General features: G+C 65.0%; 50 protein-coding genes and 1 tRNA gene (2 of these 51 cut by a window edge). 30 read left to right on the forward strand and 21 right to left on the reverse strand.

From position 1 onward, the window contains the following. From ACIPK7_RS13690 to ACIPK7_RS13745, 12 genes are all read left to right on the forward strand, one after another. A protein-coding gene (locus ACIPK7_RS13690) for an LPS-assembly protein LptD (RefSeq protein WP_401088286.1) crosses the window boundary here: on the forward strand, nucleotides 1-72 show its final stretch. It extends 2,697 nt beyond the left edge of the window; 72 of the gene's 2,769 nt are visible here — the last part of the coding sequence; the start codon falls outside the window, past its left edge; it ends in the stop codon at nucleotides 70-72. Then, nucleotides 53-1,345 carry a peptidylprolyl isomerase gene (locus ACIPK7_RS13695; RefSeq protein WP_401088288.1) on the forward strand — a complete coding sequence of 431 codons (1,293 nt, stop codon included), beginning with the start codon at nucleotides 53-55 and terminating at the stop codon, nucleotides 1,343-1,345. Before ACIPK7_RS13690 ends, ACIPK7_RS13695 begins: the two co-directional genes overlap by 20 nt. Nucleotides 1,346-1,476: 131 nt before the next feature. Continuing rightward, on the forward strand, nucleotides 1,477-2,478 hold the full coding sequence (pdxA, locus tag ACIPK7_RS13700) for a 4-hydroxythreonine-4-phosphate dehydrogenase PdxA (protein WP_401088290.1): 1,002 nt from the start codon (nucleotides 1,477-1,479) through the stop codon (nucleotides 2,476-2,478). 116 nt (nucleotides 2,479-2,594) lie between these two features. Further along, a complete protein-coding gene (rsmA, locus tag ACIPK7_RS13705; RefSeq protein ID WP_192435873.1) occupies nucleotides 2,595-3,422 on the forward strand; it encodes a 16S rRNA (adenine(1518)-N(6)/adenine(1519)-N(6))-dimethyltransferase RsmA in 828 nt (275 codons plus the stop codon). Further along, a complete protein-coding gene (gene apaG, locus ACIPK7_RS13710) occupies nucleotides 3,419-3,799 on the forward strand; it encodes a Co2+/Mg2+ efflux protein ApaG (protein WP_054908027.1) in 381 nt (126 codons plus the stop codon). Before rsmA ends, apaG begins: the two co-directional genes overlap by 4 nt. Then, nucleotides 3,799-4,623, forward strand: a complete 825-nt coding sequence (locus ACIPK7_RS13715) for a symmetrical bis(5'-nucleosyl)-tetraphosphatase (RefSeq protein WP_401088292.1) — start codon at nucleotides 3,799-3,801, stop codon at nucleotides 4,621-4,623. Before apaG ends, ACIPK7_RS13715 begins: the two co-directional genes overlap by 1 nt. Nucleotides 4,624-4,665: 42 nt before the next feature. Then, nucleotides 4,666-4,995, forward strand: coding sequence for a thiosulfate sulfurtransferase GlpE (gene glpE, locus ACIPK7_RS13720; RefSeq protein WP_045212715.1), 330 nt, complete (start codon nucleotides 4,666-4,668; stop codon nucleotides 4,993-4,995). 288 nt (nucleotides 4,996-5,283) lie between these two features. After that, nucleotides 5,284-7,206, forward strand: a complete 1,923-nt coding sequence (locus ACIPK7_RS13725; protein ID WP_045212719.1) for a PrkA family serine protein kinase — start codon at nucleotides 5,284-5,286, stop codon at nucleotides 7,204-7,206. Nucleotides 7,207-7,310: 104 nt separating this feature from the next. Then, complete coding sequence (locus tag ACIPK7_RS13730) at nucleotides 7,311-8,582, forward strand: YeaH/YhbH family protein (RefSeq protein WP_192435875.1); 1,272 nt, start codon at nucleotides 7,311-7,313, stop codon at nucleotides 8,580-8,582. After that, nucleotides 8,579-10,132: a SpoVR family protein gene (locus tag ACIPK7_RS13735; protein ID WP_401088295.1), complete on the forward strand. Its 1,554-nt coding sequence runs from the start codon at nucleotides 8,579-8,581 to the stop codon at nucleotides 10,130-10,132. Before ACIPK7_RS13730 ends, ACIPK7_RS13735 begins: the two co-directional genes overlap by 4 nt. A gap of 58 nt (nucleotides 10,133-10,190) precedes the next feature. After that, entirely contained in the window at nucleotides 10,191-10,700 is a 510-nt protein-coding gene (locus tag ACIPK7_RS13740; protein WP_192435892.1) for a DUF4136 domain-containing protein, read from the forward strand. A gap of 106 nt (nucleotides 10,701-10,806) precedes the next feature. Further along, nucleotides 10,807-12,036, forward strand: a complete 1,230-nt coding sequence (locus ACIPK7_RS13745; RefSeq protein WP_401088297.1) for a multifunctional CCA addition/repair protein — start codon at nucleotides 10,807-10,809, stop codon at nucleotides 12,034-12,036. Nucleotides 12,037-12,189: 153 nt separating this feature from the next. Here the strand turns inward: ACIPK7_RS13745 and folK are convergent, their stop codons facing one another. Together folK and folB are read right to left on the reverse strand one after the other, a co-directional pair. Beyond that, the gene (folK, locus tag ACIPK7_RS13750) at nucleotides 12,190-12,726 is read right to left on the reverse strand and encodes a 2-amino-4-hydroxy-6-hydroxymethyldihydropteridine diphosphokinase (RefSeq protein ID WP_401088299.1); all 537 of its coding nucleotides are present in this window, start codon (nucleotides 12,724-12,726) and stop codon (nucleotides 12,190-12,192) included. After that, nucleotides 12,717-13,070 carry a dihydroneopterin aldolase gene (folB, locus tag ACIPK7_RS13755; RefSeq protein WP_015475255.1) on the reverse strand — a complete coding sequence of 118 codons (354 nt, stop codon included), beginning with the start codon at nucleotides 13,068-13,070 and terminating at the stop codon, nucleotides 12,717-12,719. The genes folK and folB overlap by 10 nt, the downstream gene beginning before the upstream one ends. Nucleotides 13,071-13,150: 80 nt before the next feature. Between folB and plsY the strand changes: the two genes are divergently transcribed. Beyond that, nucleotides 13,151-13,720 carry a glycerol-3-phosphate 1-O-acyltransferase PlsY gene (plsY, locus tag ACIPK7_RS13760; protein WP_401088301.1) on the forward strand — a complete coding sequence of 190 codons (570 nt, stop codon included), beginning with the start codon at nucleotides 13,151-13,153 and terminating at the stop codon, nucleotides 13,718-13,720. Between the two features lie 94 nt (nucleotides 13,721-13,814). On the opposite strand, the gene tsaD is transcribed toward plsY, so the two are convergent. Beyond that, entirely contained in the window at nucleotides 13,815-14,840 is a 1,026-nt protein-coding gene (gene tsaD, locus ACIPK7_RS13765; RefSeq protein WP_192435880.1) for a tRNA (adenosine(37)-N6)-threonylcarbamoyltransferase complex transferase subunit TsaD, read from the reverse strand. A 200-nt stretch (nucleotides 14,841-15,040) separates the two neighbouring features. Here tsaD and rpsU point away from each other — a divergent pair, with 200 nt between their 5' ends. From rpsU to ACIPK7_RS13805, 8 genes are all read left to right on the forward strand, one after another. Further along, a complete protein-coding gene (gene rpsU / locus ACIPK7_RS13770) occupies nucleotides 15,041-15,256 on the forward strand; it encodes a 30S ribosomal protein S21 (RefSeq protein ID WP_003085057.1) in 216 nt (71 codons plus the stop codon). A 200-nt stretch (nucleotides 15,257-15,456) separates the two neighbouring features. Beyond that, entirely contained in the window at nucleotides 15,457-17,481 is a 2,025-nt protein-coding gene (gene dnaG / locus ACIPK7_RS13775; protein ID WP_192435881.1) for a DNA primase, read from the forward strand. A gap of 78 nt (nucleotides 17,482-17,559) precedes the next feature. Further along, the gene (rpoD, locus tag ACIPK7_RS13780) at nucleotides 17,560-19,413 is read left to right on the forward strand and encodes an RNA polymerase sigma factor RpoD (RefSeq protein WP_192435882.1); all 1,854 of its coding nucleotides are present in this window, start codon (nucleotides 17,560-17,562) and stop codon (nucleotides 19,411-19,413) included. Between the two features lie 104 nt (nucleotides 19,414-19,517). After that, the gene (locus tag ACIPK7_RS13785; RefSeq protein ID WP_401088304.1) at nucleotides 19,518-23,252 is read left to right on the forward strand and encodes a bifunctional diguanylate cyclase/phosphodiesterase; all 3,735 of its coding nucleotides are present in this window, start codon (nucleotides 19,518-19,520) and stop codon (nucleotides 23,250-23,252) included. A 16-nt stretch (nucleotides 23,253-23,268) separates the two neighbouring features. Next, nucleotides 23,269-23,345 (forward strand) — tRNA-Ile (locus ACIPK7_RS13790). A gap of 194 nt (nucleotides 23,346-23,539) precedes the next feature. Beyond that, nucleotides 23,540-23,863, forward strand: a complete 324-nt coding sequence (locus ACIPK7_RS13795; protein WP_024763617.1) for a hypothetical protein — start codon at nucleotides 23,540-23,542, stop codon at nucleotides 23,861-23,863. A gap of 166 nt (nucleotides 23,864-24,029) precedes the next feature. Further along, nucleotides 24,030-26,210 carry a putative bifunctional diguanylate cyclase/phosphodiesterase gene (locus ACIPK7_RS13800; protein WP_401088306.1) on the forward strand — a complete coding sequence of 727 codons (2,181 nt, stop codon included), beginning with the start codon at nucleotides 24,030-24,032 and terminating at the stop codon, nucleotides 26,208-26,210. After that, nucleotides 26,207-27,775 carry a PAS domain-containing methyl-accepting chemotaxis protein gene (locus ACIPK7_RS13805; protein WP_401088308.1) on the forward strand — a complete coding sequence of 523 codons (1,569 nt, stop codon included), beginning with the start codon at nucleotides 26,207-26,209 and terminating at the stop codon, nucleotides 27,773-27,775. Before ACIPK7_RS13800 ends, ACIPK7_RS13805 begins: the two co-directional genes overlap by 4 nt. Here ACIPK7_RS13805 and ACIPK7_RS13810 read toward each other — a convergent pair. From ACIPK7_RS13810 to ACIPK7_RS13830, 5 genes are all read right to left on the reverse strand, one after another. Continuing rightward, nucleotides 27,772-27,930, reverse strand: a complete 159-nt coding sequence (locus ACIPK7_RS13810; RefSeq protein WP_003084988.1) for a YqaE/Pmp3 family membrane protein — start codon at nucleotides 27,928-27,930, stop codon at nucleotides 27,772-27,774. The two genes, ACIPK7_RS13805 and ACIPK7_RS13810, sit on opposite strands and share 4 nt — an antisense overlap. A 308-nt stretch (nucleotides 27,931-28,238) precedes the next feature. Next, complete coding sequence (locus tag ACIPK7_RS13815) at nucleotides 28,239-29,588, reverse strand: glutamine synthetase family protein (RefSeq protein WP_401088310.1); 1,350 nt, start codon at nucleotides 29,586-29,588, stop codon at nucleotides 28,239-28,241. Between the two features lie 76 nt (nucleotides 29,589-29,664). Then, complete coding sequence (locus ACIPK7_RS13820) at nucleotides 29,665-30,216, reverse strand: helix-turn-helix domain-containing protein (protein ID WP_192296265.1); 552 nt, start codon at nucleotides 30,214-30,216, stop codon at nucleotides 29,665-29,667. Between the two features lie 13 nt (nucleotides 30,217-30,229). After that, nucleotides 30,230-31,519 carry an NAD(P)/FAD-dependent oxidoreductase gene (locus ACIPK7_RS13825; RefSeq protein ID WP_401088313.1) on the reverse strand — a complete coding sequence of 430 codons (1,290 nt, stop codon included), beginning with the start codon at nucleotides 31,517-31,519 and terminating at the stop codon, nucleotides 30,230-30,232. A 108-nt stretch (nucleotides 31,520-31,627) separates the two neighbouring features. Continuing rightward, complete coding sequence (locus ACIPK7_RS13830) at nucleotides 31,628-32,386, reverse strand: hypothetical protein (protein ID WP_401088315.1); 759 nt, start codon at nucleotides 32,384-32,386, stop codon at nucleotides 31,628-31,630. A gap of 284 nt (nucleotides 32,387-32,670) precedes the next feature. Here ACIPK7_RS13830 and fnr point away from each other — a divergent pair, with 284 nt between their 5' ends. Further along, nucleotides 32,671-33,372, forward strand: a complete 702-nt coding sequence (gene fnr, locus ACIPK7_RS13835; protein WP_401088317.1) for a fumarate/nitrate reduction transcriptional regulator Fnr — start codon at nucleotides 32,671-32,673, stop codon at nucleotides 33,370-33,372. A 36-nt stretch (nucleotides 33,373-33,408) separates the two neighbouring features. On the opposite strand, the gene ACIPK7_RS13840 is transcribed toward fnr, so the two are convergent. Together ACIPK7_RS13840 and ACIPK7_RS13845 are read right to left on the reverse strand one after the other, a co-directional pair. Beyond that, on the reverse strand, nucleotides 33,409-35,382 hold the full coding sequence (locus ACIPK7_RS13840; protein WP_401088319.1) for a PhoX family protein: 1,974 nt from the start codon (nucleotides 35,380-35,382) through the stop codon (nucleotides 33,409-33,411). A 207-nt stretch (nucleotides 35,383-35,589) separates the two neighbouring features. After that, nucleotides 35,590-36,297 (reverse strand): MOSC domain-containing protein, encoded by a 708-nt coding sequence (locus tag ACIPK7_RS13845; protein WP_401088321.1) that lies wholly within the window; start codon nucleotides 36,295-36,297, stop codon nucleotides 35,590-35,592. A 100-nt stretch (nucleotides 36,298-36,397) separates the two neighbouring features. Between ACIPK7_RS13845 and ACIPK7_RS13850 the strand changes: the two genes are divergently transcribed. Next, complete coding sequence (locus ACIPK7_RS13850) at nucleotides 36,398-37,276, forward strand: LysR family transcriptional regulator (RefSeq protein ID WP_024763624.1); 879 nt, start codon at nucleotides 36,398-36,400, stop codon at nucleotides 37,274-37,276. A gap of 346 nt (nucleotides 37,277-37,622) precedes the next feature. Here ACIPK7_RS13850 and ACIPK7_RS13855 read toward each other — a convergent pair whose 3' ends face one another. From ACIPK7_RS13855 to bioB, 10 genes are all read right to left on the reverse strand, one after another. After that, nucleotides 37,623-39,401, reverse strand: a complete 1,779-nt coding sequence (locus tag ACIPK7_RS13855) for an acyl-CoA dehydrogenase C-terminal domain-containing protein (RefSeq protein ID WP_401088323.1) — start codon at nucleotides 39,399-39,401, stop codon at nucleotides 37,623-37,625. A 208-nt stretch (nucleotides 39,402-39,609) separates the two neighbouring features. Then, nucleotides 39,610-41,406: an acyl-CoA dehydrogenase C-terminal domain-containing protein gene (locus ACIPK7_RS13860; RefSeq protein ID WP_401088325.1), complete on the reverse strand. Its 1,797-nt coding sequence runs from the start codon at nucleotides 41,404-41,406 to the stop codon at nucleotides 39,610-39,612. 119 nt (nucleotides 41,407-41,525) lie between these two features. Beyond that, nucleotides 41,526-42,806 carry a diguanylate cyclase gene (locus tag ACIPK7_RS13865; protein ID WP_401088327.1) on the reverse strand — a complete coding sequence of 427 codons (1,281 nt, stop codon included), beginning with the start codon at nucleotides 42,804-42,806 and terminating at the stop codon, nucleotides 41,526-41,528. Between the two features lie 171 nt (nucleotides 42,807-42,977). Next, entirely contained in the window at nucleotides 42,978-44,783 is a 1,806-nt protein-coding gene (locus ACIPK7_RS13870; protein ID WP_401088329.1) for a phenylacyl-CoA dehydrogenase, read from the reverse strand. A gap of 307 nt (nucleotides 44,784-45,090) precedes the next feature. After that, on the reverse strand, nucleotides 45,091-45,321 hold the full coding sequence (locus tag ACIPK7_RS13875) for a hypothetical protein (protein WP_401088331.1): 231 nt from the start codon (nucleotides 45,319-45,321) through the stop codon (nucleotides 45,091-45,093). Between the two features lie 74 nt (nucleotides 45,322-45,395). Further along, entirely contained in the window at nucleotides 45,396-46,079 is a 684-nt protein-coding gene (gene bioD, locus ACIPK7_RS13880; protein ID WP_401088333.1) for a dethiobiotin synthase, read from the reverse strand. 105 nt (nucleotides 46,080-46,184) lie between these two features. After that, nucleotides 46,185-46,982 carry a malonyl-ACP O-methyltransferase BioC gene (gene bioC, locus ACIPK7_RS13885; RefSeq protein WP_401088335.1) on the reverse strand — a complete coding sequence of 266 codons (798 nt, stop codon included), beginning with the start codon at nucleotides 46,980-46,982 and terminating at the stop codon, nucleotides 46,185-46,187. Next, a complete protein-coding gene (locus tag ACIPK7_RS13890; RefSeq protein ID WP_192435982.1) occupies nucleotides 46,975-47,700 on the reverse strand; it encodes an alpha/beta fold hydrolase in 726 nt (241 codons plus the stop codon). The genes bioC and ACIPK7_RS13890 overlap by 8 nt, the downstream gene beginning before the upstream one ends. Continuing rightward, complete coding sequence (gene bioF / locus ACIPK7_RS13895) at nucleotides 47,693-48,898, reverse strand: 8-amino-7-oxononanoate synthase (RefSeq protein ID WP_401088337.1); 1,206 nt, start codon at nucleotides 48,896-48,898, stop codon at nucleotides 47,693-47,695. Before bioF ends, ACIPK7_RS13890 begins: the two co-directional genes overlap by 8 nt. A 138-nt stretch (nucleotides 48,899-49,036) precedes the next feature. Continuing rightward, entirely contained in the window at nucleotides 49,037-50,095 is a 1,059-nt protein-coding gene (gene bioB / locus ACIPK7_RS13900) for a biotin synthase BioB (RefSeq protein ID WP_401088339.1), read from the reverse strand. Nucleotides 50,096-50,335: 240 nt separating this feature from the next. On the opposite strand from bioB, the gene ACIPK7_RS13905 reads away from it, so the two are divergent. From ACIPK7_RS13905 to rarD, 7 genes are all read left to right on the forward strand, one after another. Continuing rightward, nucleotides 50,336-50,629 (forward strand): hypothetical protein, encoded by a 294-nt coding sequence (locus ACIPK7_RS13905; protein WP_081519671.1) that lies wholly within the window; start codon nucleotides 50,336-50,338, stop codon nucleotides 50,627-50,629. A gap of 25 nt (nucleotides 50,630-50,654) precedes the next feature. Next, entirely contained in the window at nucleotides 50,655-51,389 is a 735-nt protein-coding gene (locus ACIPK7_RS13910) for a ComF family protein (RefSeq protein WP_192435988.1), read from the forward strand. 93 nt (nucleotides 51,390-51,482) lie between these two features. Then, nucleotides 51,483-52,247 carry a TOBE domain-containing protein gene (locus ACIPK7_RS13915; protein WP_192435990.1) on the forward strand — a complete coding sequence of 255 codons (765 nt, stop codon included), beginning with the start codon at nucleotides 51,483-51,485 and terminating at the stop codon, nucleotides 52,245-52,247. A 107-nt stretch (nucleotides 52,248-52,354) separates the two neighbouring features. Then, on the forward strand, nucleotides 52,355-52,726 hold the full coding sequence (locus ACIPK7_RS13920; protein ID WP_401088341.1) for a substrate-binding domain-containing protein: 372 nt from the start codon (nucleotides 52,355-52,357) through the stop codon (nucleotides 52,724-52,726). A 68-nt stretch (nucleotides 52,727-52,794) separates the two neighbouring features. Next, nucleotides 52,795-53,769, forward strand: coding sequence for a serine/threonine protein kinase (locus ACIPK7_RS13925; protein ID WP_192436000.1), 975 nt, complete (start codon nucleotides 52,795-52,797; stop codon nucleotides 53,767-53,769). Between the two features lie 57 nt (nucleotides 53,770-53,826). Further along, a complete protein-coding gene (locus tag ACIPK7_RS13930; RefSeq protein WP_401088343.1) occupies nucleotides 53,827-54,822 on the forward strand; it encodes a lysozyme inhibitor LprI family protein in 996 nt (331 codons plus the stop codon). 131 nt (nucleotides 54,823-54,953) lie between these two features. After that, a complete protein-coding gene (gene rarD, locus ACIPK7_RS13935; RefSeq protein WP_401088345.1) occupies nucleotides 54,954-55,841 on the forward strand; it encodes an EamA family transporter RarD in 888 nt (295 codons plus the stop codon). Nucleotides 55,842-56,488: 647 nt separating this feature from the next. On the opposite strand, the gene ACIPK7_RS13940 is transcribed toward rarD, so the two are convergent. Further along, nucleotides 56,489-56,743 carry the final stretch of a glycine cleavage system protein R gene (locus ACIPK7_RS13940; protein ID WP_045212798.1) on the reverse strand. It continues 264 nt past the right edge of the window, so 255 of the gene's 519 nt are visible here — the last part of the coding sequence; its start codon lies off the right edge, out of view; it ends in the stop codon at nucleotides 56,489-56,491.

A 56,743-nucleotide genomic window follows, 5' to 3' on the forward strand; every position in this document is an offset into this window, starting at 1 on the left:
GGCAACCAGGTGGAAGGCTTCCTCGACCAAGGTATCCAGGGTTATCGTCAACGTGAAGACAATGCTATGTAAGGCCCTGCGCCCGCTGATGCTGGGCGCGCTGTTGGCAAGTTCCGTCGTGCACGCCGAAGTGGTTCCGCTGGACCGTGTGGTCGCCATCGTCGACAACGACGTGGTGATGCAGAGCCAGCTGGACCAGCGCCTGCGCGAAGTCCGTGCAACCATTCAGAAGCGCGGTGCGCCGCTGCCCCCCGAGCACGTGCTGACCCAGCAGGTGCTCGAGCGTCTGATCATCGAGAACATCCAGCTGCAGATCGGCGACCGCTCCGGCGTTCGCATCACCGACGAAGAGCTGAACCAGGCCATGGGCACCATTGCCCAGCGCAACAACATGAGCCTGGATCAGTTCCGCGCCGCCCTCTCGCACGATGGTCTGTCCTACGACGAGGCTCGCGAGCAGGTGCGCCGCGAGATGATCATCAGCCGTGTGCGCCAGCGTCGTGTGGCCGAGCGCATCCAGGTCAGCGAGCAGGAAGTGCAGAACTTCCTGGCTTCCGACCTCGGCAAGATCCAGCTCTCCGAAGAGTACCGCCTGGCCAACATCCTGATCCCGGTACCCGACAGCGCCTCGCCGGAAACCGTTCAGGCGGCGGCTCGTCAAGCTCAGGAAATGTACCAGCAGCTCAAGCAGGGTGCCGACTTCGGCCAACTGGCGGTTTCCCGCTCGGCCGGCGACAACGCCTTGGAAGGCGGCGAGATCGGCTGGCGCAAGGCTGCCCAACTGCCCTCCCCGTTCGACAGCATGGTCGGCAGCCTGGCCGTGGGCGACGTGACCGAGCCGGTTCGAACTCCGGGCGGCTTCATCATCATCAAGCTGGAAGAAAAGCGTGGTGGCAGCAAGATGCTGCGTGACGAAGTCCACGTCCGCCACATCCTGCTCAAGCCCAGCGAGATCCGCAGCGAAGAAGAGACCCAGCGTCTGGCCGAGAAGCTCTACGAGCGCATCCAGGCTGGCGAGAGCTTCGCCGATCTGGCGAAGAAGTTCTCCGAAGACCCGGGCTCCAAACTCAACGGCGGCGATCTCAACTGGGTCGACCCTGAATCCCTGGTACCGGAATTCCGCGAGGTGATGAACAACGCACCGCAAGGCCAGGTCACCAAGCCGTTCCGCTCCCCGTTCGGCTGGCACGTGCTGGAAGTCCTTGGCCGTCGCGCCACCGACAGCAGCGACAAGTTCCGCGAGCAACAAGCCGCCCAGACCCTCCGCGCACGCAAGTACGACGAGGAACTGCAGGCCTGGCTGCGCCAGATCCGCGACGAAGCCTACGTCGAGATCAAGCAGTAAGCAGCGCGAGTCGCTCAATAAAGAAACCCGGCCCTGGCCGGGTTTCTTTTTGCCAGTCGAACGCTTCGAAGAACCAGGGCTTCGTCGTAGAGTAGGTCTATCCGTTGCAATTCCCGATTCGAGAGCCCCTGATGAGCACTTCCCACCTGTTCGCCCTCACGCCCGGCGAGCCCGCCGGCATCGGCCCCGACCTCTGCCTGCTATTGGCCCGCGAAGCGCAACCGCACCCCCTGGTCGCCGTCGCCAGCTGTGAACTGCTGACCCAGCGCGCCGCCCTGCTGGGGCTGAACATCACCCTGCAGGAAGTCGGCCCTGGCCAGTGGCCAGGCGCCGCCGCCCCGGCCGGCACTCTGTATGTCTGGGATACACCACTGGCCGCCCCGGTTGAACCCGGCAAGCTGAACCAGGCCAACGCCGCCTACGTTCTGGAGACCCTGACCCGCGCCGGCCAGGGTTGCCTGGACGGTCATTTCGCCGGGATGATCACCGCGCCGGTGCACAAGGGCGTGATCAACGAAGCCGGCATCGCCTTTTCCGGTCACACCGAATTCCTCGCCGACCTCACCCACACCGCCCAGGTGGTGATGATGCTTGCCACCCGCGGCCTGCGCGTCGCGCTGGTGACCACCCACCTGCCGCTGCGGCAGATCGCCGACGCCATCACCGCAGATCGCCTGGAACGCGTGACCCGCATCCTGCATGCCGACCTGCGCGACAAGTTCGGCCTGGCCAACCCGCGCATCCTGGTCTGCGGCCTGAATCCCCATGCGGGCGAAGGCGGCCACCTCGGCCATGAAGAGATCGACGTGATCGAACCGACCCTGGAACGCCTGCGCACCGAGGGCATGCAGCTGGTCGGCCCGCTGCCGGCCGACACGCTGTTCACCCCCAAGCACCTGGAGCATTGCGATGCCGTGCTGGCGATGTACCACGACCAGGGCCTGCCGGTGCTCAAGTACAAGGGCTTCGGCGCGGCGGTGAACGTGACGCTGGGCCTGCCGATCATCCGCACCTCGGTGGACCACGGCACCGCGCTGGATCTGGCCGGTACCGGCCGGATCGACAGCGGCAGCCTGCAGGTCGCCCTGGAAACGGCCTACCAGATGGCCGAAGCCGGCGCTGGCGCGCGCTGATCCCAGGCACTCCGTTCGGCCAGCGTTTCGTGCTGGCCGCGCCGGGCTGGTAAACTGACGGTTTTTCCGCCTCCAGCCGGCCGTCGCAAGCGCCCGGCTGCTCTCCGGAGCCTTCGATGTCCGAACTCTTCCAGCACCGCGCCCGTAAACGCTTTGGGCAGAATTTCCTGCATGACGCCGGGGTGATTCACAAGATCCTGCGCGCCATCGCCGCCAAGGAAGGCCAGCACCTGCTGGAAATCGGCCCGGGCCAGGGCGCCCTGACCGAAGGCCTGGTGGACAGCGGCGCGAAGCTCGACGTGATCGAACTCGACCTGGACCTGATCCCGCAACTGAAATGGCGCTTCGGACTGAAGCCCAACTTCAGCCTGCACCAGGGCGACGCCATGAAGTTCGACTTTTCCAGCCTGATTGCGTCCCCCGAGGACAAGCTGCGCGTAGTCGGCAACCTGCCCTACAACATCTCCACCCCGCTGATCTTCCACCTCCTGGACCACGCCTCGCTGATCCAGGACATGCACTTCATGCTGCAGAAGGAAGTCGTGGAGCGCTTGGCCGCCGAGCCGGGCAACGGCGACTGGGGCCGCCTGTCGATCATGGTGCAGTACTTCTGCCGCGTGGATTACCTGTTCACCGTCGGCCCCGGCGCGTTCAACCCGCCGCCCAAGGTCGAGTCGGCCATTGTCCGCCTGGTGCCTTACGCCGAACCGCCGCATCCGGCCAAGGATCACCGTGTGCTGGAGCGCATCGTCCGCGAAGCCTTCAACCAGCGCCGCAAGACCCTGCGCAACACCTTGCGTACGCTGATGAGCGTTGAGGACATCGAAGCCGCCGGCGTCGACCCGACCCTGCGCCCCGAGCAGTTGAGCGTCGCCGACTTCGTCAGCCTGGCTAACCGTTACAGCGAAACCAACCCGGAAGCCGAGCAAGGACCGACCGCATGAGCGACCCCCGCTACCAGGTCAGCGTCAGCGTCACCACCCGCCACCTGCCCGAGCAATCCCAGCCGGAGCAGCAGCGCTACGTGTTCGCCTACACCGTGACCATCCACAACCACGGCGAGCTGGCCGCCAAGCTGCTGACCCGCCACTGGATCATCACCGACGGCGACGGCCACGTGCAGGAAGTGCGCGGCGCCGGCGTGGTCGGTGAGAAGCCGCTGATCGAGCCGGGCGCCAGCCACACCTATACCAGCGGCACTGTGATGGCGACCAAGGTCGGCAGCATGCATGGCAGCTACCAGATGGTCGCCACCGACGGGCACCACTTCGACGCCGAGATCCCCGCGTTCCGCCTCGCCGTACCGGGGGCGCTGCACTGATGGCCATCTACGCCGTCGGCGATCTGCAGGGCTGCCTGGAACCGCTCAAGTGCCTGCTGGAGCAGGTGAAATTCGACCCGGCCCAGGACAAGCTGTGGCTGGTCGGCGACCTGGTTAACCGCGGCCCTGCCTCGCTGGAAACCCTGCGCTTCCTTTATGGCATGCGCGATTCGCTGGTCTGCGTGCTCGGCAACCATGACCTGCACCTGATCGCCGTCGCTTACAACGCCGAACGCCTGAAGAAGAACGACACCTTGCGCGAGATCGTTGAAGCGCCGGACTGCGCACAGCTGATCGAATGGCTGAGGCAGATGCCACTGGTCCACCACGACGCCCAGCGCGACATCACCCTGGTGCACGCGGGCATCCCGCCGCAGTGGGACATCGACAAGGCCCTGCAACGCGCCGCCGAGGTCGAGAAGGCCTTGCGCGATGACACGCAGTTGCCGATGTTCCTCGATGGCATGTACGGAAACGAGCCGGCCAAGTGGGACAAGAAGCTCACCGGCATCGCGCGCCTGCGGGTGATCACCAACTACTTCACGCGTATGCGTTTCTGCACGCCCGACGGCAAACTCGACCTGAAATCCAAGGAAGGCCTGGACACCGCGCCTCCCGGCTACGCCCCCTGGTTCAGCTATGCCGAGCGCAAGGCCGCCGGGCGCAAGATCATCTTCGGCCACTGGGCCGCGCTGGAAGGCCAGTGCGACGTCCCGGGCCTGTTCGCCCTCGACACTGGCTGTGTATGGGGCGGCAGCATGACGCTGATGAACGTCGATACCCTCGAGCGCATCCACTGCAGCTGCGCCGATAAACCAGAATGATTGCAGCGCAGCCACAGGCTGCGCGCCTTGAGAGGTAACCCCATGAGCGACTTCAAACGCATCGCCCCCGACCAGGCCCAGCAACTGCGCGAGAGCGGTGCGCAGGTCGTCGACATCCGCGACCCGCAGAGCTACGCGACAGGCCATATCAGCGGCTCGCGGCACATCGACAACTACTCGGTGGCCGACTTCATCCGCGAGGCGGACATGGACGCGCCGCTGGTCGTGGTCTGCTACCACGGCAACTCCAGCCAGAGCGCGGCGGCTTATTTCGTCCAGCAGGGCTTCTCCGAGGTCTACAGCCTCGATGGTGGCTTCGAACTGTGGCGCAGCGTCTATCCCGCGGATACCAGCGCCGGCGGCTCTGACTGAAAGCCCCTACGAAAGGGGCGGATTAGCCCCTTCAAAAAATCTGTAACTTCTCGCTCTTTCGTCCTTTACACACTGAAGAACGAACTATCCTTTCCCTCAGGCCATCCAAAAAAGGGAGAGCCGGCACACCGGCTTCCGGTTAATCGGCAGTGACCATTGGGGGCGGATCAGGGCAGTGGCCAGGTTCCGTTGGAGTTCTGGGGGATTCTCGCCGGCAGCGCTGGCAGCCCGACCGCACCCGCACAGACCGATCCGGCGCCGGCTCCATGCATCGAGCGAGGAGACGTCATGAGCATTTTCAGTCACTTCCAGGAACGCTTCGAAGCGACCCGTCAAGAAGAGTATTCCCTCCAGGAGTACCTGGATCTCTGCAAGCAGGACAAGATCGCCTATGCCACCGCCGCCGAGCGGATACTGATGGCCATTGGCGAGCCCGAACTACTCGACACATCCGTCGATTCCCGCCTGTCACGGATTTTTTCCAACAAGGTGATCCGCCGCTACCCGGCCTTTGCCGACTTCCATGGCATGGAAGAGTGCATCGACCAGATCGTCTCCTTCTTCCGCCACGCCGCCCAGGGCCTGGAAGAGAAGAAGCAGATCCTTTACCTCCTGGGCCCGGTCGGCGGCGGTAAATCCTCCCTCGCCGAAAAGCTCAAGCAACTGATGGAGCACGTGCCCTTCTACGCGATCAAGGGCTCACCGGTGTTCGAGTCGCCCCTGGGGCTGTTCAACCCCGACGAAGACGGCGCCATCCTCGAGGAAGACTACGGCATCCCGCGCCGCTACCTGCGCTCGGTGATGTCGCCCTGGGCCACCAAGCGCCTCAACGAATTCGGCGGCGACATCAGCCAGTTCCGCGTGGTCAAGCTGCACCCTTCGATCCTCAACCAGATCGCCATCGCCAAGACTGAGCCGGGTGACGAGAACAACCAGGACATCTCCGCACTCGTCGGCAAGGTGGATATCCGCAAGCTGGAAGAATTCCCGCAGAACGACGCCGACGCCTACAGCTACTCGGGCGCTCTGTGCCGGGCCAACCAGGGCCTGATGGAATTCGTCGAGATGTTCAAGGCGCCGATCAAGGTCCTGCACCCGTTGCTCACCGCGACCCAGGAAGGCAACTACAACAGCACCGAAGGCCTCGGTTCTCTGCCCTACAGCGGCATCATCCTCGCCCACTCCAACGAATCGGAATGGCACAGCTTCCGCAACAACAAGAACAACGAGGCCTTCATCGACCGGATCTACATCGTCAAGGTGCCGTACTGCCTGCGCGTCTCCGACGAGATCAAGATCTACGACAAGCTGCTGATCAACAGCTCCCTGGCGCACGCCCACTGCGCGCCGGACACCCTGAAGATGCTCTCGCAGTTCTCTGTGCTATCGCGCCTGAAGGAGCCGGAAAACTCCAATATCTACTCGAAGATGCGGGTCTACGACGGCGAAAACCTCAAGGACACCGATCCCAAGGCCAAGTCGATCCAGGAATACCGCGACACCGCCGGCGTGGACGAAGGCATGTCCGGGCTTTCCACCCGCTTCGCCTTCAAGATCCTTTCCAAGGTGTTCAACTTCGACCCGCATGAAGTGGCCGCCAACCCGGTACACCTGCTCTATGTGCTGGAACAGCAGATCGAGCAGGAGCAGTTCCCGCCGGAAACCCGCGAGCGCTACCTGCGCTTCCTGAAGGAATACCTGGCGCCGCGCTACGTCGAGTTCATCGGCAAGGAAATCCAGACCGCGTACCTGGAGTCCTACAGCGAGTACGGCCAGAACATCTTCGACCGCTACGTGCTGTACGCCGACTTCTGGATCCAGGACCAGGAATACCGCGACCCGGAGACCGGAGAGATCCTCAACCGTGCCGCCCTCAACGAAGAACTGGAGAAGATCGAGAAACCCGCTGGCATCAGCAACCCGAAGGACTTCCGCAACGAAATCGTCAACTTCGTGCTGCGCGCCCGCGCCGGCAACAACGGCAAGAACCCCAGCTGGCTGTCGTACGAGAAGCTGCGCGTGGTGATCGAGAAGAAAATGTTCTCCAACACCGAGGACCTGCTGCCGGTCATCAGCTTCAACGCCAAGGCGAGCAAGGAGGATCAGCAGAAGCACAACGACTTCGTCAAACGCATGGTCGAGCGCGGCTACACCGAGAAGCAGGTGCGCCTGCTGTCGGAATGGTATCTGCGGGTTCGCAAGTCGCAGTAGTCTGCCATCGGCGCGGCGGCATTCCCGCCGCGCCGGTCGCCGTCGCATTCGGACCTGTCCGTGGCGGCTCCACGCCGCTGCGCAGCAGGCCCTGAGGAGCATTCATGAGCTACGTCATCGACCGGCGTCTGAACGGCAAGAACAAGAGCACGGTGAACCGCCAGCGCTTCCTGCGGCGTTACCGTGAGCACATCAAGAAGGCCGTCGAAGAGGCCGTCAGCCGCCGCTCCATCACCGACATGGAACACGGCGAGCAGATCAGTATTCCTGGCCGCGATATCGACGAGCCGGTCCTGCACCATGGTCGTGGCGGGCGCCAAACAGTTATCCACCCCGGCAACAAGGAATTCACCACCGGCGAACACATCCCGCGCCCCCAGGGTGGCGGCGGTGGCCGTGGCGCCGGCAAGGCGAGCAACCAGGGCGACGGGATGGACGACTTCGTCTTCCAGATCACCCAGGAGGAATTCCTCGACTTCATGTTCGAGGACCTGGAGCTGCCCAACCTGGTCAAGCGCCACCTCACCGGCAGCGACACCTTCAAGACCGTGCGCGCCGGCATCAGCAACGAGGGCAACCCCTCGCGTATCAACATCGTGCGCACCCTGCGTTCGGCCCACGCGCGGCGCATCGCCTTGTCCGGCTCCACCCGCAGCAAGCTGCGCGCGGCGATAGCGGAGCTGGACCGCCTGAAGCGCGAGGAACCGGACAACCTCGGTGACATCCAGGAGCTGGAACAGAAGATCGCCGGCATGCGCGCGCGCATCGACAAGGTGCCATTCCTCGACACCTTCGACCTCAAGTACAACCTGCTGGTAAAGCAGCCCAACCCGACCTCCAAGGCCGTGATGTTCTGCCTCATGGACGTCTCCGGCTCCATGACACAGGCCACCAAGGACATCGCCAAGCGCTTCTTCATCCTTCTCTACCTGTTCCTCAAGCGGAACTACGAGAAGATCGAGGTGGTATTCATCCGCCACCACACCAGCGCCCGCGAGGTGGACGAGGAAGAGTTCTTCTATTCCCGCGAAACCGGTGGGACCATCGTCTCCAGCGCCCTGAAGCTGATGCAGGAGGTGATGGCCGAGCGTTATCCCACCAATGAATGGAACATCTATGCCGCCCAGGCCTCGGACGGCGACAACTGGAACGACGACTCGCCGGTCTGCCGCGACATCCTGATGAAGCAGATCATGCCCTTCGTCCAGTACTACACCTACGTCGAGATCACCCCGCGCGAGCACCAGGCGCTGTGGTTCGAGTACGAGAAGATCCGCGATACCTTCGAAGACAGCTTCGCCCAGCAGCAGATCGTCTCCGCCTCGGACATCTACCCAGTGTTCCGCGAGCTGTTCCAGAGGAGGCTAGTCGCATGAGCAAGCGCCAGCCGATCGCCACCGGCTCGGAGTGGACCTTCGAGTTGATCCAGCAATACGACCGCGAGATCAGCCGCCTCGCCGAGCGCTACGCGCTGGACACCTACCCCAACCAGATCGAGGTGATCACCGCCGAGCAGATGATGGATGCCTATGCCTCCGTCGGCATGCCCATCGGTTACAACCACTGGTCCTACGGCAAGCACTTCCTCAGCACGGAAAAGAACTACAAGCGCGGTCAGATGGGCCTGGCCTACGAGATCGTGATCAACTCCGACCCGTGCATCGCCTACCTGATGGAAGAGAACACCCAGTGCATGCAAGCGCTGGTGATCGCCCACGCCTGCTACGGGCACAACAGCTTCTTCAAGGGCAACTACCTGTTCCGCACCTGGACCGATGCCACCTCGATCATCGACTACCTGGTGTTCGCCAAGTCCTACATCAACAAGTGCGAGGAACGTTACGGCATCGACGCCGTGGAAGACCTGCTGGACTCCTGCCACGCGCTGATGAACTACGGCGTGGACCGCTACAAGCGGCCCTATCCGATCTCCGCCGAGGAAGAGAAGCAGCGCCAGAAGGAGCGCGAGGAGCAGATTCAGCGCCAGGTCAACGACCTCTGGCGGACCATTCCCAAGGCCGGCGGCAAAGACAAGGAACAAGGCCTGGCCCGCTACCCCAGCGAGCCACAGGAAAACATCCTCTACTTCATCGAGAAGAACGCCCCGCTGCTCGAACCCTGGCAGCGTGAAGTGGTGCGCATCGTGCGCAAAGTGGCGCAGTACTTCTACCCGCAGCGCCAGACCCAGGTGATGAACGAAGGCTGGGCGACCTTCTGGCACTACACCCTGATCAACGACCTCTACGACGAAGGCCTGGTCAGCGACGGCTTCATGATGGAATTCCTCCAGTACCACACCAGCGTGGTCTACCAGCCCGGCTTCGACAGCCCCTACTACAGCGGCATCAACCCCTATGCGCTGGGCTTCGCCATGTACCGAGACATCCGCCGCATCTGCGAGAACCCCACGGACGAGGACAAGCGCTGGTTCCCTGATATCGCCGGCAGCGACTGGCTGGCCACCATCAAGTTCGCCATGAAGAGCTTCAAGGACGAGAGCTTCGTCCTGCAGTTCCTCTCGCCCAAGGTGATCCGCGAGTTCAAGCTGTTCAGCATCCTCGACGACGACCAGAAGGACGACATGCTGGTCGACGCCATCCACGACGACGACGGCTACCGCAAGATCCGCGAAACCCTGGCCGCGCAGTACAACCTCGGCAACCGCGAGCCGAACATCCAGATCTGGGACGTCGACCGCCGCGGCGACCGCTCGCTGACCCTGCGCCACCAGCAGCACGACCGCAAACCGCTGGGCGAATCCACCGACGACGTGCTCAAGCACCTGCACCGCCTGTGGGGCTTCGACATCCACCTGGAGACCCTGCAGGGCGAGAACATCGTCAACACCTTCCACATGCCCCCAAAGGGTGAACGCGACAGCGAGGAGGGCTACCCGCGTCTCGACCTGATCATCCCACCCATTTGATCGGTTGACCGGGGCAGCAGGCGTGACAAGCATGGCGGCAACCCCGCTGGAGACCGCCATGCGCCTGTTCGCCATTCTCCTGCTCTGCCTTGCTGTCGCGACCTGCAGCAACCCCGTCCCGCATGCCCAGATCGCGCATCCCGCCGATGCGCGCCTGGCAGGGCTGCGCGGTTTCCAGCTGATGCCACCGGAAAATGCCGTCGACGCCCTGCCCTACCGCAGCCGTTATCCCCTGATCAACGCCCAGGTGCGCCAGGGCCTGATCGAGCGCGGCTACCACGAAAGCGCGGCGCCGCAGCTACGCGTCTACTACTGGCTGGCGCTGCAGGACGCGCCGCTGGAGTTCAAGGTCGACGTGCCGCCGCCCGACCCGCTCGGTCCTTATCTCGCCATCCACCGCCTGCGCGATGAAACCGGCACCCTACGCCTGCGCCTGACCGATGCGCAGGAGCAGACGCTCTGGGAAGGCACCGTCAGTACCGGCCTGAGCCCCGCGCACTCCAGCGCCGCCCTGCTGCAGGACGCCATCGGCGCCCTCATCCAACAAATCCCCAGCGCAGCGCCGTAGCCACAAACCCCGTAGGAGCGAGCTTGCTCGCGAACCATCCACGCACCTCAACTTGAAGCGAACGCACAGAACCCTGAAGCTATCCCCCAGAACAGGAGACAGCTTCATGCATATCTACAAAGTGGGCGGCGCCGTGCGCGATCGCCTGCTCGGCATCCCCTTCAGCGACACCGACTGGGTGGTGGTCGGCGCCAGCGCCGACGAGATGCTCGCCCAGGGCTACCGCCCGGTGGGCGCGGACTTCCCGGTATTCCTCCACCCGAAGACCGGCGAGGAATACGCCCTCGCCCGCACCGAGCGCAAAAGCGGGCGCGGCTACGGCGGCTTCACCTTCTACGCCAGCCCCGACGTCACCCTTGAAGAAGACCTGATCCGTCGCGACCTGACCATCAACGCCATGGCCGAGGACGACGACGGCCAGGTCGTGGATCCCTACCACGGCCAGAAAGACCTTGAAGCGCGTCTGCTGCGTCACGTCTCCCCGGCCTTCGCCGAAGACCCGCTGCGCGTGCTGCGCGTAGCGCGCTTCGCCGCACGCTACGCGCCGATGGGCTTCACCGTGGCGCCGGAAACCCAGACGCTGATGCGCGAACTGTCGAAATCCGGCGAACTGGAAGCGCTGACCGCCGAACGCAGCTGGAAGGAAATCTCCCGCGCCCTGATGGAATCGCGCCCGGACGTATTTATCCAGGTCCTGCGTGACTGTGGCGCCCTGGCCGTGCTGATGCCGGAAGTCGACGCGCTGTTCGGCGTGCCGCAACCGCCGCAGCATCACCCGGAGGTGGATACCGGGGAGCACGTGCTGGCGGTGCTGCGCGAATGCGCCAGATACGCTCAGCCGCTTAGCGTGCGCTGGGCCTGCCTGGTGCACGACGTGGGCAAGGGCGAAACCCGCGAGGAAGAATGGCCCAAGCACCATGCGCACGAACACCTGGGCCTGCCGCTGATCGACGCGATCAATACGCGCTTCAAGGTCCCGCGCGACTGCCAGGAGCTGGCGCGGCTGGTCGGCGAGTATCACACCCACTGCCACCGCGCGCTGGAGTTGCGGCCGAACACCATCCTCGAGCTGCTGCAGTCCTTCGATGTCTACCGCCGGCCGCAGCGCTTCGAGGAGTTTCTCGCCGCCAGCGAGATGGACGCCCGTGGCCGCCATGGACTGGAAGACCGCGAATACCCGCAGGCCGAGTACCTGCGCGGCGCCGCACAGGCCGCCCGCTCCGTCGCGGTGCAGCCATTGCTGGAGAAGGGATACAAAGGTGCCGAGCTGGGCGAAGCGCTCAAGCGCGAGCGGCTGACAGCACTGAAGGCCTACAAGGAAAACCACACAGGCTGAAACCCTGTAGGAGCGAGGGGGACGCCATCGTTATTGCTCGCGAACCCGCCCAGCGCTCGTGTCGCCGGTGATCTCTGTTCGCGAGCAAGCTCGCTCCTACCAAAAGCTCGCCGCCAGGAAGTTCTGTGCCCCAGGAGAGCCCCGAACGGGGGATCAAGCCGCCGGATGCGCCTCGATCAGCGCCGCTGGTGTCAGCTCCACACCGCGCCACTGGAAGGGCACCGGCCAGAGCTTCTGCGCGATCTGCGCATCCGCCCACAGTTCGGCAAACGAACGCTGCGCCCCCGGATGCTTCACCTCGGGCGCCAGCAGCGCCAGCGGCCAGAGCACAAAGGCGTTCTTCAGCACCTCGGCGCGCGGTAGCGTCAGGCCGTCGAACTCGCCATGCAGATCGCCGTACAGCAGCACGTCGATATCCAGCGGCAGGCCCTTGCGCTCCGGCGCATAGCGACCGTTGTCCGCCTCGATATGCTTGAGCCGCAAACTCAGCTCCGCCAGCGGCAGATCGGTGCGCGCAACGATCACGAAGTTGTAGAAGGGGCCGCTGCGAATGCCCACTGGCTCGCTCTCGAAGACCGGCGAGCAGTGGACCTCCTCGAGGAAACCGTCCAGCGCCTCCAGCCCGGCAAGCAGGTGCCGCTCGCGGTCGAAGTTGCTGCCCAGCCCGAGGTAGACCGTCGTCAGCGGCATCCGCGTTCGATCTCCACACCCACGCCGATGGCGGCCGCGACGGCGCCGGGCTTGGTGACCTTCAGGCGCAGCCACTGGATGCCGAATTCCGCCATCAGCAGCTCGGCCAAGCGCTCGGCGAAGGTTTCCACCAGCTGGAAGTGCGCGTCACGGGCGAAAGCCATGACCCGCTCGGAGAGCACGGCGTAGTCCAGGGCCTTGGCGATATCGTCGTCGGCCGCCGCCGGGCGGTTGTCCCACCCCAGCGTCAGGTCCAGGCGCAGGCACTGCCGGATACCCCGCTCCCAATCGTAGACGCCGATCACGGTGTCCACTTCCAGCCCCTCGATGAAAACTCTGTCCACTGACTGCATGCTCCAAGGCGACACGACAAGCGGCCGGCGCCCCGTTAGAATCGGAAACGACCTCGTCTCCGGTGGAAACCATGTTCTGGTTCTTGGCGACCCTCGCCTACCTGCTCGGATCACTGTCCTTCGCGGTACTCCTCAGTCGCCTGTTCGGCACCGCCGACCCGCGTGCCAGCGGCTCGGGCAACCCCGGCGCCACCAACATGCTGCGCCTGGCCGGGAGGAAGATCGCCATCCTCACCCTGCTTGGCGATCTCGCCAAGGGGCTGCTGCCGGTCCTCATTGCCCGGATGATCGGCCTGTCCGACGTGGAGCAGGCCTGGATCGGGCTGGCAGCAGTGATCGGTCACCTCTACCCGCTGTACTTCAACTTCCGTGGCGGCAAGGGCGTCGCCACCGCCGCCGGTATGTTGCTGGCGCTGTACCCGCCGGCGGCCCTGCTCGCGGCAATCGCCTGGCTGGTGACCTTCAAGCTGTCGCGCACCAGTTCCCTGGCTTCCCTGGTGGCCACGCCACTGACCCTGCCGCTGCTGGCCTGGCAGGAGCCTTCGGCGCTGCTGCCGATGACCGTGCTCACCGGCCTGATCGTCTGGCGCCACCGCAGTAACCTGCGCGACCTGATCGCCGGGCGCGAGCGTCACTTCTAGAGCCGCGAGCTTCCCGGCCCGCGTACCGCGGTGCAAGCGAAAAAACGGCCCATGCCGCTCAGAGCATGTGCCGCGTCGTTTGCAGCTTCATTATTCAGATCGCCGGCAGCGACTCCATTGGCCAACGTGCCTGGACGCCGATCGACGGACCATCCTGCTGCCCGGCCACCAGGCGCTGACAGCCGGCATAGGCAATCATCGCGCCGTTATCGGTGCAGAAGCGCGGGCGGGCATAGAAAACCTGGCCCTTCATCTCGCCGAGCATCTTTTCCAGATGCTGGCGCAGCGCCTGATTGGCGCTGACACCACCGGCGATCACCAGGCTCTTAAGGTGAGTCTGCTTGAGCGCGCGCTTGCACTTGATCGTCAGGGTCTCGACTACTGCCGTCTGGAACGCCAGGGCAATGTCGCAGCGGGTCTGCTCGCTGTCGTCACCTTCGGCGACGCAGCGCTGCCAGGTATTCAGGGCGAAAGTCTTGAGGCCACTGAAGCTGAAATCCAGGCCCGGACGGTCGGTCATCGGCCGAGGGAAGACGAAGCGACCAGCGGTTCCGCTCGCGGCCAGGCGTGCGATCTCCGGACCGCCGGGATAGGCCAGGCCAAGCAGCTTGGCAGTCTTGTCGAAGGCTTCGCCGGCGGCGTCGTCCACCGACTCGCCAAGCACCTGGTACTGGCCGATGCCATCCACCCGCACCAACTGGGTGTGGCCGCCGGACACAAGCAAGGCGACGAACGGGAACTGCGGCGGCTGCTCTTCGAGCATCGGCGCCAGCAGATGGCCTTCCATATGGTGCACGCCGACGGCCGGTATGCCCCAGGCGAACGCCATGGCCTGGGCGCAAGACGCGCCGACCAGCAGCGCGCCCACCAAGCCGGGTCCGGCGGTGTAGGCGATGGCGTCGATGTCTTCGGCGGTGCGGCCGGAGTCGGCCAGCACCTGCCGAATCAGCGGCAGCATACGCTTGACGTGATCACGGGAGGCCAGCTCGGGAACCACACCGCCGTATACGCGGTGCAGGTCGATCTGGCTGAACAGCGCATCGGCCAACAGGCCTTTTTCGCTGTCGTACAGGGCGACGCCGGTCTCGTCGCAAGAGGTTTCCAACCCCAGCACTAGCATGGGTTTGAGCCTTTACTCTGGGCAAAATTGAAGCCGCGCATCATAATCGCCGGCTGGGCTTCGGACCAGTGCTTTTCGATCGGAGGCTTTGCATTCCTCCTTCCGAACGTTTAATATCCGCAACCCTTGAAAACCGCCGACTCCGAACAACCGTCAGGAGCGCGATAAATCCTCCGGTAATCATTGAAGGTACGACCTGGATGCCCGCCGTCAAAGTTAAAGAGAACGAACCCTTCGACGTAGCTCTGCGTCGTTTCAAGCGCTCCTGCGAAAAAGCAGGCGTACTGGCCGAAGTCCGTAGCCGCGAATTCTACGAAAAGCCGACCGCTGAGCGTAAGCGCAAGGCCGCTGCCGCTGTTAAGCGTCATGCCAAGAAAGTGCAGCGCGAACAGCGCCGCCGCGAGCGCCTGTACTGAGTTACAGCGCTTCGTCGCACGCTTTCCGCATCGCCCGGCCCACTCGCCGGGCGAGTGCCTGAAACCAGGCACCCCACTCCGATTCGCATTCGCGGACTTCGGAGTTTTTGCTTTTCCAGCCCCATGCTTAGTCTCAAGCCTCGCTCGCGGCCTCAACGCCCCGCGCTATGCTTGGGTCCACCCTGCGTCCCGATGAGTCTATGGCCGGCCTGATCCCACAATCCTTCATCGATGACCTGCTCAACCGCACCGACATTCTCGATGTGGTGAGTTCGCGCATCCAGCTGAAGAAGACCGGCAAGAACTACAGCGCCTGCTGCCCGTTCCACAAGGAGAAGACACCCTCCTTCACCGTCAGCCCGGACAAGCAGTTCTATTACTGTTTCGGCTGTGGCGCTGGCGGTAACGCGCTCGGTTTCATCATGGACCACGACCAATTGGACTTCGTCCAAGCGGTAGAGGACTTGGCCAAGCGCGCCGGCATGGACATCCCCCGCGAGGAAGGCCGACGCGGCAACAAGCCGCGCCAACCGGTCGACTCGCCGCTTTATCCACTGCTGGCAGGTGCTGCCGAGTTCTACCGCCAGGCGCTGAAAAGCCACCCGGCGCGCAAGGCAGCAGTGGAATACCTCAAGGGCCGCGGCCTGACCGGCGAGATTGCCCGCGACTTCGGCCTGGGCTTCGCCCCGCCGGGCTGGGACAACCTGTTGAAGAACCTGGGCGGCGACAACCTGCAGCTCAAGGCCATGCTCGATGCAGGCCTCCTGGTGGAGAACCCCGACAGCGGCAAGCGCTACGACCGCTTCCGCGACCGGGTGATCTTCCCCATCCGCGACAGCCGCGGCCGGGTGATCGCCTTCGGCGGCCGGGTACTGGGCGACGACAAGCCGAAGTACCTGAACTCGCCGGAAACCCCGGTCTTCCATAAAGGACAGGAGCTCTACGGCCTGTACGAGGCGCGGAAGAACAACCGGGATCTCGACGAGATCATGGTGGTCGAAGGCTACATGGACGTTATCGCGCTGGCACAGCAGGGCATTCGCAATGCGGTCGCGACCCTGGGCACGGCCACCAGCGAAGAACACATCAAGCGGCTGTTCCGCATCGTGCCGAACATCCTCTTCTGCTTCGACGGCGACCAGGCCGGCCGCAATGCTGCCTGGCGCGCACTGGAGTCGGCGCTGAGCAACCTGCAGGACGGGCGCAAGGTGCGCTTCCTGTTCCTGCCCGAGGGCGAAGACCCGGACAGCTTGGTGCGCGCCGAAGGCCCGGACGCATTCCGCGCCCGCCTCGCCCACCAGGCCCAGCCGCTGGCGGACTACTTCTTCCAGCAACTGACCCAGGAAGCCGACCCCAGCACGCTGGAAGGCAAGGCGCACCTGGCGACCCTGGCCGGGCCGTTGCTGGAAAAAATTCCCGGCAACACCCTGCGCCTGCTGATGCGCCAGCGTCTGGGCGAGATCACCGGGCTGTCCGCCGAGGCGCTCAGCCAGATCAGCGCGCCGCGCTCGGGCCTTACCGGCCAAGGCCAGCCCAGCCAGGCGCCCGTGTCTACCAGAGCACAAGGCTCAGAGCAGCACGCCCACGAATACGCCGACTACGACATGGGCCAGTTCGCAGAGCATGGCGACAGTCATTATCAGGAGGCTCCGAACTACTTCGAGGCTCCGCAGGAATTTTCCGCCGGCAACGGCGGCGCCAAGCAGGGCAAGAAGCCCTGGAAGGGCGATCGCAAATGGGACGGCAAAGGCAAGAAAGGCGACTTCACGCCGCGCCAGCCACGTACCGAGATCAGCGTCGAATCGCCGACGCTGACCGCGCTGCGCACCCTGCTGCACCATCCTCAACTGGCGCAGAGCGTCGAGGATGCGAGCCACTTCTCCAACGAGGGACAGACCTACTCGCAACTGCTCGCGGCCCTGGTCGAAGCGTTGCAGAAAAATCCGAAACAGAGCTCGATGCACCTCATCGCGCGCTGGCACGGAACCCCCCAAGGGCGCCTGCTGCAGGTACTGGCGGGGAAAGAATGGCTGATCGATGACGGCAATCTTGAAAAGCAGTTCGTCGACACCATTACTACACTTGCACACAACCAACTGCTCAGCAGCCGCGAAGCCCGCCTGCACAGTGTGCTGCGAAAGAACCCCAGTGAACTGACCGACGAAGAGAAAGCGTTACTGCGGGAGCACTACAGCACCCCCTCTTCAACAGGCAGCCAGAGCTGAACTGGCGCCTGAAGCCTCGAATCTGGTATAATCCTCGGCTTATTTCAGCCCGCCAAGACCTTCAGTGGATAGGGTGTTATGTCCGGAAAAGCGCAACAGCAATCTCGTCTCAAAGAGTTGATCACCCGCGGTCGTGAGCAGGGCTACCTGACTTACGCGGAGGTCAACGACCACCTGCCGGAGGATATCTCTGATCCGGAACAGGTAGAAGACATCATCCGCATGATCAACGACATGGGGATCAACGTATTCGAGACAGCCCCGGATGCGGATGCCCTGCTGCTGGCGGAAACCGATACCGATGAAGCTGCCGCCGAAGAAGCTGCTGCCGCGCTTGCCGCGGTAGAGAGCGACGTTGGCCGCACGACCGACCCGGTGCGCATGTACATGCGTGAAATGGGTACCGTGGAACTGCTGACCCGCGAAGGCGAGATCGAAATCGCCAAACGCATCGAGGAAGGCATCCGCGAGGTCATGAGCGCCATCGCCCAATTCCCCGGCGCGGTGGACGGCATTCTCGAAGAGTACAACCGCATCGTCGCCGAAGGCGGCCGCCTGTCGGACGTCCTCAGTGGCTATATCGACCCGGATGACGGCACCGTGCCGGCCGAGGAAGTCGAGCCGGTCGGTCTGAAAGACGACGCCGAAGCCAAGGACAAGGATAAGGACGAAGAGGACGAAGAGTCCGACGGCGACAGTGAGGAAGAAGAAGGCGACGGCGGTCCGGATCCGGAAGAAGCCGCTCGTCGTTTCGGCGCCGTTTCCGAGCAACTGGAAAAAGCCAAGAAGGCTCTGAAAAAGCACGGCCGCGGCAGCAAGCAGGCAACCGAAGAGCTGGTCGCACTGGCCGAACTGTTCATGCCGATCAAACTCGTGCCCAAGCAGTTCGACGTACTGGTCGCCAAGGTCCGCGATTCGCTGGACAGCGTCCGCCGCCAGGAACGCGCCATCATGCAGCTTTGCGTGCGTGATGCCCGCATGCCGCGTGCCGACTTCCTCCGCCAGTTCCCCGGCCATGAAACTGACACCGCCTGGGTCGACTCCATACTCAAGGGCAAGCCCAAGTATGCCGAGGCCATAGAGCGCCTGCGTGACGACATCCTGCGCAACCAGCAGAAGCTGGTCGACCTGGAAACCAGCTCGCAGCTGACCGTTGCCGAGATCAAGGACGTCAACCGCTCCATGTCCATCGGCGAGGCGAAAGCCCGCCGTGCGAAGAAGGAGATGGTGGAGGCGAACCTGCGTCTGGTGATCTCCATCGCCAAGAAGTACACCAACCGCGGCCTGCAGTTCCTCGACCTGATCCAGGAAGGCAACATCGGCCTGATGAAAGCGGTGGACAAGTTCGAATACCGTCGCGGCTACAAGTTCTCGACCTATGCCACCTGGTGGATTCGCCAGGCGATCACCCGTTCGATCGCCGACCAGGCCCGCACCATCCGTATTCCGGTGCACATGATCGAGACGATCAACAAGCTCAACCGCATCTCCCGCCAGATGCTGCAGGAGATGGGCCGTGAGCCGACCCCGGAAGAGCTGGGCGAACGCATGGACATGCCGGAAGACAAGATCCGCAAGGTCCTGAAGATCGCCAAGGAACCGATCTCCATGGAAACGCCGATCGGTGACGACGAAGACTCGCACCTGGGCGACTTCATCGAGGACTCCACCATGCAGTCGCCGATCGAAGTGGCGACCAGCGAGAGTCTCAAGGAAGCCACCCGCGAAGTCCTCGCCGGCCTCACCGCTCGCGAAGCCAAGGTGCTGCGCATGCGCTTCGGCATCGACATGAATACCGACCACACCCTCGAGGAAGTCGGCAAGCAGTTCGATGTAACCCGTGAGCGTATCCGTCAGATCGAAGCCAAGGCGCTGCGCAAGCTGCGCCACCCGTCGCGAAGCGAGCATCTGCGCTCCTTCCTCGACGAGTGACGAAGAACCCCCGGCCAAAACCGGGGGTTTTTCTTTGGGCCTTCCATCGGGCAAAGTGCCACGTCTACACTTCGGCATAGTCCCCTCCTGGAATGAGGCCCTTCATGCCGCGTCTGCAGGCAGTTCTACTGTGGTGCCTCGCATTCTGGGCGGGACAGGCATTCGCCCTGAGCCTCACGCCCGAGGAGCAGCAGTGGCTGCAGGCACATCCCAGCCTGCGCCTGGGCGTCGACACCTCCTGGCCACCCTTTGAATTCCGCGACACCGAGGGCCGCTACCAGGGGCTCGCTGCCAGCTATGTGCAACTCATCAGCCAACAACTCAAGGTGAAGTTGCAGCCGGTCGAACCGGCCAGTTGGAGCGAAGTCCTGCAACAGGCACGCGACAACCGCATCGACCTGCTGCCCGGCGTCATGGCTACTCCCAAGCGCCTCGACTACCTGACCTTCACCCGCCCCTACCTCGACTTTCCGATCATCATCCTTGCCCGCAAGGACGGCCCGGCTCCCAGCGGCCTCAAAGAGCTCTACGGGCTCAAGGTTGGCGTCGTGGCCAACTACGCAGCTCACGAGCTGTTGACCGCCAAGCACCCCGACCTGAACCTGCAACCCCTGCCGAGCGTCGCCGCCGGCCTGCAAGCCCTGGCCACCGGGCAGGTAGATGCATTCGTCGGCGATCTCGCCTCCGCCGTCTGGAACCTTCGCCAGCTCAAGCTCGACGGCCTGCAGATCAGCGGCGAAACGCCCTATCGCTACCAACTGGCAATGGGCGTGCCGAAGGGCCAGGCGATCTTCGCCGGCATCATCGACAAGGTACTGGCCGACCTGACCGTCGAGCAGATCGATGCCCTCCAGGCGCCCTGGGTCGGCGGCCTGCTGGACCGGCGCTCGGTGTGGCGCGAGGTCCTCGAAATCGCCGTCCCCATTGCCCTCCTGACAGCCATCACCCTGCTGGTGCTGTTCACCATGAACCGCCGCCTGCGCGGCGAAATGCAGCGTCGCGAGAAGCTTGAACAGGCACTGCGCGACAGCGAACAGCACTACCGCGGCCTGGTGGAAAGCCTCACCGCCATCGCCTGGGAAATGCGCCTGGCGGAAAACCGCTTCACCTACGTCTCTCCCCACGCCCAGCGACTCCTCGGCTACCCGATCAAGGACTGGTTGGAGCCCGGCTTCTGGCAGCGCACCCTACACGCGGAAGACGCCGAACGCGCCATCCACTTCTGCCTGAGCGAAAGCCAGGCCGGGCGCAACCACAGCTTCGACTACCGCATGCTCGCCGCCGATGGGCGGATCGTCTGGATTCGCGACATCGTCACGCTGATCCACCACGGCGACGACCTGATCCTGCGCGGCCTGATGATCGACATCACCGACGCCATGCACACCGAGCAGGCCCTGCGCCTGTCCGAGCAGAAGTTCGCCTCGGTGTTCCACCACTGCCCGGACATCATCGTCCTGGCGCGCCGCGTCGACGGGCAACTGCTGGCGGTGAACAGCACCTTCGAGCAGCAGATCGGCATCCCCGCCAGCGAGGCGCTGGGCAAGACCTCCACCGAGCTGGGCATCTGGGGCGAACCGGGCATGGGCCCGGCGATGCTCGCGCGCCTGCAGGGCGAGCCGCTGAACAACGTCGAGATTCCGCTCAACCGCCGCGACGGCACACGCTTCACCGCCCTGCTCTCGGCCCAGCACATCATCCTCGACGACACTCCGGCGCTGGTCGTGGTGGTGAGAAACATCTCCCAGGTCAAGGAAACCCAGGAACAACTGCGCGTTTCCGAGGAGAAGTTCGCCAAGGCCTTCCACGCCTCCCCCGACGGCATGCTCATCTCGCGCATCAGCGACGGCCGCCTGGTGGAAGTGAACCAGGGCTTCACCCGTATCACCGGCTACAGCCGCGAGGAAGCCGCCGAGCGCTCAACGCTCGACCTGCGCCTGTGGGCCAACCCGGCCGACCGCAGCAAGCTGCTGGGCATCCTCGACAACACTTCAAGCGCCCCGGACTTCACCGCGCAGATTCGCACCCGCGACGGCAGCCTGCGCCTGTGCGAGCTGTCCGCCCACCGCATCACCATCGGCAACGACGACTGCATGCTGACCATCGCTCGGGACATCACCGAGCAGCAGCAGATGCAGGAGAAGCTCCGCCTCGCCGCCACCGTGTTCGAAAGCACCGCCGAAGGCGTGATGATCACCGACGCGCGCCAGCAGATAGTCGCGGTCAACCGCGCGTTCAGCGAGATCACCGGTTACAGCGAACAGGAGGCCCTGGGCAACTCACCGCGTCTGCTCGCCTCCGGCCAGCACGACACCAGCTTCTATGTCGCCCTCTGGCACCAGATCAACGCCGAAGGCCACTGGCAGGGCGAAATCTGGAACCGCCGGAAGAACCAGGAACTGTATCCGGAGTGGCTGACCGTCAGCGCCGTGCGCAACGCCGACGGCGAACTGACCCACTACGTCGGCGTGTTCGCCGACATCTCCACCCTCAAGTACGCCCAGGCGCGGCTGGACTACCAGGCCCACCACGACCCGCTCACCGGCCTGCCCAACCGCCTGCTGTTCGAAAGCCGCCTGAACGCCTCGCTCAAGGAAGCCCAGGAAGACGACCACCAGGGCGCAGTCATGTTCCTCGACCTCGACCGCTTCAAGCACATCAATGACAGCCTCGGCCACCCGGTGGGCGACCTGCTGCTGAAATCCATCGCCACGCGACTGCGCGAGCAATTACGCGACGTCGACACCGTGGCCCGTCAGGGCGGCGACGAATTCATCATCCTGCTGCCCGGCCTGCATCACGCGGTGGATGCCGAACACGTCGCCAACAAGCTGCTGCTTTGCTTCGACAAGCCGTTCATCGCCGGCGAACAGGAGTTCTTCGTCAGTGCCAGCATCGGCATCTGCCTCTACCCCAGCGACGGCGGCGACGTCGCCACCCTGGTGAAGAACGCCGACGCCGCCATGTACCGGGCCAAGGCCCAGGGCCGCAACCGCGTCGAGTTCTACACCCGCGAGCTGACCTTCCAGGCCACCGAACGCATGGCCCTGGAGCACGAACTGCGCCGCGCCCTGGAGAGCGACCAGTTGCAACTCTACTACCAGCCCAAGCTGTCCCTCTCCAGCGGCCAACTTGTAGGAGCAGAGGCACTGATCCGTTGGAAACATCCGCAATTCGGCGCGATTTCCCCGGATCGCTTCATCCCCCTGGCCGAGGAAAATGGCCTGATCCTACCGCTGGGCGACTGGGTGCTGCGCGAGGCCTGCCGGCAGATGAGCCGCTGGCAGGACAGCCATGCCGCCTTCGGCCCGCTGTCGGTCAACCTCGCCGGCGCGCAACTGCGCCAGACCAACCTGGTCGAACGCATCCGCGAGCTGCTCGCCCACTACAACCTGCAGTCCTCGCGCCTGCAGCTGGAAATCACCGAGAGCTTCCTCATGCACCAAACCGAGGAAGCCCTGGCGATCCTGCACAGCCTCAAGCACCTCGGCGTGCAACTGGCCATCGACGACTTCGGTACCGGCTACTCCTCCCTCAGCTACCTGAAGCAGCTACCGCTGGACACCCTGAAGATCGACCAGTCCTTCGTCCACGGCCTGCCGGACGACCCCCATGACGCCGCCATCGCCCGCGCCATCATCGCCCTGGGTCGCAGCATGAATCTCACGGTAATCGCCGAAGGCGTGGAGCGCGAAGCCCAGGAACGATTCCTCGAAGCCGAAGGGTGCGACCAGATCCAGGGTTACGCCCTAAGCGCCCCGCTGCCGGCCGACGCCTTTGCCAACAGGTTCCTGGTCCCGCTGCATCCGGTTGGCGCAAGCCAGAACGCCCCGGTATAATCCGCCCGCCTTCTGGGGGCCTATAGCTCAGTTGGTTAGAGCAGAGGACTCATAATCCTTTGGTCCACGGTTCAAGTCCGTGTGGGCCCACCACCCTTTCAGCAAAAAGCCGCGCCTCAGCGCGGCTTTTTTCGTTTCTGCGGGTCAATTTCCCCCACGGCCGAGTGAGAGCCACTTCACACTCGCCCACACGCCCCTGGCGGGAGCCGTCTTGCCCTATGACAAGGGTCAATATCAGATAGCCATTAGCCATTAAATTGGCATCTTCCTGATATGAGTGAGCCCCCATGACTCTTCACCGATATCCGGTCCAACTGCTGGTCACGTCCCAGGACCCGGCGTTGGCGCGCCAGGTTCGTGCATTGCTGGCGGCCTACGAGCTGCCCTGCGCAGTGATGGAAGGGCCGCGCAATTGCGAGCAGGCGCCGTTGTGCCGTTGGTTCAAGGACGCGCCCTTGAGCGATTCGGCACGAATGCTCGCGCTGCTGGCCGATGCCATCGGTGTGCTGGAGCGCACCCGTCATGCCTTCCGCTCCCGCGAGCTGGGCGAGTTGCGCCAGCGCTTGAGCGGGGCGCTGCAGGAGTTGTCGGGGCCGCGCCCTCTGGTGTAAAAGACAAACCACCCGCGTTCCGCCGTTGCGGAAGCTGGCTTTGCCGGGCAGGACTTGTGGGCCTGCAAGACAAAGCGCCGAGTTGGTCGCCGTCGATTTCGACTGGACGACGAGCCGGCGCTTTTTTCATGCCCGACAAAAACAGCAGACCCGCAAGGAGCCGAACATGGGCCTGGGACCGAAGCTCGATAGCGTGCTCGAGCGCATCGGCCTGTCGACGATGGAAGTCGATCAGCGCCTGAGTTACCTGGAGTGGCGCGAGGAGGATGGCAGCCATCTCCACGGCCGCGCCGCCGAACTGGAGGGCTGCCACCAGCGCTTCATCGAGCAGCTCTACGACCACCTGCGCAACTACCCGCCGCTGGGGGCGATACTCGCCGAGCCGGCAACGCTGGCGCGGCTTAAATGCAGCCAGTTCGAATACTACCGCCAGCTCTGGGACGCCCCGCAGGATGCCGACTACGTGCGCGACCGCCTGCGCATCGGGCTGGTGCACCAGCAGGTCGGCGTCGAGCTGAAGTGGTACCTGGGCGCGTATCGCCTGTACCTGGACCAGATGCTCGCCGACCTGATGGGCGATGCCCCGGAAGCCCAGACCTACGCCAGCCTGCTCAAGCGCGTGTTCTTCGACATGTCGCTGGCCATCGACACCTACGGCGCGGCCCAGCGCCAGGCGCTGGAGGACAGCGAAGCGCGCTATGCCCGCGCCCTGCGCGGTGCCAACGACGGCATCTGGGACTGGGACCTGGGCAATGACCGTCTCTACGTCTCCGAGCGCTGGGCGCGCATGCTCGGGCTGACCCGCGACAACCTCGGCGAAGGCAGCACCAGTTGGTTCGCTCGCGTGCACCCGGACGACCTGCCCGGCCTGCGCAAGGCCATCGACGCTCACCTGCGCGGCAGCAGCGCGCTGCTCAGTCACGAGTACCGTATCCGCCAACGCGACGGCAATTACCTCTGGGTGCTGGCGCGCGGCGTGGTCACCGATGGGCGCATGGCCGGCTCGCAGACCGACATCAGCCAGCACAAGGCCAGCGAACACCAGCTCAGCCACGCGGCGCGGCACGACCCGCTCACCGGCCTGGGCAACCGCCTGCGTCTGGACGAGCTTCTGCAGCAGGCCCTGATGCGCCAGCGCCGCCCCGGCGCGCGCGAATCTGGCCTGCTGTTCATCGACCTGGACCGCTTCAAGCTGATCAACGACAGCCTCGGCCACGCGGTGGGCGACCGCGTGCTGGTGGAAGTGTCCCAGCGCCTGCTGCGCTGCCTGCGGCCAGGCGATCACCTGGCGCGTTTTGGCGGCGACGAGTTCGTCGTGCTGCTGGACGATCTGGCCAGCCTGGTCGACGCCGAGCAGGTCGCGCAGCGGATGCTCGATTGCCTGCGCCAGCCGCTGCACGTGGACGGCCGCACACTGGTGGTCAGCGCCAGCATCGGTATCACCGGGCTGATGACCGACGGCCAAGCCATCGACACCCTGCAGGCCGCGGACCTGGCGCTGTACCGCGCCAAGGAGGCCGGCAAGGCGCAGTACGCGCGCTTCAGCCTGGAGCTGCAGGCCGAGGCGCAGCGTCGGCTGGACCTGGAAAGCGCGCTGGCCCAGGCGCTGCGCCGCGAGGAATTCAGCCTGCATTACCAGCCCATCGTCCGCTTGGACCGCGACTCGCCGCACTGGGAAGCGGTGGAGGTGCTGCTGCGCTGGAGGCACGATGGCCAGTCGATCTCGCCACTGGACTTCATCCCGGCGCTGGAGGAATCCGGCGAGATCGTCCCGGTCGGCGACTGGGTGCTGCGCCAGGCCTGCCGGCAGACGGCGCTGTGGCAGAGCCAGGGACATCGCAACCTGTACTGCTCGGTCAACCTGTCCAGCCGGCAACTGCAGCAGCCGGGATTCGCCGCGCGGGTGCAGCAGATTCTCGCGGAGAGCGGGCTGTCGCCGCGCAGCCTGGTGCTGGAGATCACCGAGAGCCTGCTGATGCAGGACGGCGCGGAAACCCTCGCCTGCCTGCGTGAGCTGGCCGCCGAGGGCGTGCGCCTGGCGCTGGACGACTTCGGCACTGGCTACTCCTCGCTGGGCTATCTCAAGCGCTTTCCGCTGCACATCCTCAAGGTCGACCGCAGCTTTATCACCCGCGTACCCGACGACCCGGAACTCAGCGCCATCTGCCGCGCCATCATCGGCCTGGGCCACAGCCTCGGCCTGGAAGTGGTGGCCGAAGGCGTCGAGCGCCAGGAGCACCTCGACTTCCTGCGCGCCGAAGGCTGCCGCCACGCCCAGGGCTTCCTGTTCAGCAAGCCAGTGGTGCCCGAGCAACTGTTCCAGACACGCCTGGAGCACCAGCGATGAAGCTCAACATGCCGGTCACCGGCCACCAGGTGGACGTGCCGCTCAACGCGAACATCCTTTCCACCACCGATCTGAAGGGCGCGGTCAGTCATGTGAACCCGGATTTCCTCCGGATCAGCGGCTTCGAGGCCGAGGAACTGGTGGGCTTCAACCACAACCGCGTGCGCCATCCGGACATGCCAACCGCCGCCTTCGCCCACCTCTGGCAGACCTTGCAGGCTGGGCGCAGCTGGATGGGGCTGGTGAAGAACCGCTGCAAGAATGGCGACCATTATTGGGTCAGCGCTTTCGTCACGCCGATCCGCCATAGGGGAAAGGTCGTCGAGTATCAGTCGGTGCGCACACGCCCGGGCGCCGAGCAGGTCGACGCGGCAGAGCACCTTTATGCGCGCATGCGCCAGGGCGGGACATTGCGTCGACCGCGCCTGCCGCTGCTGCCGCAACTGCTGGTCGGGCTGGGGCTGGCGCAGGCCAGCGCAGCCACTCTGGCTCTGCTGCTGCCCAAGCTGACGGCCCTGGCGTTCCTGCTGGCGCTGGGTGCTTCCGGTGCCTGGCTGGCACTGCGCCTGCAACCGCTTGGCGTGCTGCTCGGGCGCGCGCGCAAGATTGCCGACAACCCGCTGAGCCAGCAGCTCTACTCGGGCCGCGCGGACGAATTCGGCGAGCTGGATTTCGCCTTCCGCATGCTGGAGGCGGAGACCGCCGCCGTGGTCGGGCGCATGGCCGACGCGTCCCGGCAACTGGCCGAGCACTCCGCCGCGCTCGCCGACGCCATGGCCGGCGGCAGCGCGGCTTCGCAGTTGCAGCAGCGCGAGACCGAGCAGGTCGCCAGCGCCATGCAGCAACTGGCGCAGAGCGTCCAGGAAGTCGCTCGCCACGCGCAGCACAGTGCGGTGGCGGCGCAATGCAGCGAGCGCATCACCCAGTCCGGGCATCAGGACGTGCACGGCACACGCGGGCAACTCGCCGCGCTGGAAGCCGGCGTGCGCGCAGCCAGCACCGCGGTGGAACAACAGAAGGAGCACAGCGAGGCGATCTCGCGGATGCTCGAGGTGATCCGCGACGTCGCCGGGCAGACCAACCTGCTGGCGCTGAACGCCGCCATCGAGGCTGCGCGCGCCGGGGAAAGCGGACGCGGTTTTGCGGTGGTCGCCGACGAAGTTCGCGCGCTGGCCTCGCGCACGGAGCATTCCGCGCGGGACATCCAGTCGCTGGTCGGCAACCTTCAGCAGGGCGCCGAGGAGTCGGTACGGGCGCTATGGCATTGCTGCGATCAGGCGGTGGCGAGCCTGGCCCAGGCCGGCCAGGCGGCGGGCACGCTAGAGCGCATCAGCGAGCAGGTCTCGGCGATCCAGCGGATGAGCCTGGAGATCGCCGAAGCCATCGAGGAACAGGGCGCCGCCAGCGAGGACGTGCAGCGCAGCCTGCACGCCATCCGCGGCTCGGCCGACAGCAACGCAGCGCAGGTCGGGACCTGCCAGCGCAGCGCCGCGCGGATGGCGGAACTGGCGGCGGAGCTGAGGATGCTGGCGGAGCATTTCTGGGAGGGCAGCCGGGCGGGTTAGCGCTTGGCGATGATGTACACGGCGTGGACGATGCCGGGGATGTAGCCGAGCAGCGTCAGCAGGATGTTGAGCCAGAACGCTCCGCCGAAACCGACCTGGAGGAACACGCCCAGCGGCGGCAGAAGGATGGCGATGAGGATACGGATGAGGTCCATGCGGTGGCTCCTTGTGAGATTGCCTCTTGCATGGAGTTGACCGCTGGCAAGCGGAGCGGGTTCAGAGAATCTGGCTGGTTACGCCGCCATCTGCAGGAGCAACTGTCGTTCTGTGAAGGTCCGTGCCTGGAGTTTCCGTCTCCCTGAAGGGAGAGGGAACTGTTCGGCGCGGCGCTGAGAATCAATTTCACCGGCAGCTTCGGCTTTTCGTAGGAGCGAGCTTGCTCGCGAACCCGGCCCCGCTGCAAAGCCATTCGCGAGCAAGCTCACTCCTACAAAGTCCGAAGATCAATGCCGGCCTCGGGTTCTCAGAGGAACCAGCGGTACTCGCGCGCGCTGACTTCGTTCATGAAGTCCAGGTGGTCGTGGCGCTTGTTCTCGCAGTAGACGAAGACGAACTCGCTGCCCAGGCCTTCCTTCACCACCGGGTGGTCTTCCATTTCGGCGACGGCGCCAAGCATGTCGCGGGGGAAGTCGATGCCACTGGAGCGGTCTTCGTTGAGCGGCGGGATCGGTTCCTGGCGAGCTTCCAGGCCGTGTTCCATGCCGGTGAGGATCGCCGCCAGCACCAGGTAGGGGTTGGCGTCGGCGCCGGCCAGACGGTGCTCTATGCGCAGGTTCCTGACATCGGACTCGGGGATGCGAATGCACGCATCGCGGTCTTCGAAGCCCCAGCTGGCCTTGCTCGCGGCGTTCACGCGGGAGCCGTAGCGGCGATAGGCGTTGTGGTTGGCGGCGAAGATCGGCATGCAGTGCGGCAGCAGTTCCAGGCAGCCGGCCACGGCGTGGCGCAGGGCCTGCTGGTTGTCGCGGTCGAGCAGGTTGTTGCCGTCACGGTCGTACAGGCTGACGTGGACGTGCATGCCGCTGCCCGGCGCATGCAGGTAAGGCTTGCTCATGAAGCTGGCGCGGTAGCCGTGCTTGAGTGCCACGCCACGGGTGGCGCGGGTGAACAGCGCGGCCTGGTCGGCGGCGTGCAGGCCGTCGTCGCAGTGGGCGAAGTTGATCTCAAACTGGCCCGGGCCGATCTCGGCGGTGATGACGTTGGCGTCCACGCCCTGTTCGCGGGAAGCTTCGACGATCTCATGGAGCACATCGGAGAAGCGCGACAGGCGCTCGATGTGCATGTTCGGCTGGTCGTCCTCGTCGTCGCTCAGCGGGTCGCGCGGGTACTGCGGCAGGCCGGCATCGAGCTTCTTGTCGAACAGGTAGAACTCCAGCTCGAAGGCGACCACCGGGCGGATGCCCTTGGATTCCAGGCGCTGCATGACGCGGGCGAGCACTTCGCGCGGTTCGAACTCGATGGGCGCCGCGGTGCCGTCGGAGCTGATCAGCATCTGCCCCAGCGGCTGGTTCTCCCAGCGCACCGGCTTGAGCGAGCCGGGGATCAGGCGGCGCGGCGCATCCGGGTCGCCGTCGTTGAAGCAATAGTCGCCGATGGGGTGCAGGCCGCCCTGTACGCCCAGCAGCACGCAGTTCTGCGGCAGTTTCAGCGGGCTGCCGGCGGCGACTTTTTCCAGCATGTCCACGGGGTAGCGCTTGCCGTAGAAGTGGCCGGGAATGTCCAGGCAGATCAGGTCGACGTAGCGGATGTCCGGGTATTGCTGGCGGAAGGCGCGGACTTCGCTGAGCAGGTCGGGATGCATCGGGCGGTTCATGATGTTCTCTGGGGCCTTTGTGCGGGAGCGGCCGGATCGTTTTCCCAAGCCAACCCTCGCGGGCTGGCTTGGGAAATCAGGTGAAGATCCACAGCACCCTGGTTGGTTTGTCGGTGAGGTTGCCGTAGCGGAACTGGCTGTGCGGCGGCAGCTGGAAGCTGTCGTTGGGGTAGAGGGTGACGGTGTCGTCCTCGTACCAGATGGTCAGCTCGCCTTCGAGGACGAAGCCGCCCTGCTCCGAGCTGTCGTCCAGGTGGCCTTCGCCGCTGGTGGCGCCGGGGGCGAGGATGCTGTCGAGCAGGGAGAAGCCGCCGGACATGTTCGGCGAGGCGAGGATGTCGGTGACGCCGCCGGCGTAGTACAGGGTGCGGCGGTCGTTCGGCCGGGTCACCCAGTCGCGCTCGCGGCGGGTGTCGCCAGCGTAGAAGTAGGTGGTCGGTACGCCTAAGGCTTCGCTGATGGCGGTGAGGTCGGCGACGGTCGGTTGCGACAGGCCGCGCTCGACCTGGGAAAGGAAACCCACCGAGCGGCCGATCTGCTCGGCCAGCTCGCCCAGGGTGAGGTTCTTGTGCTTGCGCAGGTCGCGGATCAGCGTGGCAAGGTGTTCGTTGGCAACCGTCTGGGTCATGGCGAAATCCGATTCAGATGAAATCCCGCAATCGATACCAGGCCTTGCCGACGGCTTCCAGTGGCGCAGCGAAGCGCTGGCCGCCGGGGAACCCGGGATTGCGGATGCGTTGATAGAGGTCAAGCTCGTCGCTGCGCCCCTGCATGGCTTCGCTCACGGCGTGGGCGGCGGCCAGGCTCGGCAGCACGCCATGGCCGGAATAGCCCTGCAGCCAGTAGAGGTCGCCGCGCCGGCCGATGTCCGGGGTGCGCCGCATGCTGCAGTCGATGTGCCCGCCCCAGGCGAATTCCAGCTCCACGCCCTTGAGCTGCGGGAACACCCGCTCGACATAGGGGCGCGTGGCAGCGCGAATGTCCGAAGGCATGCCGCCCAGGTAGGTGCAGCCGCCGCCGAACAGCAGGCGATGATCGGGGGTCAGGCGGAAGTAGTCGAGGACGAACTGGTTGTCGGTGACGCAGCAGTTCTTCGGCAACAGCGAGCGGGCCAGTTCCTCGCCCAGCGGCGCGGTGGCGACCTGGTAGGTGCCCACCGGCAGGATGCGTTCGGAGACGTCGCGGTCCAGCCCGTCGATGTAGGCGTTGCAGGCCAGCACCAGGGAGGCGCAGCGCACGCTGCCATGCTCTGTGGTGACCTCATAGCCGCTGCCAGTCTCGCGGAAGCTCAGCGCGCGGGTCTGCTCGAAGATGCGGCCACCGGCGCGCTCGATGGCGCCCGCCAGGCCGTAGGCCAGCTTCAGCGGATTGAGGTGCGCGGAGTTCGGATCGTACAGCCCGGCCTGGTAGCGGTCGCTGGCGATCCACTGCGGCAGGTCTTCACGGGGAATGAACTGCAGGCCTTCGTAGCCCCAGCGGCGATTGGCTTCGGCCTGCCAGTCGTAGAGCGAGCCGACCCGGCGTTGCAGCACGGCGGTCCACAGGTGGCCGATACGGTAGTCGCAATCGAAGCCGTGGCGTTGCGGCAGGTCGCGCAGTTCGTGGGCGGCCCAGAGCATGCCCTGCCACAGGCGCAGCGCACCTTCATGGCCAAGGTCGTCCTCGATGGGGCCCAGGTCGCTGGACCAGCCCGGCAATGCCTGCCCGCCGTTGCGTCCGGAGGCGGCCCAGGCGATGCGGCTGGCCTCGATCATGCAGACCTGGCGGCCACCTTCAACCAGTTGCAGCGCCGTGTGCAGGCCGCTGAAACCGGCACCGATCACCAGAACTTCGCACTCCAGCGGCTCGTGAAGGGCTTCACGGTGCTGGATCAGCTCGGGGTTGGCGCCGGCGTAGTAGGTGCCGACCGGTTCGGACGAACGCAGGAACATCGCTACCTCGTGAAATTGTTCTGATTATTTTTCATGAAAAATAACAGAACAAATTTCACAAGGCTAGCCCGTCATCACTTTCACGGGGACGGGCAGCATTTTACTGGGTCAGGAAGACAGCACCGCTGCGCCATCCTGCTCTTCACGCTTCTGCCGCACGCTGACTACCACTACCAGCACCACCAGGATGCCGGCGAGGATGGCCGAGGAGCCGATGGTGCCGAAGTCCAGACCGCCCTTCTCGTGGGATTTGGTCAGCACATCGCCCAGGGTCGCGCCGAACGGACGGGTCAGCACGAAGGCCACCCAGAACAGCAGCACCGAGGACAGCTTGGTGAAGTAGTGCAGCGCCACCACCACGGCGATCAGACTGCCGATCAGCAGCGCGCCGCCGGCGAAGCCCAGGCCGGAGTCGTCGGCGAGGAAGTCGCCCAGCGCGGTACCCAGGGTGTTGGAGAAGAGGATGGCGATCCAGTAGAACATCTCGCCCTTGAAGCTGCGGATGTTATCCACCGACAGCGAAGTGCCGCTGAAGCGCCAGGCCGCGAAGATCGCCGCCAGGATGCTGATGAGGATGGCCGACCCGGTGGCGTAGCCGAGTTCCAGGGTGCGATCCATGAAATCCGACATGGTGGTGCCGGCCGTGCTGGTGGAGAGAATCACCAGCCAGTACAGCCAGGGCACGTAGCGCTTGCTGGCGAGTTGGCCGAACAGGGTGACGAGGAACAGGCTGATGAGGATCAGCGAGCTGACCGCATAGCCGACGTTGAGGGTCATCGACAGCAGGTCGCCAGCGGTTTCCCCCAGCGTAGTGGCGCAGATTTTCATCACCCAGAAGGCCAGGGTGATCTGTGGCAATTTGTTCAAGGACATGTCTCCGGAAATGAGCGGGATCGACGCTTGTCGCTCGCGTCGCTGCACCCCGGAGTTGGCGGTCTCCCCCGATAACCTCCTGGCGCATGGCAGTGGAGACTGAGGGCGGCGCGGTGAAGAAAGGGTCAAGCCGTCATGAAAAATCCATTGGCCAATTTCGCTTCTGCGCCGGCCGACGGATGACAGATCACGTTCAGTTGCTATGGTTTTACGTGGGGGCGATGCGCCCGAGGACCGCTTCACTTCGCGCGTGGCGCATGGGGATAGGGATGAATCAGATGATCAAACCGCAACCGTACTGCAAGAACTGCCGGCTGGCGCCGCCAACCCTCAGCGACGAGAAGGTCCTGGAGCTGGAGGCGATCATCAAGCCAGGCCACTTGCTGCACAAAGGGGACTTCGTATTCCGCCAGGGCGACCCGTTCCACAGCGTGTACCTGGTGCGCTCCGGTTCGATCAAGACCTTCACGACCAACGAGCAAGGGCTGGAGAAGATCACCGGCTTCTACTTCGCCACCGAGATCTTCGGCTTCTCCGGCATGGGAGAAGGCAGCTACCCGGTGTCGGCGCAGGCACTGGAAAGCACGCTGTGCAGCGAGATTCCATTCAGCCAGCTGGAGGAACTGTCGCTGCAGATTCCGGGGCTGTCGCACCAGATCATGCTGATGATGAGCCGCAAGATCCGCGAGGATCAGCAGATGAAGCTGCTGCTCTCGCGGCTGAACTCCGACTCGCGCATCGCCGCCTTCCTGCTGAACATTTCCGCGCACTTCCGCGAGCGCGGCTTCTCCGCCACGCGCTTCCGCCTGAGCATGTCGCGCAACGAAATCGGCGATTACCTGGGGCTGGCGGTGGAGACGGTGTCGCGCAGCTTCACCCGCCTGCAGAAGCACGGACTGATCCGGGTGGACGGGCGGGAGACCGAGATTCTCGACTTCACCGAGCTGTGCGCACTGGCCGGGGGTGAGGTAGAGCTTTGAGCCCCCGCTCCGGAATCCCCCGGTAGGAGCGAGCCATCAAGTACCGATCACACCGCCATCATCCTTGGTGATCACCAGCGTCGTGGACCGCGGGATGCTCTTGCCGTCGCTGGCGGGGAAGCTGAGGGTGGGGTGCTGGATGTTCACCCACAGCGTCCTGCCATCCGGCGTCTGGGTGATGCCGGTCAGCTCGCAGCCGCGCGGGCCGACCAGGAAGCGACGCACTTCGCGGCTGTGCGGGTCGGCACAGAGCAGCTGGTTGCAGCCCATGGCCTGCATCGGCGCTTCGGCGTCGTCGTAGTCGGTCTCGATCCATAGGCGGCCGGCGGTATCGAAGTACAGGCCATCCGGCGAGGAGAAGATATCGCCGTTGATGGTGCCGATCAGGTTCTCCGGCGCGCTGGCGCCCTTGTGCTCGCCGGCCAGCAGGAAGATTTCCCACTGGAAGCTGGTGGCGGTCGGATCGCCGCCGGCTTCGTTCCAGCGCAGAATCTGCCCGTGGAGGTTGTCCTTGCGCGGGTTGGCGGCGTCCACCGGCTGCTTCTTGCCACGGGCATCGTTGTTGGTGAGGCTGACGTAAACCTCGCGGGTGGTCTGCTGCACCGCGACCCACTCGGGGCGGTCCATGGGCGTGGCGCCCAGTTTGTCGGCGGCGGCGCGGGCGTTCACCAGCACCTCGGCCTGGCTGGCGAAACCGTTCTCGATGGTCAGGCCGTTCTGCCCGTGTACCAGCGGCAGCCACTGGCCGCTGCCGTCGGCCTTGAAGCGCGCGACGTAGAGGGTGCCTTCGTCCAGCAGGTCGACGTTCGCCGCGCGGTTGTTCGGCTCGTATTGGCCGGCCGGGACGAACTTGTAGATGTACTCACCTTTGGTGTCGTCGCCGTAGTAGAAGGCCATGCGGTTGTCGGCGCCCAGCGAGAGCGTCGAGCACTCGCGGCAGAAGCGGCCGACGGCGGTGCGCTTCTTCGGCGTGGAGGTCGGGTCGAACGGGTCGATCTCCACCACCCAGCCGAAGCGGTTCGGTTCGTTGACGTGGCCGCCATGAGGCTGGTCGGCCTTGGGCGTGGCGTCGAAACGCGCGTCCACTGCCTCCCAGGCGTAGTAGTTGCTGAATTGGCCGTTGGACAGGCCATAGCGCTTGTGCGAAATGCGTTTGGCGTAGTCAGCCTTGTCGCGGTTGACGAAGTACTGGTGCCAGTTCTCTTCGCAGGCCAGATAGGTGCCCCAGGGCGTGACACCCATGGAGCAGTTGTTCAGGGTGCCGAGCACCTGTTTGGCCTCGGGGTCGCTGGCGGTGCGCAGCAGGTCGTGGCCGGCCAGCGGACCAGACAGGTCCAACGGCGAGCTGCCGGTGATGCGACGGTTGTAGCGGGAGCCCTCGACGCGCTGCCACTGGCCACCAGCGTCCTTCTTCACCTCGATCACGCTCAGGCCATGGGCGGCGATTTCCTTGCGCACCTCGCCTTCCGGGCGGCCGCGCGAACCATCGGGGCGGTCCTCGAAGGTCTGGCCTTTGGGGTGCAGCGTCGGGTTGATGTACTCGTGGTTGATCACCAGCAGGCCGTGGCTGTCCGGCGCGTCGGGGAAGGGGAAGTAGTGCATGCCGTCATGGTTGTCGCCGGCCTGCAGCTCCTGGGCTTTCCAATCCTCGCTGGCGTCGCCTTTCCAGGCCGGCGAGCCGCTCACCACGGCGTCGCCCCAGGAGAAGAACGGCCGCGCGCTGTAGCCCTCGGCGACGATCACCCGGTCGAATTTCGGGTCCTGCTGCACCGGCACGCCCTTGAAGCCCAGCAGCGCGGTGGGCACCGGGGCGTCGGCGGCGAACAGCGAGCGGCCGGGGAACAGGCTGCCGCCGAGGAAGCCGACCGCGCCCAGCACCAGGCTGTTCTTCAGCAGGCGGCGGCGCGAGGTGTCGATGATCTCGCTCATCGGCAGGTTGCCGGAGGGGTTGATCGCCTGGTCGTCGAAGGCGGCCAGTCGGTCGTGGAAATCCTGGAAACGCTCGCTCATCAGATGGTTCCTTCCGCGCGGCCGTCTTTCTGACGGCTCGGGTTGTCAGTAAAAGCTATCGGCGGAAGGTTAGGAACGCGGTGTTACGTCGGCATGACAACGCCGCCGAGCCCCTGTGACAGGCTCGGCGGCGGCAATAAAAGCCGCCCCGCAGGACCAAGACGACGTCCGGGGGCGGGCGCGAGGGCATTTGCGGAATAGCGCGGCTCAGCTCTGCAGGCCGCCCTGCTCCGAACATTCAGGGCCCGCCAGGCGGGCCGTCCAGTCTTCCAGCACGCCACTGGTGAGGCGTTGCGCGGCGGTCTTGCGCCAGCGCAGGGAAAGCGCGTCACAGGCCATCATCAGGCGCAGGCCGGTACGTTCCAGCGGGTGGCCGAAATACCAGTCCAGAAGGCTCGCCACGCTGAGCTGCGGGTAGTGCCGCTGCACCAGCTCCAGCGGCGCGTCGGCGGCAACCATGCCGGAGCGGCGCACCCGGTAGAACCAGCCGCAGCGCCCCTGTTCCTGCACTTCCAGCGGCAGCCCAGGGAGATTCCAGCGCCGCGCCAGGCGATAGCTGGGCGAGCGCGGCTGGCTCACTTCGATCAGCGCCTCGCCCCAGCGGAACAGGTCGCCGATGCAGACCTCCTGCTCATTGAGGCCGAAGGTCGAGAGGTTTTCGCCGAAGGCCGGCTGTCGCCAGCGCGTCTGCGGGTGCTGCTTGCGCCAGTAGCGGTAGTGCTCGGCCGGGTAGTGGTGCAGCGCGCGGTCCAGGCCGCCGTCGCGGCGCAGCTCAGGCCTTGCGTCCCCCGGCAGCCCTTCGGTGCCGAGCCAGACTTCCTGATGCGTTTCCAGCCTGTCGATTTCGCTGAGCAAACCGCCCCAGCTCTCTTCGACTTTGCCTATGAAAACGCCCTGGATGACGATGCTTTCCACCTTTGTCTACCCATCTGAGACAGCGGACAAGCGCTAGAGTAGAGGCCTGGATAGGTGACTATCCATTTCGATTTTCCAGTTTCGTTGATAAGCAGACCTTATGGATTTCCGCCAGCTCCGCTATTTCGTCGCGCTCTACGAAGAAGGCCATGTCGGGCGCGCGGCCGAACGCCTGGCGATTTCCCAGCCGGCGCTGTCGCAGCAGATCCGCCAACTGGAGCAGAACCTCGATGTGGCGCTGTTCCAGCGCAGCGGCAAGCGCCTGCTGCCCACCGCCGCCGCACACACGCTGTACAACCATGCGGTGCCGCTGCTGGAAGGCCTGGAGCGGGCTCGCGAGGCGTTGCGCGGTTTCCGTGGACAGAGTGCGCGCAGCCTGGCCATCGGCGTGCTGCAGACGGTCAACGCGAGCCTGGTGCCGCACCTGGTGGAGCGCCTGCACGCCGCGCAACCGCACGTACAGGTGCGCATCTACGAACTCTCCGGGGTGGAGATCGAGCGGCGCCTGCTGATCGGCCAGCTGGATATCGGCATCGGCTTCCTGCCGCCGCGCCAGCCGGCGCTGCACGGGGTGGAGCTGTATCCGGACGAACTGCAACTGGTGATACCGGCGGACCATCCGCTGAAGGACTTCAAGAAGGTGTCGCTGGCCCAGGCGGCGGAACTGCCGATGCTGCTGCTCGGCGAGGAATTCCGCGCGCGGCAGATCTGGCAGGAGCAACTGGCAGCCATCGGCCGGCGGCCACGGGTGCAGGCGGAGCTGAACCATATGGGCGGCATCCTCGACAGCCTGCCGCAGAGCCGCTTCGCCACCGTGCTGCCGGGGCGCGCGCGACAGATGCACGCGCACAAGGACCTGCTATGGAAGCCATTGAGCGAACCGCGTATTCCGCTGAGCGTGGGGTTGGTCTATCGCGATGCGCAACGGCAGCAGCCGACCGTGGAGTTGTTGCGCTCGCTGCTGGATGGGGCGGTTTGATTTTCCTACAGGTGCCCCCATCGCGGAGTGGAGCAAGGCGCTCGCGAAATCGCGGGTAAGAAAAAACCCCGCTTCTTGCGAAGCGGGGTTTTGCAGACCGATATCCTGACGTCCATGCAGGCCACCATCCATGGTGGAATCCCTATATTTCCGTGTTGTCTTTGGCGCTTCCTGCGCAATGTCCTGACTGAGGAGAAGGTTACCGCTGTAAGCCGTTGCCAGAAAGACGCCGATTACCACCGCTCTTTGTAAGCTTTGGCTTACACGGATTCGAAATATCGCCCTTCGGAAAAGAAATATCGCCATGAAAAAGCCCCGCCGGAGCGGGGCTTCTTGGATCAGCCGATTAGAACTGCGCGGCGTCCAGCAGGTAAAGCGACTCGCTGCCGGCCTTCACCGAGGCGGTCAGGGAGTGGATGCGCGGCAGCAGGCGGGCGAAGTAGAAGCGCGCGGTACCCAGCTTGCTGGCGTAGAACTCGTCCTGGCCTTCCTTGCCCAGCGCAGCGCGCGCCATCAGGGCCCACATGTACGCGTAGGCGGTGTAACCGAAGGCGTGCAGGTACTCGACCGATGCGGCGCCGATTTCGTTCGGGTTGCCCTTGGCGCGGTCCAGGACCCAGGCGGTCAGCTCGTCCAGGTTCTGCACGGCAGCGTTCAGCGGGCCGGTGAACTCGGCCAGCTCAGCCGAAGCCGAGGCGGTGAAGGCGCGAATCTCGTCGGTGAACAGCTTGGCGTAGGCGCCGCCGCTGCCGACGATCTTGCGACCCATCAGGTCCAGCGCCTGGATGCCGTTGGTGCCTTCGTAGATCTGGGTGATGCGGCAATCGCGCACCAGTTGCTCCTGGCCCCACTCGCGGATGAAGCCGTGGCCGCCGAAGATCTGCTGGCCGTGGATGGTGGTTTCCAGGCCCATGTCGGTGAGGAAGGCTTTGGCCACCGGGGTCAGCAGGGCGACCAGTTCCTCGGCGCGCTTGCGGGTGGTCGGCTCTTCGCTGTACTTGGCGGTGTCCAGCTGCATGGCGACGTAGCTGGAGAAGGCGCGGCCGCCCTCGTTCAGCGCCTTCATGGTCAGCAGCATGCGACGCACGTCCGGGTGAACGATGATCGGGTCGGCGGCCTTGTCCTTGGCGACGGGGCCGGTCGGCGCGCGGCTCTGGATACGCTCGCGGGCGTACTCCACGGCGCTCTGGTAGGAACGCTCGCCGGTGGCCAGGCCCTGGATGCCAACGCCCAGACGCTCGTAGTTCATCATGGTGAACATGGCGGCCAGGCCCTTGTTCGGCGCGTCGACGATCCAGCCGGTGGCGCCGTCGAAGTTCATCACGCAGGTGGCGGAACCCTTGATGCCCATCTTGTGCTCGATGGAGCCACAGGACACGGCATTGCGCTCGGCCAGGGAGCCGTCGGCGTTGACCATCACCTTCGGCACCAGGAACAGCGAGATGCCCTTGGAGCCAGCCGGCGCGTCGGGGAGCTTGGCCAGCACCAGGTGGATGATGTTCTCGGTCAGGTCGTGCTCGCCGCCGGTGATGAAGATCTTGGTGCCGGAAATCTTGAAGCTGCCGTCAGCCTGCGGCTCGGCCTTGGTGCGGATGATGCCCAGGTCCGTGCCGGCGTGCGGCTCGGTCAGGCACATGGAACCGGCCCAGGTGCCGGCGTACATGTTCGGCAGGTACTTGGCTTTCAACTCTTCGCTGGCGTGGTTGAGCAGCGACAGGCAGGCGCCGGCGGTCAGCATCGGGTAGAGGCCGAAGGACAGATTGGCCGAGTTGACCATTTCCTCGACTTGGGCGCCGATCACCTTGGGCATGCCCATGCCGCCGAATTCCGGCGCGCCGCCCACGCCCACCCAGCCGCCTTCGGCGTAGGTGCGGTAGGCCTCGGGGAAGCCGGCTGGGGTCTTCACGCCCTCGGCGCTCCAGCTGCAGCCTTCTTCGTCGCCGCTGCGATTCAGCGGGGCGATCACGCCGCCGGTAACCTTGCCAGCCTCTTCGAGGATCGCCGCGGCGGTCTCGACGTCGACGGTCTCGGCCAGGGCGGGCAGTTCGGCCCACAGGTTGGCGACCTCGAAGACTTCATTGAGGACGAATTGCATGTCGCGCAGGGGAGCTTTGTAGTCAGCCATGATGGATCCTCGAACGAAAACGACGGCTGATCTGGCAGCCAGCGGTATCAGAATAGGAGGTACACGAAGGTACGCCGCCGGAGTTTACTCCAACAACTTTTCAGACTTTAAGCGTCATGTTGTGACCGCACAACTATATATTGGTCACAATATGTAGCGAAAAATGAGGAGGCCCGCGTGAAGCGGGCCTCCTCGTCTAGCACGGGGATTACAGCGCGAACTGCTCGGCCGACAGGCGCATCAGCACCTCGGAGCCGGCTTCCGCCGCTGCCACGTGAGCCTGCGCGCGCGGCAGCAGGCGGCTGAAGTAGAACTCGGCAGTGGCCAGCTTGGTCTGGTAGTAGGCCGCCTCGCTGGCGCCCTCCTCCAGCTTCTGCCCGGCGACGAGCGCCATGCGCAGCCAGAAGTAGCCGAGGGTGACGTAGCCGGAGAACATCAGGTAGTCGACCGAGGCCGCGCCGACTTCGTCCGGGTTCTTCATCGCGGCCATGCCGACCTTCTGGGTCAGCTCGCCCCACTGCTTGTTCAGGGTCGCCAGCTGGGCGACCTGAGCTTTCAGCTGCGGGTGCTCGGCATGCTGCTGGCAGAGCTGGTGGACGAGCTTGGTGAAGCCCATCAGCAGCTTGCCCTGGCTGCCGAGGACCTTGCGGCCCAGCAGGTCCAGCGCCTGGATGCCGTTGGTGCCCTCGTAGATCGGCGCGATGCGGCAATCGCGCACCAGCTGCTCCATGCCCCACTCGCGGATGAAGCCGTGGCCGCCGAACACCTGCATGCCAATGTTGGTGACTTCCAGGCCGGTCTCGGTCATGAACGCCTTGCAGATCGGGGTGAGGAAGGCCAGCAGGTTGGCGGCGCGCTCGCGCTCCTCAGCGTCCTGGGAGAGGTGTTCGATGTCCAGCAGTTGCGCGGTGAAGTAGGCCAGCGCGCGGTTGCCTTCGTTGAACGCCTTCATGGTCAGCAGCATGCGGCGCACGTCCGGGTGGACGATGATCGGGTCGGCGGGCTTCTCCGGCGCCTTCGGGCCGGTCAGCGAACGCATCTGCAGCCGGTCCTGGGCGTAGCGCACGGCGCCCTGGTAACTGGTCTCGCCGAGGCAGAGGCCCTGCATGCCGGTGCCCAGGCGTGCGTGGTTCATCATGGTGAACATGCAGGCCAGGCCCTTGTTCGCTTCGCCGATGAGGAAGCCGCGGGCGCCGTCGAAGTTCATCACGCAGGTGGCCGAGGCTTTGATGCCCATCTTGTGTTCGATGGAGCCGCAGGCCACGGCGTTGCGCTCACCGGCCTCGCCGTTCGCATCCAGGTTGAATTTCGGCACGATGAACAGCGAGATGCCCTTGGTGCCGGCCGGCGCATCGGGCAGCTTGGCCAGGACCAGGTGGATGATGTTCTCGCTCATGTCGTGCTCACCGGCGGAGATGAAGATCTTGGTGCCGGTGATCGCGTAGCTGCCGTCCGCGTTGGGCACGGCGCGGGTCTTGATGATGCCCAGGTCCGTGCCGCAGTGCGGCTCGGTGAGGCACATGGTGCCGGTCCATTCCGCGCTGGTCATGCGCGGCAGGTAGGTGTCCTTCTGCTCCTGCGTGCCGTGGGCGTGGATGGCGGCCATGGCGCCCTTGGTCAGACCGGGGTACATGCCCCAGGAACAGTTGGACGCGCCGATCATCTCGCTGACCAGCAGGCCGAGGGACGGCGGCAGACCCTGCCCACCGAATTCCGGGTCGCTGGAAACACCGTTCCAGCCGGCCTCGACGTATTGCGCAAAGGCTTCCTTGAAGCCCTTGGGCGTGGTCACCACGCCGTTGTCGAAGTGGCAGCCTTCCTCGTCGCCGGAGCGGTTCAGCGGGGCGATGACCTGCTCGCAGAATTTCGCGCCTTCCTCGAGGATGGCGGCGAACATGTCCGGGGTGGCGTCGGTGGCGCCGAGGGCTTCATAGCGGCCGGTGAAGTCGAAGACTTCATCGGTGAGGAAGCGCACGTCGCGCAGGGGTGCCTTGTACTCGGGCATCGCGAATCTCCGTTCGGTTCAGGGCGCCAGCGTGGCGCGGAAACCTCGAACCTAACGGCGCACGGCGATGCGGACAATCACGCTGCACGCGCTGAATGCGCAGTCATAACGCAAGCGGTTCAGGCGGTGCGTACCGCTCCGCGACGCGACTGCCCATGTACGGCCACGCGGTTGCGGCCGCCGCTCTTTGCCGAGTACAGCGCCTCGTCGGCGCCCTTGATGACCTCTTCCGGGCTGCGCCGCTCGCCGTCGCGCTCGGCGACGCCGACGCTGATGGTCACCGAGACCGTCTGCGCCTCCTTGCCGGCGCGCTTGCCGCGACCCTGGCGGTCGTCCTTGGGGCGGTTGCCACGGTCACGCAGGTGCATGGCGTAACCCTCGATGGCCTGGCGCACGCCATCGAGGTAAGGCAGGCACTGCTCCACGGTCTTGCCGGCGAAGACCACGGTGAATTCCTCGCCGCCATAGCGGTACGCCTTGCCGCCGCCACCGGTACGACGCAACTGGCTGGCGACCATGCGCAGTACCTGGTCGCCGACGTCGTGGCCGTGGCTGTCGTTGAATTTCTTGAAATGGTCCACGTCGATCATCGCCAGCACGTACTGCTGGCCCAGGCGCTGGAAGCGCTCGTTCAGCGCGCGGCGTCCGGGCAGGCCGGTGAGCTCGTCGCGGAAGGCCATCTGGTACGCCTCGTGGGCCACCGCGCCGGCCAGGGTGAGCATCACCAGGCTGGTCATCACGGTCAGCGCGTGGGGCAGGATGAACACCTTGGGCAGCATCCACAGCAGCCCGAGCAGGCCCACCAGTTGCGCGGCGTGCAGCGGACGTGGCTGACGGATGTAGGCCGCAAGCAGGGCGACGAAGGCCATGAGGAAACCAAGGTAGGACAGCTGCGCCAGGTTCATCCAGTGACCGTGCAAAGCCGGCCAGTAGGTATCGCTGAGCAGTTCCGCCAGACCCTGTGGGAAGCGCTTGGCCAGCGCGGTGGCGACGCCGACCACCGCGATCAGCGCGGCGCTGCGGGCGAGCAGGTCCTGCAGCATGTGCATGCGTTCCTGCCAGATGCCGTACAGGCCGTAGAGCAACGGCAGCAGCACGCAGCAGAGGTGGAACACCAGCGCCGCCTCCGGCATCACCACGCGATGTGCCTGGAAGTAATCGACCTGGGTATCGAGCAGGAAATACGCGATGTACACCGCTGCCAGCATGAACAGCTGGCGCTGGCGGCCATAGACCAGGCACAGGGCACCGCCAAGCAGGAGCAGCAGGGTCGGCAGTACGTTGAACAGGGAGATGAAGAAGTCAGACAGTTCGCCCAGGGAACCGGCGGCGATGCCGGCCGGAATCAGCAACAGGGGCGTGAGGAAATGGCTGATCCGATAAGGGGCCGTGGGTCGCACAAAGGGTTCCGCAGAATGGGGGCCGGGCTCGCCGCCAGTGGATCGGCAAGTGGCGTAATGATGGCATTTTCTGCGGCGTCATGTGTGGGTTCGGATACGAAAAAGCCCGCCTTGCGGCGGGCTTCTTCCTGTTCAGCAGACGGACGGCGAACCGTCCGTACGGGGTGCTGATCAGTAACCGAGGGCGAAATCTTCCTCGGCCAGGTCCATCAGGTTGTTGGCGCCGGACAGCATGGAGCCAACGTGCGCGCGGGTGCGCGGCAGGATGCGCTGGAAGTAGAAGCGCGCGGTCTTCAGCTTGGCCTGGTAGAAGGCTTCTTCGCTGGTGCCGGCAGCCAGCTTCTCGGCAGCCAGGCGAGCCATGTCGGCCCAGAAGTAGGCCAGGCAGGCGTAGCCGGAGTACATCAGGTAGTCGACCGATGCGGCGCCGACTTCCTCGCGGTCCTTCATGGCAGCCATGCCGACCTTCATGGTCAGGTCGCCCCACTCCTTGTTCAGCGCAGCCAGCGGTGCAACGAACTCTTTCACGGCTTCGTTGGCTTCGTTGGCCTGGCAGAACTTGTGCACGATCTTGGTGAAGCCCTTGAGCGCTTCGCCCTGGGTCATGAGGATCTTGCGACCCAGCAGGTCTAGCGCCTGAACGCCGGTGGTGCCTTCGTACAGCATGGAAATGCGACTGTCGCGGACGTTCTGTTCCATGCCGTGTTCGGCTATGAAGCCGTGGCCGCCATAGATCTGCACGCCGTGGTTGGCGGCTTCGAAGCCCACTTCGGTCATGAACGCCTTGGCGATCGGAGTGAGGAAGGCCAGCATCGAGTCAGCGGCTTTCTTCTCTTCTTCGTCCTGGCTGCGCTGGACGATGTCGACCTGCTTGGCAGCGAAGTACAGCATGGCGCGGTTGCCTTCGGCGAAAGCCTTGGCGGTCAGCAGCATGCGGCGTACGTCCGGGTGCACGATGATCGGGTCAGCGGCTTTTTCCGGCGCTTTCGGGCCGGTCAGCGAACGCATCTGCAGACGCTCGCGAGCGTAGGCGATGCCACCCTGGAAGCCGATCTCGGCGTGGGCCAGGCCTTGCAGCGCGGTACCCAGGCGAGCGGTGTTCATGAAGGTGAACATGCAGTTCAGGCCCTTGTTCGGCGGGCCGATCAGGAAGCCGGTGGCGGCGTCGAAGTTCATCACGCAGGTAGCGTTGCCGTGGATGCCCATCTTGTGCTCGATGGAGCCACAGGAAACGGCGTTGCGCTCGCCCACGTTGCCTTCGGCGTTGGGCAGGAACTTCGGCACGATGAACAGCGAGATGCCCTTGGTGCCCTGCGGGGCGTCGGGCAGGCGGGCGAGCACGATGTGGACGATGTTGTCGGCCATATCGTGTTCGCCAGCGGAGATGAAGATCTTGGTGCCGGTGATCTTGTAGGTGCCGTCAGCCTGCGGCTCGGCCTTGGTGCGCAGCATGCCCAGGTCGGTGCCGCAATGCGGCTCGGTCAGGCACATGGTGCCGGTCCACTCGCCGGAAACCAACTTGGTCAGGTAGGCGTGCTGCTGCTCCGGGGTGCCGTGGGCGTGCAGGGTGTTCATGGCGCCGTGGGACAGGCCCGGGTACATGCCCCAGGACCAGTTGGCCTGGCCGACCATCTCGCTGATGGCCAGACCCAGGGATTCGGGCAGACCCTGACCGCCGTGCTCGACGTCATGGGCCAGGCTCGGCCAGCCGCCTTCGACGAACTGCTGGTAGGCCTCTTTGAAGCCGGTCGGCGTCTTGACGCCTTCCGGGCTCCATTTGCAGCCTTCCAGGTCGCCAGTGCGGTTCAGCGGAGCGATTACCTGTTCGCAGAACTTCGCACCCTCTTCGAGGATGGCATTGACCATGTCCGGGGTGGCGTCTTCGGCGCCCGGCAGGTTCTGGTAGTGCGCTTCGTAGCCCAGCAGCTCGTCGCGAACGAAACGGATATCACGCAAGGGGGCCTTGTAATCAGGCATAGCGGTAAACCTCTACGAAGGGTTCTGGTTAATGGGCGACCGGTTGCTGCGGTCGCAGTGCGGGAGCATTCCCGGCCGCCCAGTCGGTGCGCGCACGCATCCGGACAGTCAAACAGGCGTTTGAAACATACGTTTACGCCATACCCTTGTCAAGCGTGCAAACCGACCGCCTGGTCACGCTTGCCGAGCTGTCCGCAAGGTGGTTTCGCAAGGACGTCCTGAGACTCATTAAAGCCCATGGCAGAGCGGCCGGCGTGTCACGAGGACAGCCGGCCGCCAGAGCATTTCGGGTAAGGGAAAAGGGCCGTCAGGCGCGGATATCGATAAGGGTGCCGAGCGTTTCGTCGGCGGCCTGGATGACCTTGGCGTTGGCCTTGACCTCGTGCTCGCCGCGGCGCAGGTCGACCAGGCGGTCGTTCAGCACTTCCCTGGGCGCGCTGCCGGCGGTGGCGATGTCGGTGCTGGCGCGATCGACGCGGCGCTGGCCGTTCTGCACGCCATAAAGGCCCGCAGAGAAAGCATTACCGGAAATTTCCATCGACACGCCTCCACAGCAAAAAGCAGCAAGTGGCCACTATTCAAGCAGACGGAGTCCGCCAGGCCAAGGCCCGGTTACAAATCCAGGATGCCCAGGTCCAGGTGCGAGGCCACTGCCGCCGCAGTCGCGTGGTGCAGGCGCGGCACGCGTCCGATGCAGGGTGCGGGCAGACGTTCGGCGAGGGTCGCGAGGTTTTCTTCCAGACGGGAGGTCTGTGGATCGACGATGTTCGCTACCCAACCGGCCAGCAGCAGGCCGTCGCGCTGGATCGCCTCGGCGCTGAGCACCGCATGGTTGATGCAGCCCAGGCGGACGCCGACGACGAGGATCACCGGCAGTTCAAGGGCGATGGCCAGGTCGGAAAGGTTCTCCTCCCCAGCCAGCGGCACGCGCCAGCCGCCGGCGCCTTCCACCAGGGTGAAATCGGCGCCCAGCTCCAGGATCGACCGCACCGGGCCTTTCAGCGCTTCCACCGTCAGCTTCACACCCTGTTCGCGGGCGGCCAGATGCGGGGCAATCGCCGGCTCGAATGCGAAGGGGTTCACCTGTTCATAGGCCAGCGGCACGCTGCACTCGCCCAGCAGCGCTAGCGCGTCCGAATTGCGCAGCCCCTCGGGGCTGCGCTCGCAGCCGGAGGCTACCGGCTTGGCAGCCGCCGTGGACAACCCAGCCAGCCGCGCCGCATGCAGCAGGCCGGAGGCGATGGTGGTCTTGCCGATTTCGGTGTCGGTGCCGGTGACAAAGTAGGCGTGGGACATGGTTTTCCTCTGGTGCTCTTCGTAGGAGCGAGCTTGCTCGCGAATTCGCCCAGCTCCGGTGCTGCCGGTGAGCCCCGTTCGCGAGCAAGCTCGCTCCTACAAGGGTCAGTGCTTGCGCAGGACGGCGTAGACCACCCGGTAGGTCGCCGGCAGGCCCTCGGGCTGGCGGAAGCGCTCGTATGCGGCGATCAGCGCACGCACCCGCTCGCGCCCGGTGAGCCCATCGGGCCGGCCGGGGTTGAGGTTGTGCGCGCCGAGCGCCTTGAGTTCGTGGGTCAGGCTGCGCAGGTCGGGAAAGTGCAGGACACGGTCCTCGGTGCGCAGCTCCAGCACTTGCAGGCCGCTGCCCGCGCAGTGCTGCTGGTACTGCTCGAATGGACGGAAGCGGTTCACGTGGACGAAGCCATCCACCGCCTCCCAGCTCTGTCGCAGCTCGCCCAACGTGCCGATGCACAGGCTGCTGAACGCTACGACGCCACCAGGACGCAGCACGCGGCGCGCCTCGTCCAGAACCGCCGGCAAGTCCCCGCACCACTGGATCGCCAGGCTGGAGAACAGCAGGTCGGTGGCGCCATCGCGCAACGGCAGCCGCTCAGCATCGCCGCCGATGAAGTGCTGCGCACCGCCCTGCTCGCGGGCGTGGCGCAGCATGCCCTCGGCGATGTCGACGGACAGCCCCTGGGCCTGTGGATAACGCGCTGCCAGGGCGCGGGTGAAATAGCCGGTGCCACTGCCCAGGTCGATCCAGCGCTGCGGCGGGGCCTGCACCGGGAGCAACTCCAGCAGGCGGCCGCCAACGGCACGCTGCAGTTCGGCCACCGCGTCGTAAGTCGACGCGGCGCGGGAGAAGGAGGCGGCTACCTGGCGTTTGTCGGGCAGCGCGCTGGTACTGCAATCAGGCATCGTCACCCTCGTGGATGAACTTCAGGATGGCGCTCGCCACTTCGTCCGGCTGTTCCAGCGGCAGGCCGTGGCTGGCACTGGGCAACAGGCTGACTTCGACGTCCGGCAGCCATTCCAGCAGCGCGTCGGCGGCGCTGGCCGGGACCAGCGCATCGTTGGCGGCGAACAGGTGCAACTGCGGGCCGGGATAGCGACTGAGGGCGGCGCGAGTATCCAGCTGCCCCAGCAGTTGCAATCCGGCGGTCAGGCCTTCGACATTCAATTGCGGCAGCGCCACCTGCAGCTGGCGGGCGAGGGTGCGCGGGTCGCGGGCGCCCTGGCTGACCAGCATCGTGAAGCGCTTGCGCACCAGGTGCGGCTCCAGCAGGAAGGCCTCGAAGAAATCCTCGAAGACTTCATTGGCCATAGCATCCGGCCAGTCCTCGCGACGGCGGAAGCAGAGGTTGCTGGCGATGGTCACCAGCCCCCGGCAGGACTCGCCACGGCGCGCCGCCAGCTCGGCGCCGAGCATGCCGCCCAGCGACCAGCCGGCAATCCAGGCGTCATGGGCGACGTTGTCGTCCAGCTCGTCGAGCCAGACATTCGGGTCGGCGTCCGCCGGCAACGGCTCGATCTGTACATTCAAATGCGGTGCCTGCTCCAGCAACGCGTCGCGCAGCGGTTCCAGTGGCGCACTCCCCAGGCCCCAGCCCGGCAGCAGGATCAATTGGTCACGCATCATCGCCCTCCTCGGCATCGATCTCTGCCAGAAGGCTAGACGACACGCGCTGCCAGCTTTCGGCGAGCGCCAGCAGCAGGCGGTCGACCTGTGCTTCGGTGTGCGAGGCAGACAGGGTCACGCGCAGGCGCGCGGTGCCGGCCGGCACGGTGGGCGGGCGGATAGCGCCGACGAGGATGCCGCGCTGGCGCAGCTCCGCCGACAGCGCCATGGCCTGGGCGCTACCGCCGATGAGGATCGGCTGGATTGGCGTCGGGCTGTCCATCAGGCTCAGTCCGATGGCCCGCGCGCCTGCGCGGAAGCGCGCGATCAGCGCATTCAGGTGATCGCGGCGCCAGCTCTCGGCGCGCAGTAGCTCCAGGCTTTTCAGCGTGGCGCAGGCCACGGCGGGCGGTTGGCTGGTGGTGTAGATGTAGGGACGAGCGAACTGGATCAGTGTCTCGATCAGCTCTTCGCTGCCGGCGACGAAGGCGCCAGCGGTGCCGAAAGCCTTGCCGAGGGTGCCGACCAGAACGGGCACGTCATCCATTCCCAGGCCGAAGTGTTCGACGATGCCGCCGCCGGTGGCGCCCAGCGGGCCGAAGCCGTGAGCGTCGTCGACCATCACCCAGGCATTCTGTTGCCGCGCCGTCGCGCAAAGGCTGGGCAGGTCGGCCAGGTCGCCGTCCATGCTGAACACGCCATCGGTGACGACCAGCGTGTTGCCTTCGGCCTTATCAAGGCGGGAGGCGAGGCTGGCGGCGTCGTTGTGCAGGTAGCGCGAGAAGCGCGCACCGGAAAGCAGGCCGGCATCCAGCAGCGAGGCGTGGTTGAGGCGGTCCTCCAGCACGCTCTCGCCTTTGCCGACGAGGGCGGTGACGGTGCCGAGGTTGGCCATGTAGCCGGTGGAGAACAGCAGCGCACGCGGGCGGCCAGTGAACTCGGCGAGCGCCAGCTCCAGCTCGTGGTGCGGGCCGCAGTGGCCGTTGACCAGGTGTGAGGCACCGCCACCGACGCCCCAGCGCTCGGCGCCGGCACGCATGGCGGCAATCACCTCGGGATGATTGGCCAGGCCCAGGTAATCATTGGAACAGAAGGCCAGCATCGGCTGGCCGTCGATGGCCACTTCCGGTCCCTGCGGCGATTCCAGCAGCGGACGGCGGCGGTAGAGGTCCTCCGCCTGGCGCTGGGCCAGGCGGGCGGCGAGATCGAAAGGCATACGCAACCCCGTGTCGGCGGTGGTCCTGCGAGGCGAGGACCTGTAGGAGCGAGCTTGCTCGCGAACAGTCTTCCCGAACACTTCGGTGCCGGGCCGTTCGCGAGCAAACTCGCTCGTACATGAAGAAAAGCGGCTCTATCAGGCCGAAGCCGCGTTATAGAACAGCTGGGAGTCGCGTTGTTCCACCAGCGCCTGCTCGATGGCGGCCTGGTGCACCTCGTCGGCGTGCTCCTCGCGCTCCTCGGGCTTGATGCCCAGACGCGCGAACAGCTGCATGTCCTTTTCGGCCTGCGGGTTGGTGGTGGTCAGCAGCTTCTCGCCGTAGAAGATCGAGTTGGCGCCAGCCATAAAGGCCAGGGCCTGCATCTGCTCGTTCATCTGCTCGCGGCCAGCGGACAGGCGCACGTGGGATTTCGGCATCATGATGCGGGCGACCGCCAAGGTGCGGATGAAGTCGAACGGGTCGACGTCCTTCTCCTCGGCCAGCGGAGTGCCCTTGACCTTCACCAGCATGTTGATCGGTACCGATTCCGGGTGCTCGGGCAGGTTGGCCAACTGGATCAGCAGGCCAGCGCGGTCGTCCACCGACTCACCCATGCCGAGGATGCCGCCGGAACAGATCTTCATCCCCGCCTCGCGCACGTACGCCAGAGTCTGCAGGCGCTCGCTATAGGTGCGGGTGGTGATGATGTTGCCGTAGAACTCCGGCGAGGTATCGAGGTTGTGGTTGTAGTAGTCCAGGCCCGCCTCAGCCAGGGACTGAGTCTGCTCCTGGGTCAGCTTGCCCAGGGTCATGCAGGTTTCCAGGCCGAGCTTCTTCACGCCCTTCACCATTTCCAGCACGTAGGGCATGTCCTTCGCCGACGGATGCTTCCAGGCGGCGCCCATGCAGAAGCGCGTGGAGCCGATGGCCTTGGCTTCGGCAGCGGCCTGCAGCACCTTCTGCACTTCCATCAGCTTTTCCTTGTCCAGGCCGGTGTTGTAGTGGCCGGACTGCGGGCAATATTTGCAGTCTTCCGGGCAGGCGCCGGTCTTGATCGACAGGAGGGTGGAAACCTGCACGCGGTTCGGGTCGAAATGCGCGCGGTGCATTGTCTGCGCCTGGAACAGCAGGTCGTTGAAGGGCTGTTCGAACAGGGCGCGGACTTCGGAAAGGGTCCAGTCGTGGCGGGTTACTTGGGCTGCGGTGGCACTCATCGGCAAAGTCCTTCGACGCTTGGGGCGCCTCTTGTCTAGGGTGCCCCGGCGGCGCGCCACCGGGGAAATCAGGCTCAAGGCATCATATGTGGAGCTGTGACGCTGTCAACCACTCTCGCAACACAGGTCAACAAGTGATCAATTATTGATCTACTCAATCCGTATTCCTACGGTTGCCGCTGAACCCAAGTCGGTAATCGTCGCTCCAAGCAATCAGAACATTCAGGAGTCATACCCCAGATGGGAACAGAAGGATTCTTCGACGGCCTTGGCCAGATGGTCGGCAAGGCGATCCGCTTCATCGTCGATCTGCTGTCGGGCGTGCTCGGCGGCCTGTGGCGCGCCATGGACGATTTTTTCCATGGCCTGGCGCGGGCTGTGGGAATCGACGTCTCGATCTTCAGCTTCGTCCTGCTCTTCATCGGCCTGCTGCTGCTCTACAGTGGCATCCGCGCCTTCTTGCGGCGCTCGATCTTCGGCGGGCTGATCTGGACGGTGCTGGGCCTGGTGGTACTGAGCTGGCTGATCCATTGAGCAGCGCCGCCCAGGGAGGGGCGGAATGCGGTTGCTTCAATGGCGCCCCATCTGGTGGCGCCCTCGCGTGCAATGCCTGCTGTGTGGCGCAACGGCGGAACAGTCCGCCCTGCCGCTCTGCACCGGCTGCGATGATGACCTGCCCTGGCTAGCCGGGCGTTGCACGGTGTGCGCCCTCCCCCTGCCCGCCTCCGGGCTGATCTGCGAACAGGTCTGCAGTGGGTGCCTACGCCGCCCGCCGGCCTTCCACCGCGTCGAAACGCCCCTGCGCTACGGCTTCCCTGTCGATGAGCTGGTCACCCGCTTCAAGCACCAGGCCAATGCGCCGCTCGGGCGTCTGCTCGGGCAGTTGCTCGAACGCCACCTGCTGCACGCGTACGAGGAAGGATTGCCACGCCCGGACCGGCTGGTCCCTGTGCCGCTGTCGCGCCGGCGCGAGCGGCAACGGGGCTTCAACCAGTCGCAATTGCTGGCGGAGTGGTTGGCTACGCCGCTACGGCTGCCTGTGGATAACCGCATTATCCTTCGCACGCAGGACACCCCGGCCCAGCAAGGCCTGGACGCTGCCACCCGCAAACGCAACCTGCGCGGCGCCTTCGCCCTGGACGATGGCGCGGTGGTCGAAGGCCAGCACCTGGCGCTGGTGGACGACGTGCTGACCACCGGAGCCACCGCCGAGCGCATCGCCCGCTTGCTGCGGCGCGCGGGAGCGCGGCGGGTCGATGTCTATTGCCTGGCGCGCACGCCGACTCCGCAATAGAAGACCGGTGGGCCACATTCCCGACATCTGCCCCTTGCGTTTTGCACGCCAGCAACGGAGCCTCGCGGCATACCAATAAGTACCCGCGAAACCATGACCACCCTCAGCCTGTTGACCCAACACGTTACCCGCCGTCCGCAGCGCATTGCCCTGCTGGCGCAGATCGCCCAGCTCGGCTCGATCACCCACGCCGCCAAGGCCGCCGGGATGAGCTACAAGAGCGCCTGGGACGCCATCGACGAACTGAACAACCTCTCCGACCGGCCGCTGGTGGAACGCAGCGTCGGTGGCAAGGGCGGTGGCGGCGCACGCCTGACCGCCGAGGGCGATCGCCTGCTGGCGCTGTACCAGCGCCTGGAAGCGTTGCGCGAACACATAGTCGAGCACGTCGAGCACCAGGCCGACCTGGAGCTGATCGGGCGCCTGATGATGCGCACCAGCGCACGCAACCAGTTGCACGGGCGCGTCTGCGCGGTGGAACCGTCCGGCCTCAACGATCTGGTGAGCATCGAGCTGCCCGGTGGATCGCGCATCCAGGCGCGAGTCACCCGCGAGAGCACTGAGAAGCTCGAACTGGCCGACGGCTTGCCAGTGGTGGCGCTGATGAAGGCCGGCTGGCTCTACGTCGACCTGCCGCACATTCCCTGCCCGGAAGGGCTGAACGCACTGGAAGGCCACGTCGATGACATCCGCGAAGCCGAAGACGGCCCCAGCGAGGTGCGCATCCAGTTGCCCAGCGGCCAGATGCTCTGCGCGCTGACCGACCCGGAGCGCATCGCAATCCTCGGCCTGCAAGCGGGGTCGGCGGTGCGCGCGCAGTTCTCCCCGGCGCAGGTAATCCTCGGCACGCCGCTGTAGTCCCGTTTCCCTGCTTCATATCAAGCCCCGCGGCGCTGCGCCGCGCTCCAATAGCTGACAGCGTTCCGCCCAGGCCGGACGGAACCATGGCTAATCGGAGCCTCACCATGCGCCGCCCACTGCTGCTTTTAACCTTGCTGCTCCTGCCTCTTGCCAGCCACGCCGGCCCCGACGTACTGCGGGTCGGCGCCAGCGAGGAGCTGATGCCGATCCTCGAACCCATGGTGGACCAGTACCAGATCGAGACCCGCAACAAGGTCCTGCTGATCGGTGGCGAGGAAAGCGAACTTGCGGAGCAGATCCGCGAGGGCACGCCCTACGATCTGCTGCTTACCCCTCTGCAACGCGCCGACACCCAGGCCCAGCCGGTCAAATGCAAAGTGCGCACGATGCAGAAACTGACCCTGGTGAAGGGCGAGCGCCGGGCGCTGGCCACGGACTTCATCGAGTACCTGAGGAAACACTGCGCCGACCGCTGAGGCAACTGCCCACCCAAACGAAGCGGACTGGGTAAACTAGGCAGCTTTACCATTGCCGGAACGTCGCCATGTCCCATCCCTTTTCCGCCCTCACCCCCGACCTGGTGCTGGATGCGGTGGAAAGCATCGGTTTTCTCAGCGACGCCCGCGTACTCGCGCTCAACAGCTACGAGAACCGCGTCTACCAGGTGGGCATCGAGGGCAGCGAGCCGTTGATTGCCAAGTTCTACCGCCCCGGCCGCTGGACTACCGAGGCAATCCTTGAGGAGCACACCTTCTCCGCTGAACTGGCCGAATGCGAAGTCCCGGTGGTGGCGCCGCTGGTGCACGAGGGCAAGACCCTCTTCGAGCACGCCGGTTTTCGCTTCACCCTGTTCCCCCGCCGCGGCGGCCGTGCGCCGGAGCCGGGTAACCTCGACCAGCTGTATCGCCTCGGCCAGTTGCTCGGACGCCTGCACGCCGTGGGCGCCAACCGCCCGTTCGAACACCGCGAGGCGCTGACGCCGCAGAATTTCGGACACGACTCGCTCGCCACCCTGCTGCAAGGCAACTTCATCCCGAAAAGTCTGCTGCCGGCTTACGAATCCGTGGCCCGCGACCTGCTGAAGAAGGTCGACGACCTGTATGCTCGCGTGAAGTACAACCCCATCCGCATGCACGGCGATTGCCACCCCGGCAACCTCCTGTGTCGCGACGAGACCTTCCACGTCGTCGACCTGGACGACTGCCGCATGGGCCCGGCCGTGCAAGACCTGTGGATGATGCTCGCCGGCGAGCGCCACGAGCGCCTCGGGCAGCTTTCCGAGCTGATCGATGGCTACCAGGAGTTCCACGACTTCGATTCGCGCGAACTGCCGCTGATCGAAGGCCTGCGCTCCCTGCGCCTGATGCACTACAGCGCCTGGCTGGCGCGCCGCTGGGACGATCCGGCGTTCCCCCCGAGCTTTCCCTGGTTCGGCACCGAGCGTTACTGGGGCGAACAGGTGCTGGTGCTGCGCGAGCAACTGGCGGCGCTGGATGAGGAGCCGTTGCGGCTGTTCTGATTTCTCCGTGCCGACGCAGGAGTGCTCGGCACTGCTTCTCTTCAAGGAAGACACGCCATGAAACTGCTGCGCTTGCCCTTTATCGCCTGCCTGTCGTTCACTCTGTCTTCGGCGCTGGCCGCCAGTTTTGACTGCCAGAAAGCCAACACGCCGATGGAACAAACCATCTGTGCAAGCGATGACCTCTCCGCGCTCGATGAGCAATTGGGTCTGACTTACCGCGCTCATTTGGGCAGCCCCGAGCTGGACCCGGCACAACTGAAGAAAGCCCAGCGCAGTTGGCTGCGAAACACCCGACAACGCTGTGAAACCGACGACGCCATTTCCAACTGCCTGAGCGACGCTTACCGCGAGCGTATTGAGGAATTGGGCCCCGGGACTGGCGGCGACGCCCAAGGCCACGATTGGAAGAAGGCGCTAAGGATCAGTAACGCCGCACCGGGCTATGACTTCCTGCTCGACATGCAACCTTGCACCGCGCAGACCTGCGAGGGGCCAGCCTACCTCGGCATCCAGCGGACCGGCAGCCACGAGGTCGCACAAGCCATCTACCTGCCCAATGTTTTCCTGACGCGGCAGGAGAACGGCGAACCACTGGTGAACTCGGCGAGGCTTTACGATTACCAGGGCGTGATCAATGCAGGCGATTTCAACTTCGATGGCCAGCCGGACTTTGCAGTGCAGAACGGCAACCGCGGTTCCTATGGCGGGCCGAGCTATGACGTATTTCTCTTCGATGCGAGACGACAGCGCTTCATCTACAGCCCGGAGTTGAGTGGGCTGACACTGGAGAACCTGGGCTTCTTCGAAGTCGATAGCGTGCGCAAGAGGCTGACGACCTTTGCCAAGAGCGGCTGCTGCTACCACGAGAAGAGCGAGTACGTGGTAGAGGCCAATCAGCCAGTCGAGGTGAAACGTGAAATAGAGGATGCTGCTGGTGGCAGTGGCGATCCCGAGATGGTTCTGCTGAGCACCGAGGAGCTGGTCAATGGCGTATGGAAAACCACCTCATCGCGTCAAGTGCCCTTCAAGGAAATGTACGGCGACCAGTAGTGCACCGTAACGCCATCGTTACGCACAATCGCCGGCGCAGTCGCGACATCCACCGCAGCGGCACAGACAAGCCCCGTTACGCGCCCTAGAATTGTGCAGCCACTCATTAGCTGCCTAACCAAGGATGTTCCATGGCCACCGCCAACCCCCGCCGGGGCTACGCCCTGGGCTTGACTGCCTACGTCATCTGGGGACTCTTCCCGATCTACTTCAAGCTGCTCGAACGCATCCCCGCCCTGGAAATCATCACCCACCGGGCCATCTGGTCGGCGGTGTTCGGCGCCCTGCTCCTGCTGGTGTGGAAACACCCCGGTTGGTGGCGCGAGCTGCGCGAGAACCCCAAGCGCATCGCGGTGCTCACCGCCAGCGGCCTGCTGATCGCCAGCAACTGGCTGGTGTACGTCTGGGCGGTGAACAACGGCCACATGATCGAGGCCAGCCTGGGCTACTACATCAACCCGCTGATCAACGTCCTGCTGGGCCTGGTGATCCTGCGCGAACGCCTGCGCCCACTGCAGTGGGTCGCGGTCGGCCTCGCCGCGCTGGGCGTGGCGCAGCAGCTGTGGCAACTGGGCAGCCTGCCCTGGGTATCGCTGGCGCTGGCGCTAACCTTCGGCTTCTACGGACTGATCCGCAAGCAGGCGCCGGTGGCTGCCCTGCCCGGCCTGGTGGTAGAGACCTGGATCCTGCTGCCACTGGCGATCGGCTACCTCGTGCTGTTCGCCGACGGCCCGAGCGTGCACGCGGACTTCTGGACCACCAGGGACGCCATCTGGCTCGCTGCCGCCGGCCCGATCACCCTGGTGCCGCTGGTGTGCTTCAACGCTGCCGCGCGCCACCTGCCTTACGCGACACTGGGCTTCCTGCAGTACCTGGCGCCGACCTTGGTGCTGCTGCAGGCGATCCTGCTGTTCGGCGAACATCTGGACACCACGCGCCTGATCTCCCTCTGCTGCATCTGGGCCGGCCTGGTCGTCTACAGCGTGGATATCTGGTACCGCCTCGCCCGCGGGGATTGATCATTAATTGATCCACCGCCTGCAAGCCGCACCAGCTGTGGCTTGCAGGCACTCACCCGCAGATTGTCCACAGCTCTATCCCGCGATTGCGGGGATAACGACCAGCTCTTCCACAGGCCGTCCTGCCAAGCGTTTCACACCGCCCCTTTCTCCAGGCGCGAGCCGGCCCCTGATCAAGAATTGATCAACACCTCGGAAGCCCCGCAAGCTCTGGCCTGCATGAATATTCCCCCGGCTTTTCCACAGGCCGATCCCCGCTTCGTGTGGATGGAGCAGAGCCGCCCGCTCAGAAAGTGGACAACCCTATGAAACCCAGAGCTAACGTGCCCTGCAGCGTTTCATGAACGGCTTCTCCACAGATTCTTCCAGTATATTTGTGCACAGCGGTTGCCTGGCCCGCAGCGCCCTATTCGCCGCGCGCCATCTGTACGAAAACTGACCACATCGCCCAAGACCAGGGTAATAGCGGGATGCAGAGACTTATCAACAAAATGCCCACGGCGCGATCCCCGCAATCTGTGCACAGCCGCGAAACAGGAAGTGGATAAACGGATTGGCGTGAAGCCCATGCAAAATGGTCCCTCTGTCTATCCATCAACAGAGAGCCCACAGGTTTTTCCACAAGAATCGTACTCAGAGCGAGGCCGTCATTCCCCGCTGTGGAAATTCAGCTCCACCATCAGGTCATCGGCCAGCTCTTCCAGCTTCTGCTGCAGGGTTTCCAACGGCAGGGTCAGCGGCACGGCCAGCAGCGCCTCGGCATGGAACAGCGGCTCGCTGCTCATGGGCGCGGGGAGCACCTCGGTGGTCAGGCTCTCCAGGTTCACGCCATGCTCGGCCAGCAGCTGGGTGATATCGCGGACGATGCCGGGGCGGTCGTTGCCCACCAGGTCGAGATGGAT

It is taken from the genome of Pseudomonas sp. NPDC086581 (assembly GCF_044746165.1).
GTDB lineage: Bacteria > Pseudomonadota > Gammaproteobacteria > Pseudomonadales > Pseudomonadaceae > Pseudomonas.

Bases quoted from the DNA above. Each gene is read 5' to 3' on its own strand.
- pdxA (WP_401088290.1), top strand. From the start codon at position 1,477: ATGAGCACTTCCCACCTGTTCGCCCTCACGCCCGGCGAGCCCGCCGGC.
- rsmA (WP_192435873.1), top strand. From the start codon at position 2,595: ATGTCCGAACTCTTCCAGCACCGCGCCCGTAAACGCTTTGGGCAGAAT.
- apaG (WP_054908027.1), top strand. From the start codon at position 3,419: ATGAGCGACCCCCGCTACCAGGTCAGCGTCAGCGTCACCACCCGCCAC.
- ACIPK7_RS13715 (WP_401088292.1), top strand. From the start codon at position 3,799: ATGGCCATCTACGCCGTCGGCGATCTGCAGGGCTGCCTGGAACCGCTC.
- glpE (WP_045212715.1), top strand. From the start codon at position 4,666: ATGAGCGACTTCAAACGCATCGCCCCCGACCAGGCCCAGCAACTGCGC.
- ACIPK7_RS13725 (WP_045212719.1), top strand. From the start codon at position 5,284: ATGAGCATTTTCAGTCACTTCCAGGAACGCTTCGAAGCGACCCGTCAA.
- ACIPK7_RS13730 (WP_192435875.1), top strand. From the start codon at position 7,311: ATGAGCTACGTCATCGACCGGCGTCTGAACGGCAAGAACAAGAGCACG.
- ACIPK7_RS13735 (WP_401088295.1), top strand. From the start codon at position 8,579: ATGAGCAAGCGCCAGCCGATCGCCACCGGCTCGGAGTGGACCTTCGAG.
- ACIPK7_RS13740 (WP_192435892.1), top strand. From the start codon at position 10,191: ATGCGCCTGTTCGCCATTCTCCTGCTCTGCCTTGCTGTCGCGACCTGC.
- ACIPK7_RS13745 (WP_401088297.1), top strand. From the start codon at position 10,807: ATGCATATCTACAAAGTGGGCGGCGCCGTGCGCGATCGCCTGCTCGGC.
- folK (WP_401088299.1), bottom strand. From the start codon at position 12,726: ATGCCGCTGACGACGGTCTACCTCGGGCTGGGCAGCAACTTCGACCGC.
- plsY (WP_401088301.1), top strand. From the start codon at position 13,151: ATGTTCTGGTTCTTGGCGACCCTCGCCTACCTGCTCGGATCACTGTCC.
- tsaD (WP_192435880.1), bottom strand. From the start codon at position 14,840: ATGCTAGTGCTGGGGTTGGAAACCTCTTGCGACGAGACCGGCGTCGCC.
- rpsU (WP_003085057.1), top strand. From the start codon at position 15,041: ATGCCCGCCGTCAAAGTTAAAGAGAACGAACCCTTCGACGTAGCTCTG.
- dnaG (WP_192435881.1), top strand. From the start codon at position 15,457: ATGGCCGGCCTGATCCCACAATCCTTCATCGATGACCTGCTCAACCGC.
- rpoD (WP_192435882.1), top strand. From the start codon at position 17,560: ATGTCCGGAAAAGCGCAACAGCAATCTCGTCTCAAAGAGTTGATCACC.
- ACIPK7_RS13785 (WP_401088304.1), top strand. From the start codon at position 19,518: ATGCCGCGTCTGCAGGCAGTTCTACTGTGGTGCCTCGCATTCTGGGCG.
- ACIPK7_RS13795 (WP_024763617.1), top strand. From the start codon at position 23,540: ATGACTCTTCACCGATATCCGGTCCAACTGCTGGTCACGTCCCAGGAC.
- ACIPK7_RS13800 (WP_401088306.1), top strand. From the start codon at position 24,030: ATGGGCCTGGGACCGAAGCTCGATAGCGTGCTCGAGCGCATCGGCCTG.
- ACIPK7_RS13805 (WP_401088308.1), top strand. From the start codon at position 26,207: ATGAAGCTCAACATGCCGGTCACCGGCCACCAGGTGGACGTGCCGCTC.
- ACIPK7_RS13810 (WP_003084988.1), bottom strand. From the start codon at position 27,930: ATGGACCTCATCCGTATCCTCATCGCCATCCTTCTGCCGCCGCTGGGC.
- ACIPK7_RS13815 (WP_401088310.1), bottom strand. From the start codon at position 29,588: ATGAACCGCCCGATGCATCCCGACCTGCTCAGCGAAGTCCGCGCCTTC.
- ACIPK7_RS13820 (WP_192296265.1), bottom strand. From the start codon at position 30,216: ATGACCCAGACGGTTGCCAACGAACACCTTGCCACGCTGATCCGCGAC.
- ACIPK7_RS13825 (WP_401088313.1), bottom strand. From the start codon at position 31,519: ATGTTCCTGCGTTCGTCCGAACCGGTCGGCACCTACTACGCCGGCGCC.
- fnr (WP_401088317.1), top strand. From the start codon at position 32,671: ATGATCAAACCGCAACCGTACTGCAAGAACTGCCGGCTGGCGCCGCCA.
- ACIPK7_RS13840 (WP_401088319.1), bottom strand. From the start codon at position 35,382: ATGAGCGAGCGTTTCCAGGATTTCCACGACCGACTGGCCGCCTTCGAC.
- ACIPK7_RS13850 (WP_024763624.1), top strand. From the start codon at position 36,398: ATGGATTTCCGCCAGCTCCGCTATTTCGTCGCGCTCTACGAAGAAGGC.
- ACIPK7_RS13855 (WP_401088323.1), bottom strand. From the start codon at position 39,401: ATGGCTGACTACAAAGCTCCCCTGCGCGACATGCAATTCGTCCTCAAT.
- ACIPK7_RS13860 (WP_401088325.1), bottom strand. From the start codon at position 41,406: ATGCCCGAGTACAAGGCACCCCTGCGCGACGTGCGCTTCCTCACCGAT.
- ACIPK7_RS13870 (WP_401088329.1), bottom strand. From the start codon at position 44,783: ATGCCTGATTACAAGGCCCCCTTGCGTGATATCCGTTTCGTTCGCGAC.
- ACIPK7_RS13875 (WP_401088331.1), bottom strand. From the start codon at position 45,321: ATGGAAATTTCCGGTAATGCTTTCTCTGCGGGCCTTTATGGCGTGCAG.
- bioD (WP_401088333.1), bottom strand. From the start codon at position 46,079: ATGTCCCACGCCTACTTTGTCACCGGCACCGACACCGAAATCGGCAAG.
- bioC (WP_401088335.1), bottom strand. From the start codon at position 46,982: ATGCCTGATTGCAGTACCAGCGCGCTGCCCGACAAACGCCAGGTAGCC.
- ACIPK7_RS13890 (WP_192435982.1), bottom strand. From the start codon at position 47,700: ATGCGTGACCAATTGATCCTGCTGCCGGGCTGGGGCCTGGGGAGTGCG.
- bioF (WP_401088337.1), bottom strand. From the start codon at position 48,898: ATGCCTTTCGATCTCGCCGCCCGCCTGGCCCAGCGCCAGGCGGAGGAC.
- bioB (WP_401088339.1), bottom strand. From the start codon at position 50,095: ATGAGTGCCACCGCAGCCCAAGTAACCCGCCACGACTGGACCCTTTCC.
- ACIPK7_RS13905 (WP_081519671.1), top strand. From the start codon at position 50,336: ATGGGAACAGAAGGATTCTTCGACGGCCTTGGCCAGATGGTCGGCAAG.
- ACIPK7_RS13910 (WP_192435988.1), top strand. From the start codon at position 50,655: ATGCGGTTGCTTCAATGGCGCCCCATCTGGTGGCGCCCTCGCGTGCAA.
- ACIPK7_RS13915 (WP_192435990.1), top strand. From the start codon at position 51,483: ATGACCACCCTCAGCCTGTTGACCCAACACGTTACCCGCCGTCCGCAG.
- ACIPK7_RS13920 (WP_401088341.1), top strand. From the start codon at position 52,355: ATGCGCCGCCCACTGCTGCTTTTAACCTTGCTGCTCCTGCCTCTTGCC.
- ACIPK7_RS13925 (WP_192436000.1), top strand. From the start codon at position 52,795: ATGTCCCATCCCTTTTCCGCCCTCACCCCCGACCTGGTGCTGGATGCG.
- ACIPK7_RS13930 (WP_401088343.1), top strand. From the start codon at position 53,827: ATGAAACTGCTGCGCTTGCCCTTTATCGCCTGCCTGTCGTTCACTCTG.
- rarD (WP_401088345.1), top strand. From the start codon at position 54,954: ATGGCCACCGCCAACCCCCGCCGGGGCTACGCCCTGGGCTTGACTGCC.